Here is a 53616-nt window from a genome sequence, read left to right on the forward strand (position 1 = left end):
AGCATCGAGGGAACCATTAAGCTGTACAATAACCAGGTATTTATCGCAGATAATATCAAGGAAGTAATCCCTGAGTTCTTAATGCTGTTAAAGGGTGTGATCGACTGTCCGGATCTTCCGTTAAACGTATCCAGAAGCGCCCTGCAGAACGACGGCTTTGTAAAGAAGATTTCCGATTATATTACAAAGAAGGTAGCGGACAAGCTGTCCGGTATGTGCAAGACAGATCGTGAGACCTATGAGAAATACTGGGATGATATTGCTCCCTTCATCAAGTTCGGCTATATCAAGGATGAGAAGTTTGCAGATAAGATGGGCGACTATATCCTGTATAAGAACCTGGAGGGCAAGTATCTGACCTTACAGGACTGCCTGGATGAGAATAAGGAAAAGCATGAAAATACCATTTTCTATGTAACCGACGAAAAGGAGCAGAGCCAGTATATCAACCTCTTTAAGGAGGAAGGGATCGATGCTGTTATCATGCCGGCTGCCATTGACAATCCGTTTATCAGCCATGTGGAGCAGAAGAAAGAGGGCGTGAAGTTCCTGCGTATTGATACGGACTTAAACGCTTCCTTTAAGGAGGAAGTAAAAGAGGATGACGAGGAATTTAAGAAGTCCTCTGAGGAGCTGACCGAGGTATTTAAGAAAGCTTTAAATAATGATAAGCTGGATATCAAGGTTGAAAAGATGAAGAATGCAGGCATTGCATCCATGATCACCGTATCCGAAGAAACAAGAAGAATGCAGGATATGATGAAGATGTACAACATGGGCGGAATGGATATGGGCATGTTCGGCGGAATGGGAGAAACCCTGGTGCTTAATGCCAACCATCCTCTGGTTAAGTATGTGCTTGAAAATAAAGAAGGAGAACATACTGCCGCCATCTGTGAGCAGCTTTACGATCTGGCAAGTCTTTCCCACGGAGCCCTTTCTCCTGAACGAATGACAAAGTTTGTCAGCCGCAGCAATGAGATTATGATGATTATGGCTGGACAGAAGACAGAATAAAGAGTAAAATAAGAATACGGCAGAGGCTGTGAGAAGCTCTGCAGGGGAAGCCGGTGCAGCGGTCTGCATCGGCTTTTTTGGATTTACGGAGAAAACGGGAGGAAAGATCATTGATAAAAAAACGTTTTTTGAAGACAATACAGGGCGTCTGCCTGGGAGCAGCGCTCTCACTTTCTGGTGCGTTTGGGGTATTTGCAGAGCCTTTGGGACTCAGCACCATTGATGGGCAGATCATTACCAGCCGTATGGGTGGTTTTCAGGCCCAGGTTCCGGCTTCCTATCAGGTAGACCGCATGGGAGGCGGCTGGGAAATATCCAGGCAGCTGGTAGCCCAGATGAAAACATCGGATCAGATGCAGATTGATTTTGCTGCATCCATGGTAAATGAGACGGATAAGACTTATATTGTAAATATGGGATTTGTGATGCCGGCAGATGATGGAACGGGGATTCCCTTCAGTGTGGAAACCTTAAAAGCAGAGATGATACAGTCCGGTCTGGATGAGACCATGACCCAGAGCGGTATGATTACCCTGGGAACAAAGGAATATGAATATCTGAAGGTGAATTATGGAAAACTCATGGCCGACTCCATGAAGGATTATATGAATACGGCAGAACTCACAGAGGGGCAGAAGGCGACAGTGCAGAACTACATCAGCCAGATGGAAAAGATGCTGGTAAATGATTTCTACATCCGCCAGGAAGGAGACAGGATCTATGTGATCTGCCAGACGTATTCTGCAGACCAGGCAGCAGAGGCAGCCGCATTTCTTGATTGTCTGCAGCCCTACAGCGGGATCGAGGGCTGGGAGTATTCCGAAGACGGAGGCTGGAAGTATCGTCTTGCAGACGGAAGCTTTGCAAAGGACTGCTGGAAGCAGGATGAGTTTGGACTGACCTATCGTCTGGACGGAGAAGGAAAGATCTTGTACAGCAGCTGGATTAAAGAAGCAGATGGCTGGAAATATGTGGATGAGTACGGTCATATGGTTACTTCTGTAACGAAGAGCATTGACGGGGTGGAGTATACCTTTGGCGCAGACGGTTACATGAAAGAGGGGAGTGAACGGGCTGCTGCAGAATTTACACTGGGAACCTTGGAGGGCAATCATTACCGGAATGAATGGGCAGACCTGGAGCTGACCTTCCCTGAGGCGGCGACGGTTTTAAAGGGCGATGGAAGCAGCAGGACATATGCTCTCGTAGGCGGAGAACATGTAGATGTGGATGATCCGGAATTAAGTTATCGCGTGACACTTGATTTTATAGATGCGGAAGCAGAACTTGACCGGTATATGGAGGCGCTGAGGGAATACGAAAGCACAGGAGGGTATCAGGTGGATCGTTTTGAAACCGTGGAGCTGGGAGGCCATACCTGGCGTTCATGCTTAAGTTCCACCCGGTTTTCTGACGGTACTTCCCATCACTCGGACTGGTATGTGCGCCAGATTGAGGGCAGGTTTGTGATCCTTCACTTTGATTATTATGAGGAACTGAAAAGCCAGGCAGACCAGGTATATCAGAGTATCAGGGCTGCGGGGCGTTAAGGAGGGATCGGTTTAAAAAGAAGAGATTTGGTATGAGAAGTAAAAAGAATGCTTCCAATATCAATGAATAGATAGAAAACTATATGGTAATCGTAGGAGCATTCGGGGGCTCCGCTTAGCTAAAGCATTATCGGGAATAAAGTAAACAGGAATATCATAAACGTGTGAATGAGAGACAGGATCAGTGGTGGCTCGTGCAAGTCATAACACTGGTCCTGTTTGGGAATGGAATGGTTTATAATATATTTATCGTAAAATGGTGTCTTTTATGGTCGGAATAGGTATTTTACAGTTGACAAATGAGAAAAACAGCCTGATAATATTATTAGTATGATAAGGGGTCGATGAAAGATGAAAGAAAATTTGAAGGAAAAAGTGTATCAGGGGATATATGATGATGTGACAAATGGAATATACAAGCAGAATGATATCTTGACAGAAAGCCGTTTGATAGAACAGTACAATGTAAGTAAATCTCCAGTTAGAGAAGCTTTGATTGAGTTGTGTAAGGATGGAATTTTAAAGAACATTCCGCGCATGGGTTATCAGGTTATGCCAGTTACATTAAAAGAAGTGATTGATATTTTGGAGTTACGCGCAGACATAGAAACAAGTGGACTACGCAAGGCATACCCAATAATAAATGAGAAACAGCTTAAGATTTTAGATCAGATTGCAAGCAAGCATGTACTTGATCAGGACAGAATTGTTTCAAAAAACTGGTCGCGTAATTATGAGTTCCACAGCTATCTGTATTCCTTGAATGGTAATGTGTATGGTCATAATATTTTGATGCAGATTATTAAGCAGAGTTCCCGATATGTATCCCAGTATTTTCAATCTGCGTGGAGTAAAAAGTGTGAGTCAGACGGACGCAATCATAAAGATATTGTAACAGCTCTAGTAAACAGAGATATTGAACGTGCCTGTCAGGCTCTTGAGACAGATATATTGGCAGTGAAGGAAGAAATTCTAAGTCTGCATTCCTGGAGCTTATAATGGCAAAAAGTAAAGATATATGAGAACACGATTTGAGCATTATGCTGTTATCGTGTTTTTTTATTGTGTAAAATAGCTTAAAGTTATGGCGAATATAACTATATAATATCTCTATGTGAATATAAAATATAAAAAATATACAAAACACCATTGCAATGCATCAATATATTTGATATAATACCAGTAATAATATTAGAAAACACATCAATGGAGGATGCAACTATGACAAAAAAAGAACGTGTAATTGCAGTGATTGAAGGCAGAGAAGCAGATGCTGTACCGTCTAGTTTTTCATTACATTTTCCGGCCCATGAAGCAGTTGGAGATGCAGCGGTTGAGGCACATTTAAAATTTTTTGAAGAAACAGATACAGATATCATCAAGGTGATGAATGAACATCTTGTTCCATGCTATGGCATGATCAAGTCTCCGGAAGATTATTATGATAAAATTCCGGTGATTGACCGCAGCTCTGATTTCATTGCCGACCAGCTGGAAATGACAAAAAAGATTCTTGACAGAGCAGATCACGATGCTTTCAGTATGGGAACACTGCATGGTATTTGTGCATCAGGAATCCATCCTCTGGAGAAAATGGGTGAGACATATAACTATAGTGAAGTGAGGCAGATGCAGGTGGATTTCCTTCGCTGGGATGAAAAAAAGATGCTGTCAGCTATGCAGAAAATAGCAGATGGGATGTGTGTACTTGCAGAGAAATATATTACAGAAGCAGGCCTTGATTCTGTTTATTATGCAGGCCTTGGTGCAGAGACAAAATGGTTTACAGATGAAGAATTTGAACGCTGGATAAAACCGCTGGATCTTCAGATTATGAGGGCAGTCAAAGATGCCGGAGGATACTGCTTCCTGCATATGTGCAAGAACGGATTGAATATGAAACGGTATGATGCAGACTATGCAGTGCTTGCAGACGTTGTAAACTGGGGTGTATATGAAGCTCCTATGTCTCTTGAGGACGGCAGAAAACAGTTTCCGGGAAAGGCTGTTTTAGGGGGACTTGAAAACCGTAGCGGTGTTTTGGTGGATGGAGATGAAGCAGCGGTGCGCGCCGAGGTAAGAAAAATTGTTGCAGAATTTGGAAGAAAGGGGCTCCTTTTAGGTGCAGATTGTACGCTTGCTACTGAACAGGACAGAAAACTTGTGCGTGCAGCAGTAGAAGAGGCAAGAAACTTATAAGACAGAAAAAGAAAAGAGGCATTCATGTTAAAATATATTGGAAAGAGATTATTGATCGCAATACCGACTTTTCTGGGCATTACAATTCTGGTCTATGCACTGTCAGCTATGGCACCCGGTTCACCGCTTGAAATGATATTTTTAGACCCAAATGCGACAGCAGAACAAATGGAAGCAATGCGACATAAACTTGGACTGGATCAGCCTGTCTGGATTCAATATTTGAATTGGTTAGGACAATTGCTGCAGGGAAATCTGGGTACTTCCTATCGAACCGGACATGCAGTATGGGCAGATATTTCTGAGAGAATCGGACCGACTTTGCTTTTGACATTTTCTTCATTGGCATTTTCAATTGTAATTGCAATACCATTGGGTATCATGTCTGCCTATAAACCGTATTCAGCATGGGATTACACTTCATCAGCGCTTTCATTTATTGGAGCAGCGATTCCCAATTTCTTTGCCGGATTGGTATTTGTATATCTGTTTTCAGTTGTATTGAAAATATTCCCAAGCAGCGGTATGTATGATACATCAGGAACAAGAAGCATTGAAATGCTGCTGCATCATCTGTTCCTGCCAATGGTTGTTTTATCTATTCAGCAGGTTGGCGGTCTGATTCGTCAGATGAGAGGCGCGATGTTAGATGTGCTGCAAGAAGATTATATTCGGACAGCCCGTGCAAAAGGTGTACTGGATAAAAAAGTGCTGATAAAACACGGACTGCAGAACGCATTTATTCCAGTAGTGACAAGAATCGGCATGATGATTCCGTTTTTGGTTGGTGGTGCTGTTGTTACAGAGCAGATTTTTGCATGGCCAGGACTTGGAAGCCTGATGGTATTGTCAATCAATTCAAGAGATTATCCGGTTATTATGGGAATAACTGTATTTATTGCAGCGGCAGTATTGATTGGAAATATTATTGTGGATCTGATTTATGGTCTGCTGGATCCTAAGATTCGGTACTCCTGATAAGGTGGTGGAAAAATGCAGAAAAAAAATAATAAGAGTTCATATTTCCATGACGTGATAAAGAAGTTCCTTGCACATAGACTCGCCATGCTTGGGGCAATCATATTACTGATTGAAATTTTATGTGTGGTATTTTTACCAGTTTTTATGGAATTAGATCCATATTCCATGGATTATGCAGCATTTGGAGTAGCCCCGTCCGCGGAGCATATTCTGGGATGTGATGATGTAGGAAGAGACTTATTTGCGCGTCTCATTTATGGAGGACGGGTATCCCTGATGGTTGGTATTTGTTCTGCTATTGTAAGTCTTGTGATAGGAGTTCCTCTTGGATTGATCGCTGGATATTTCAGAGGATGGGTAGAAACAATCATTATGCGGTGTGCAGACATATTCATGTCTTTCCCAAGCATGATTCTGATTCTGGTTTTAGCCAGTGTATTGGGGCAGTCACTTATAACGGTTACGTTGGTAATCGGATTTCTTGGGTGGACGGAATTTGCAAGATTGATTTATGCAAGTGTTTTGTCCATACGAGAGAAAGATTATGTAGAATCGGCAAAGGCGATTGGTACGAAAAATATACCCATTCTGCTGCGTTACGTTTTGCCGAATTCCTTGGCACCGGTTATCATTTCTTTTACCTTCCGTACTGCACAGGCAATCATTACGGAGTCATCACTGAGCTTCCTTGGGTTGGGCGTACAGCCTCCGGAAGCCTCATGGGGAAATATTTTGTACTATGCACAGTCGATCAGCGTGTTATCCAGCAAGCTGTATATGTGGGTACCGGCAGGAATCCTTCTGGTTTTAACTGTACTGAGCATCAATTTTATTGGTGACGGTATTCGTGATGCACTTGATACCAAAATGAAAGTTTAAAGAATGCAAATAAATGAAAAGGAGAGACGATTTATGAAAAAACGAGTGATCAGCATGACAATGGCGGCGTTGCTGGCTGTATCAGCACTTGCCGGCTGTAGCAGCAACACGACAGAGACAACGGTGTCGGTTGCCGCAGAAATAACGGAAAAGTCTTCTGAAGAGACGAAAACGGAATCAAATGATGGTACAAAGACTATTACCATGGCAATGGTTTCACCATGGGATTCCATGATCCCCTTTGACTCAACGGCTTCCTATTCGGATGCAATTTTTGACCTGATTTTTGATAAGCTTGTTTATTTAAAGCAGGATGGTACCTATGAACCAAGACTGGCCGATTCATGGGAAATGAGTGAAGACAGTATGGTATTAACGGTTCATTTGAACGAAAATGCAAAATGGCATGATGGTGAACCTGTTACTGCAGATGATGTAGTATTTACCTGCAAGGTTTATGGCTCACCTACGGTTGCAGCAGTAAGACAGAATAACGTAAGTCCGTTTGCAGGATTTAAAGAGAGTGATGACAGCTTGGCAGTAGAGGCAGTTGATGAGCATACTGTGAAATTTACCTGTACAGAGCCGACCAATATAGATTTCCTGTTCTTTATTAAGTTCAGAGATATTTATATCCTTCCGGAGCATCTTCTTGGCGATCTGCCTCTTGATCAGATTCGTACAAGCAATTACTGGGATGCACCGATTGGTTCTGGCCCTTGTGTTTATGAGAATCAAATCAGCGGTGAACGTATGGAATTTACAGCAAATAAGAACTACCATCTAAAGACTCCTCAGTGGGATCGTTTTGTTGTAAGAGTTGTAACAACTCCAAACCTGCTTTCCGGACTTATGAATAATGAGATTGATATTCTGGCAGGAAATGTTGCTTCACTTCAGCTTTCTGACTGGGAGATGGCACAGCAGCAGGAGAATCTTGTATGTATTCCAATAGAGACAGTTGGTTATCAGTATATGGCGATCAATACATCCAAGGAATATCTGACTCCAGAGGTAAGACAGGCAATCAATATGGCAATCAACAGAGATGCTATTGTAGACGGTCTGCTGCAGGGAGAAGGGGAAGCCGCATACGGTCCCTTTGGTGTGAACCACAAATATTACAATGAAGTAGTGAACGTTGGATATAATCCGGAAGGAGCAAAGGCTTTACTTGCAGAAGCAGGATGGGATGGCTCTCATGAGCTTGTATTCTCAGTACCCACCGGAAATACAATCCGTGAACAGGCTGGTGCAATCATTCAACAGAATCTACAGGAAGTTGGCATTAAGACCAGTATTGTATCATCCGATTTTGCAACTCATTTGACAAATGTAAGAGAAGGCAATACAGACCTTGCTTTGATTGGTTCAGGTGGATCACCAGACCCCTCTGAGTGCGTTATCAACTTTAAGCCGGATCATATCAATAATTTCTCACAGCTGACTGACTGGAGTATTTATAATACTGGAGCTGAAGGTGAGCATGCATTCAGCTATGAAGACAGAAAAGAATACTATGACAAGTATCAGGAGCTTCTTGTTGAGCAGGTTCCATTTTGTTTCTTGTATTTTCAAAACAACCTGTTTGCACATAACAAGCGTATCGGAAATGTAAATGACACAGAAGATTATTCACAGCTGAACAGAGACGTTTGGAACTGGACAGTAGAATAAAAACAGAGAAAATCTGTTTGAAACAGAATAAGAAATAGATTGTGTCAGGTATCGGAAACTGCGGACATACATATTTATATGTCCGCAGAATTCCGCCGCTGTGTTTTGTGCAGTGGTGCAGATTGGAGTAAGCCGGATGATTCCCATCTGCACTGCTGCATACTCGCAATGTGTTGGTAAAGAAAAGAGTAGAAATGGAGGAACGTATGGAGCCTTTATTAGAAGTTAAAAATCTGAAAACATATTTTAAAATCAATAAAGAATGGGTTCCGGCAGTGGAGGAAGTCAACTTTCATATTGATCAGGGTGAGACACTTGGAATTGTAGGAGAATCCGGCTGTGGAAAAAGCGTAACCTCCATGTCGATTATGCGTTTGCTGCCAAAAGCTACAAGTAAAATTAAGGCAGATGAAATCTTATTTCAGGGAAAAGATATTTCCCAAATTACAGATAAGGAAATGGCACAGATCAGAGGAAAGGGCATTGGAATGATTTTTCAGGATTCCATGACATCCTTGAATCCTGTAAAGACAGTTGGAAAGCAGCTGGATGAAGCGTTTACCGTACACCATTGTTGTGAAGCGTCTGAGGCCAAGGATAAGAGTATTGAAATGCTGAAAAAGGTTGGTATTCCTTCTCCGGAAAAGCGTTATTCCGAATATCCTCATCAGCTTTCCGGTGGTATGCGCCAAAGAGTTATGATTGCAATGGCACTGGCTCAGAATCCGTCACTCATTATTGCAGATGAGCCAACGACTGCATTAGACGTAACCATACAGGCACAGATTATGGAACTCATGAAGGAAATGAAGGAAAATACAGGAGTTTCCATTATGCTGATTACCCATGATATGGGAGTGGTTGCAGAAATGGCAGATAAGATAATGGTTATGTATGCAGGAATGGTGATTGAATATGGAGATTCCAAAGGGATTTTTAAGGATCCGCTTCATCCGTATACAAAAGGACTTCTTGCATCTATACCAAGAAAAGACAAGGATATAGACCGGTTATACACAATCGAAGGAACGGTGCCAACATTGAGTACAATGCCAAAGGGATGCCGTTTCTGTGATCGCTGCAAGCAGGCAAAAGAGCGCTGCAAAACAGAGCGTCCGGGTATGTATCAGCATGACGGCAGAAGCGTAAGATGTTTCCTGTATGAGTGAAAAGGCGGTAAGAAGCATGAAAAATGATGCAAATGAAATTCTGAGAGTGGAACATGTAAAAAAGTATTTTTATGGAAATAAAAAGCTTTTTCAAAAGGAGCGTTCGGTAGTAAAAGCAGTAAACGATGTTAGCTTTGATATAAAAGAAGGAGAAACATTTGGAATAGTAGGTGAATCTGGCTGTGGAAAATCCACATTGGGAAGAACGGTTATACAGCTTTTAAAACCAACCGAAGGCAAGGTAATATACAAGGGTATGGATCTTGCTGCCTTGCCTGCAGAAGAAATGCGTAAATTGCGTATGGAAATCCAGATCATTTTTCAGGATCCGTATGCTTCCTTAAATCCAAGGATGACGGTACGGGAGTTGATTCAGGCACCGCTGGATGTCTTTTCAAATGCCAGTGCAGAAGAGAAACTTTCAAAGGTAAAAGAAATTATGGCAAAGGTTGGCCTGAGAGAGGAATATCTTGGAAAATATCCCCATGAATTTTCTGGAGGACAGAGACAGCGTATCGTGATTGCAAGGGCGCTGATTCTGGATCCCCAATTTATTTTCTGTGATGAACCTGTATCAGCCTTAGACGTTTCTGTTCGTGCACAGGTCTTGAATTTAATGAAAGATCTGCAGAAGGAATTTAATTTGACTTATATGTTCATTTCACATGATCTGAGTGTAGTCCGTTTTCTGTGCGATAGAATTGCTGTTATGTATTTAGGCCGTATTGTAGAGCTGGCAGATAAGGAAGAATTGTATAACAATGCAAAACATCCCTATACAGAGGCTCTTATGTCGGCAATACCAGTTCCAGATGTGGATGTAAAGCGTATACCGGTTCTTCTGGAGGGAGATATACCTAGTCCTTATAATCCGCCAAGCGGTTGTCTGTTTCATACACGCTGCCGTTATGCTACGGAGCGCTGTAAAACGGAAGTTCCTCAGATGATGGAGGTATGTCCTGGGCATCAGGTAGCATGTCATTTGTTTGCAGAAAATGGTGGAGGGAAAGTATGATAACAGCAGAGAAATGGATTGATATGCAGGAGAATCTGCTGATAGAGGATATCTGCACTCTTGTGCGTATTCCAAGTGTGAGTGAAAAAACGGAAAACGTGGAAATGCCGTTTGGAAAAAACTGTTTGGAAGCAATAAAGAAGGCATGTGAAATTAGCGAACGTATGGGTTTTCAAAGTTATAACCATGAAAATTATTGTGCAAGTATGCTGTGGAAAGGTGAGCGGAAAGCGGAAATTGGCATATTTGGACATGCGGATGTAGTTCCAGCCGGCACTGGATGGAGCGGGGATCCTTTTTGTCCGGTTGTAAAGGATGGCATTATTATCGGACGTGGTACTTCAGATAACAAAGGTTCTTTTTTAGCCGCATTGTATGCGGTCTGGTACTTGAAAGAAGCCGGTTGGAAGCCAAAACACAGCATACGTTTTTGGTTTGGCTGCAACGAGGAGGCTGGTATGGAAGATATTGAATACTATGCAGCTCATTATAAAGAGCCAGTCTTTTCTCTGGTTCCGGATGTAAATTTCCCTGTCTGCAATGGTGAAAAAGGTGTGCTGGAGCTGGATATGAGCAGAATACTGATCAGTAGGGTTTTAAAGGGATTTGAGTCAGGAATTATGTCAAATGCAGTTCCAGCAGATGCCAGTGCTGAACTGAAAACTTCAGAAGATGAGGCAGAAAAATTATCACAGAATGGTGCTGTGGTTGAACGGATGGAATCAGGAATGTATAAGGTTTCTGTCAAGGGGATTGCCGCTCATGCTGCTTTTCCGGAAAATTCAGAAAGTGCAGAGGTAAAACTTGCAAAACTGCTGCTTGACTGCGAAGTTCTTGATCCGGAAGGCTGTGCTCTGATGGAAATGATTACGAAATGTTTTTCTGATTATTATGGTGCCGGTCTTGGTGTTCCATATGAAGATGCTCTTTCCGGAAAACTGACACATGTCGGAGGGATTGCCAGATATGATGGTACTGTGTTCAGACAGAATATTAACATTCGATACAATGTGACAGCAGAGTACGATATCATGATTGAAGCAATTCGCGCAAGGGCGGCACAGTTTGGTTTCGTTCTGGATCAGATTCGCGACAGTAAGCCCTGTTTTACAGATCCTGAGTCTCCGGTTATAAAAGCATTGCTGAATAGCTGCAACAGCCATCTTAAGATGCAGTTAGCCCCATTTGTAATGGGAGGAGGTACATATGCCAGAAAGTTGAAGCATGCTGTGGGATTTGGCCCCGGTATACCGAATAAAGAAAAACGTTTTGGAGATGAGCGCGGCGGTGCACATCAGCCGGATGAATATGTGGAAATTGCTCATTTAAAACAGGCATTCCTCATATACGCAGATGCACTTCAGAAAATTGATCAGCTGGATTTTTAAAAGAACTGTATATAAAAAGAGTTATATCATATCTATAAATATAGGAGTCGAAATTGTTATGATTTCGGCTCTTATATTATATGGCGGTTATTATGGGATTATCAGTGTTTTGGAGTGGGTATTGCATTTTGCAGAGTATGCTGTTATAATAAGTAGTAATCAAAACTATGTGTTGAGGAAATGACATAGTATGTTTGGAGGATAGGATTATGACGTATAAGATCATTGGAGACAGCTGTCTGGATCTGACAGAGGAATTAAAAAAGGATCCGGGATTTCAGATGATTCCCCTGACCCTTCAGGTGGGGAATGTTCAGGTGATAGATGACGAAACCTTTGATCAGAGCGCATTCATAGAGATGGTAAAGGCCTGCCCGGAGTGTCCCAAGACGGCCTGCCCTTCGCCGGAGAGCTTTAAAAAGGCATATGAGGAGGCAGATGCGGACGCAGTATTTGTGATCACCCTTTCCAACCATCTGAGCGGCAGCTATAATTCTGCCGTGCTGGCAAAGGAGCTGTATGAGGAGGAAAAGAAGGAAGCCGGTGAGCCGGTGACAAAGAAGATTGCTGTGATCGATTCCCTTTCTGCCTCCTCAGGAGAACTGGATCAGGCGCTTTATATCCGGGATCTGTGTGAACAGGGGCTGGATTTTGAGACAGTTGCAGAAATGGCAGAGGCTTACAGCCACAGGATGAAGACCTACTTCGTACTGGAGACTCTGGATACGTTGCGTAAGAACGGCCGTCTGTCCGGGCTTCAGGCCTTTTTTGCTACGGCTCTTAATATTAAGCCTGTGATGGGAGCAAAAGAAGGCGTGATTATCAAGCTGGATCAGGCAAGAGGAATCAATAAGGCGCTGCAGCGTATGTGCGATATTGCAGTCAAGGAGACGGGGGATACATCTGGAAAACGGGTTGTGATCTGCCATGTAAACCATCAGGAACGCGCCCTGTATGTAAAGGCAGAGCTGGAAAAACGGGCTTCCTTTAAGGAAATCGTGATTACTGAGGCTGCGGGAGTGGCCACCGTTTATGCAAATGACGGCGGTATTATCTTAGCGATGTAGAACAGGATATATGGATGAATAAAAAAAGATGGATTGGGGCTGCTGCGGTATTCTTTGGACTGCTGTTGGCAGCCCTTGGAGTATTTATTTTAGGCTTTACGGATCGGGCAGATGATGAGAGAGAGACGGAGATAAGGCAGGCAGAAACAGCGGCAAAACCGGAGATTTATATTGAACATGATCCTCTGGCAGAAGAGCCGGAGCCGGGGATGAAGGAAACGGAGGCTTCTGAGGAAGACTCCGCTTCCGGAGATGAACCAGTACGGATGGTATTTGCAGGAGATATCCTTCTTTCTGACCATGTATTAAATGCCTATGAAAAATCAGGCAGTCTGTCTGGAGTGCTGGATCCCGGTTTCCAGTCTGTGATCCATGAAAGTGATATTTTTATGGCAAATCAGGAGTTTCCTTTCAGCAATCGGGGGACAGCGGCAGAGGATAAGCAGTTTACCTTCCGGCTTCCGCCTGAGAGGGTGAGGATTTTCCGGGAACTGGGGCTTGACCTTGTGACCCTGGCAAATAACCATGCGCTTGATTTTGGTATGGACGCCCTTCTGGATACCTGCGATACCCTGGATCAGGCCGGGATTTACCATGTGGGAGCCGGAAGGAATCTGGAAGAGGCCTGCGAACCGGTAATTATTACAGAAAAAGGGGAAAGTATAGGCTTTTTAGGCGCTTCCCGTGTAATCCCGGTGGGCTCCTGGAATGCCTCTGCTTCTAAGCCGGGGATGCTTACTACCTATGATCCGTCCCTTCTTTTGGAGCAGATTGATCATTTAAAGGAAACCTGCGATTATGTGGTTGTCTATGTGCACTGGGGGATTGAGAAAAAGGACCGGCCGGAGGAGTACCAGCGCTCTCTGGGAAAGCAGTATATTGACGCCGGGGCGGACCTGGTCATCGGAAGCCATCCCCATGTGCTTCAGGGAATCGAATACTATAAGGGAAAGCCCATTGTATATAGTCTGGGAAATTTCATCTTCGGAAGCAGTATTCCAAAAACAGCCCTGCTTGCAGCAGAGTGGGACGGGGAAACCACCCGGCTTTCCCTGATTCCCGGAACTTCCTCGGCAGGCTATACCAGGATGCTTACAGATGAAAAAGGGAAAGCCGAATTTTATGACTACATGACAGGGCTGTCCTTTGGCGCGGCGGTGGATGAAAACGGACGGGTAAGCGAAATACGTCCGGAGGAGCCATTGCAGCAGGATCCGTCACTGCAGCCGGACGAACCGTAACATGGGGACAGGCTGCATTTGCGCCGTCCCTGCCAGGTTCCCCGCTCCTTAAAACGGCGGGAAAGGGTGTTTAACACACGCTTTTTGTCCGCGCTCCATAAGGGTGCGATTAACAGGCTTTTGGGGCCGTCTCCGGTGAGTCGGTGGATGGTAAGTTCCGGCGGAAGCAGCTCCACACAATCGATTACAAAATCAATATATTCTTCCATGGAGAAGACCGGAAAAGGATCAGACTGGTACATAGCTGCCAGATCGGTTCCTTTTAATACATGCAGGAGCTGGAGCTTGATCCCGTCAATGGGGCGGTCTGCCAGCCAGGCGATGGTTTCGGTCATACGTTCCCTGGATTCTCCGGGAAGTCCTAAAATTACATGGACGATCACCGTAAGTCCTGCGGCTTTCAGTTTTTTTAAAGCTTCTTCAAACACAGAAAGCGCATATCCTCGGCGGATCAGCCGGGCGGTATCTTCGTGGATGGTCTGCAGCCCCAGTTCTACCCAGACAGGCTTTATGCGGTTTAAACTGGATAAAAGAGCGATGGTTTCATCCGGCAGGCAGTCGGGCCGGGTGGCGATGGATAGGGCCGCAATTTCCGGATGGGAAATGGCTCTGGAAAACAGCTGGGACAGATAATCAGTGGAGGCATAGGTGTTGGTAAAGGACTGAAAATAGGCAATGTAATCGGCGCTGCCGTCTGCTGGAGGCATTTTCCTGCGGATCCGTTCCTTTGCAGCTTCAATCTGTCTCCATACATCGCCTCCTAAAGGCGCGGCAAAGTCTCCGGATCCACCCTCGCTGCAGAAAATGCAGCCCCGGCTGCCGCAGGTGCCGTCCCGGTTGGGGCAGGTCATGCCGCCGTCTAAGGAGAGCTTGTAAAGTTTGCGCCCAAAGGTATGTTTTAATTCATAATCCAGAGAGTGGTATGGCTTTCCATTCCAGTCGGGTATTATCATGGGAGTACATCCTTTCTGTAAAAGTTTGTATCATGGTATTATATCAGAAATACGGAGTGTGTCCAGAAAATTGTATAAATACAGGAAAATATTGTATTGAAGGAAGATGCTTTTTTGTGATACACTGTTTTCATAGGGTTCGGAGCCCTCAGGAGATATGTATTTGAATGAAAGAAGGAGAGGTAAAGCAGGGATGAATGTAAAAGATACCATCAGGCTTTTAAAGAGTGAAAAAGCCTCAGCACTCATGGCAGAGCTTTATGGAAGAGAAGGAGCGGCTGAGAATGAGACCCGCTATGAAAAGGTTCTTACAGGCTTTGAACAGACATTTGGCGACAGGGAAAATATTCTTCTGTTCTCATCACCGGGCCGTACGGAAATCAGCGGAAACCATACAGACCATAACCATGGAAAGGTACTTGCAGGCAGCATTAACCTGGACTGCGTAGGTGCGGCTGCTGTTAATTATTCTAATCTGGTCCATATCATCAGCGAAACCTATGATCAGGATATCACCATTGATTTAAACCAGTTGGAGCCAAGCGCAAAAAAAGCAGGAACTAATGATCTGATCAAGGGTCTGTTAAAAGGGTTTAAGGAAGCAGGCTACAGTATCGGCGGTTTTGACGCCTATGTGACCAGCAATGTGATCAGCGCTGCAGGCGTGAGTTCATCCGCTTCCTTTGAGATGCTTTTATGTTCCATGCTGAATACATTTTTCAACGAGGGCCGTATGGACAGCGTAGCTTATGCCCATATCGGAAAATATTCTGAGAATATTTACTGGGATAAGGCATCCGGACTTTTAGATCAGATGGCCTGCGCCGTGGGCGGTCTGATCACCATTGACTTTACAGAACCTGCGGTTCCTGAGGTAGAAAAGATCAACTTTGACTTTGAATCTCAGGATCACAGCCTGATCATTGTGCAGACTGGAAAGGGCCATGCAGATTTAAGCGCAGATTATTCTTCGGTTCCCAACGAGATGAAAAAGGTGGCTCAGTTCTTCGGGAAAGAGGTACTTTCCCAGGTGACGGAGGAACAGGTGATTGAAAAGCTGAGCGAGGTAAGAAGCTTTGCAGGTGACCGTTCTGTGCTCCGCGCTCTCCATTTCTTTGAAGAAAACAAGAGAGTGGAAGAGGAAGTAAAGGCCTTAAAGGAAGGAAACTTTGAGAAGTTCCTTAAAAATATCACCGCTTCCGGTAATTCTTCCTGGAAATGGCTTCAGAACTGCTTTACAAACAGTGCTGTTCAGGAGCAGGGAATTACCATTGCGCTGGCTCTTACAGAGCTTTTTATCGCAGAAAAGCAGAGGGGCGCCTGCAGAGTTCATGGAGGCGGTTTTGCCGGCGTCATTATGGCTATGCTGCCAAATGACCTGACAGATGAGTATATCCGCTATATCGAGGGCTGTCTGGGGGAGGGCTGCGCTTACAGAATGAGTATCCGTCCATACGGAGCAGTCTGCATTAATGAACTGCTGAAATAAGATAATATAAAAACCGGCTTTCTGCCCCATATCAGGCGGTACAGACTGATATGGGGGAAAGCCGGTTTTTATTCGTATTTCATCATTTTCTGTGATAAGTATCAAGAAGCTGATTTTTCATATGCCACAGTTCATTGGACAGATCCACATGAACCTTGTGGGGATTTACAAGACGCTTGGACTCGTCCCACAGGGTATCCAGTTCCTTTTTGCAGTAAGCCTGGATGTCCATTACCTTTGGAGTTTCGTATACGCAGGTTCCGTTTAGGAAAACAGGGACAAGGAGCTCACGCATGGTATAGGTTCTGGGAGCGAGGAGTGTTTTTTTCCATGTCTCAATGGGATCAAAGAGAAGGAGCGAATTGTTAGTGTCGAATTTCTCATCCACCAGGCAGATGAGATCAGCGATAATCTTTCCGGTTTCTTTTTCGTAAATCCGCTGGATCGTCTTGTTGCCGGGGTTGGTAATTTTTTCCGCATTCTCAGAGAGCTTGATCTTGGGAATAAATTCGCCGGTGGTTTTGTCCTTTACCGCAGCCAGCTTATAAACGCCTCCGAAGGAAGGGCAGTCCTTTGCGGTGATCAGGTTGGTTCCCACTCCCCAGGAATTGATGGCAGCTCCCTGCATCTTTAGGCTGTCAATGAGATATTCGTCAAGGTCATTGGAAGCAGAGATAACCGCATCCGGAAAGCCGGCTTCATCCAGCATTTTTTTCGCTTTTTTGGAAAGATAGGCCAGATCGCCGCTGTCTAAGCGGATGCCGTAAAAGGTAAGGGGGATTCCTTCTTCCCGCATTTCTTTAAATACCCGGATGGCGTTTGGAATACCGGAATTTAAGGTATCGTAGGTGTCTACCAGAAGGATGCAGGCAGACGGATAGAGCTTTGCATAGGTACGGAAGGCGGTAAGTTCATCCGGGAAGCTCATGATCCAGCTGTGAGCATGGGTGCCCTTTACAGGTACGTCAAACATTTTTCCGCAGAGCACATTGGAGGTGCCGATGCAGCCTGCGATCATGGCGGCTCTTGCCCCATAGGTGCCGGCGTCCGGCCCCTGGGCACGGCGCAGTCCAAATTCCATCACGCCGTCGCCCTTGGCGGCATAGACGATGCGCTCTGTTTTAGTGGCGATCAGGCTCTGGTGATTGATGATATTAAGAAGGGCTGTTTCTACCAGCTGTGCCTGCATGATCGGGGCGGTCACCTTTACAAGAGGTTCTCTGGGGAAAACAACCGTACCTTCAGGAATGGCATAGATATCACCCGTAAAACGGAAGTCCCGGAGATATTCCAGAAAGTCTTCTTCAAAGATTCCTACGCTTCTGAGATATGCGATATCGCTTTTATCGAAATGAAGATCCCTGATATATTCAATCACCTGATCCAGTCCGGCGCAGACGGCAAACCCGTTTCCGTGCGGATTGTTCCGGTAAAACATATCGAAAATGACGGTTTCATTGGCGTCTTTTTCTTTAAAATATCCCTGCATCATGGTAAGTTCATACAGGTCTGTCAGCAGTGTAAGATTTCTGTGATCCATAAGGTTTTCCTCCCTGGTATGTCCCCGTCTTCCCTTAAGGGCCGGCGGAAGGCTGTAAGTTAATTGACAGTAGTATAGCATAAATTTTACAAAAGGAAAACGAAATGTTAAAAATATAACGATTCTGTCCGTATGGTGAAATGGCATATTCTGTGGTACAATTCATAAGAGAATGAAAAGAACTGTAAAAAGGAGGCGGCCTATGAGGTATTCCGGATATGAGCTGTTATGGATGTTTGCGGTCTACTCGGTCGCGGGCTGGTGCCTGGAGGTGTGCGCGGCTGCGGCCAAGCAGAAAAAATTTGTCAACAGAGGCTATTTAAACGGACCCTTCTGTCCGGTCTACGGATTGACGTCTGCGGCCTTTGGGGTTGTTCTGCCGGAACTTAAGGAGCATTTGATTTTCCTTTTTCTGGGTGGCATGATCATAGCAGCTTTTGCAGAATACATCTGCGGTTTTCTGCTGGAGCGGATTTCCGGCCAGAAATGGTGGGATTATTCCGGACACAGGTTTTCTGCAAGAGGGTATATCTGTCTGCCGGCCTCTCTTTTCTGGGGAATCTGTGCCGTGCTTTGCATCCGGCTGTTTGACCCGCTTCTGGTAAAGCTTATTTATATGCTTCCCCAAAGGGCCGGAATGCTTATTCTGACAGCTGTATTGATTGCAGCATTTTTAGATGGCCTGGGTTCTTCGGCAGCTGTCCTGCAGATGCACTATTTTCTGGGACGGGCAGCCTTTGAGGTCAGCGGACGGCTTTATGGGCTGTCATCCTTTCTTGAAAATGCCCTCACAGAGCGGATCAGACGCAGGATGGTAAAAGCGTATCCCAGCCTGAAAGAAAGGAAGAGGGCGGAGAATGGGGGCATAGATGAAAAAACAGCCGTTTTTGCCAGAGGCTGCTGTTTTTACAAGCTGGCAATGCTGTTTTTTATCGGTGCTTTTCTGGGGGATATTACAGAAACGATTTTCTGCTATACCAGAACCGGGATCATCATGAGCCGCAGCAGCGTGGTATACGGCCCTTTCAGTATTGTATGGGGTCTGGGCTGTGTGCTCCTCACTGCGTTTCTTTATCCCTACAGAGAGAAAAATGACCGTTATATCTTTCTTGCGGGAACGATCCTTGGAGGAGCTTACGAATACATATGCAGTGTATTTTCAGAGCTTGTGTTCGGTACGGTATTCTGGGATTACAGCGCCATTCCCTTTAATCTGGGAGGCCGTATCAATCTGCTGTATTGTTTTTTCTGGGGGATCGTGGCGGTGGTCTGGCTAAAGATGCTCTATCCGATACTGTCGGGATGGATTGAGAAGCTTCCGGTCAAATGGGGAAAGCTTCTCAGCAATAGTCTGATCCTTTTTATGGTCTTTGATATGGCTCTCTCCGGCCTTGCTCTGGGGCGGTATTCTGCAAGACAGGATGAAAAGACAGCCGTAAGCCAGACGGTTTCCGGGGAAGAAGGCGGGCTGAATGGCTGGCTGGACCGCCATTTTCCGGATGAACGTATGAAACGTATCTATCCGAATGCCAAATTTGTAGATTAGTATTCTGTATTCGCTTTTTTGAGGACTTTTTTAATCTGCCGTTGACATTTTAAAGCCCAGTCATTATAATAAAGACGTTATAAGGTAAAGGCTGTGAAGGAGACAGTAGCTTTCCCCAGAGACCAAAGAGAGCCGGTGGCGGTGGAAATCCGGTGTCAAAAGGGATGTTTGTGAAGATCACTCCGGAGCCGCCGGCTGAACGTTTTTAGTAGGCACGGCCGTTTTTCCTGCGTTAGAGGAACTCATATGACAGTATGCAGTAACAGGTGGTTAAACGAATCCAAGACTTTCGTCCTTTTACAGGGCGGGAGTCTTTTTTTATTTCATAGGAAAGGGATCCCTATGAAATATTCTTTCCTGTGAGGCATCGAACAAATTCAAATGGAGGTAGAAAAAGATGTACAACAAAGTCCCTACTGACTTAAAGTTTGTAGAACGGGAAAAAGAAGTAGAAAAGTTCTGGGCAGATGAACACATTTTTGAAAAGAGCATCAAGATGCGTGAAGGATGCAAGCCTTATGTGTTTTATGACGGACCGCCAACTGCCAACGGAAAACCTCATATCGGCCATGTTGAGACCCGTGTATTTAAGGATATGATCCCCAGATACAGAACCATGAAGGGATATATGGTTCCAAGAAAGGCCGGCTGGGATACCCACGGACTTCCGGTCGAGCTGGAAGTGGAAAAGAAGCTGGGCCTGGACGGAAAGGATCAGATCGAGAAGTACGGTCTGGAGCCTTTTATCAAGGAGTGTAAGGAAAGTGTCTGGAAGTACAAGGGAATGTGGGAGGATTTCTCCAGCACCGTAGGCTTCTGGGCCGACATGGATCATCCATACGTTACTTATGACAATAACTTTATCGAGTCTGAGTGGTGGGCCTTAAAGCAGATTTGGGACAAGGGCCTGTTATATAAGGGCTTTAAGGTAGTACCCTACTGTCCACGCTGCGGAACTCCTCTGTCCTCCCATGAGGTAGCTCAGGGCTATAAGGATGTAAAGGAACGCTCCGCCATTGCCCGGTTTAAGGTAAAGGATGAGGATGCTTACATTCTGGCATGGACCACCACTCCCTGGACTCTTCCAAGCAATGTGGCTCTCTGCGTCAACCCAAATGAGGAATATGTAAAGGTAAAGACCGCAGACGGTTATACCTACTATATGGCTCACGCACTGGTAGAGAAGGTGCTGGGCGAGGATGTGGAAGTCCTTGAAACCTATCAGGGCAAGGAGCTGGAATTTAAGGAGTACGAGCCTCTTTACGACTGCTCTAAGCCGTACTGCGAAAAGCAGCACAAAAAGGGCCATTACGTTGTCTGCGATACCTATGTAACGCTGACAGACGGTACTGGAATCGTACACATCGCTCCTGCTTTCGGTGAGGACGACGCTAATGTGGGCCGTAAATATGACCTGCCCTTCGTACAGCTGGTGGACGCAAAGGGCGACATGACAGAGGACACTCCGTTCGGCGGCAGATTTGTAAAGGATGCGGATCCTCTGGTATTAAAGGATCTGGAGGAGAGAGGGCTGTTATTCTCCGCTCCCAGCTTTGAGCACAGCTATCCTCACTGCTGGCGCTGCGGAACACCTCTGATCTACTATGCAAGAGAGTCATGGTTCATCAAGATGACCGCTGTAAAGGATGATCTGATCCGCAATAACAATACTGTAAACTGGGTGCCTGAGTCCATCGGAAAGGGCCGCTTCGGCGACTGGCTGGAGAATATCCAGGACTGGGGCATTTCCAGAAACAGATACTGGGGTACGCCGCTTAATATCTGGGAGTGCGAGGGCTGCGGCCATCAGCATTCCGTAGGAAGCATCGAGGAGTTAAAGAGCCTTTCTGACAACTGCCCCGATGAGATCGAGCTTCACCGTCCTTATATTGACGCAGTGACCATCAAGTGCCCTCACTGCGGCGGCGTGATGAAGAGAGTGCCTGAGGTAATTGACTGCTGGTTCGATTCAGGAGCCATGCCCTTTGCACAGCATCATTATCCGTTTGAGAATAAAGAGCTTTTTGAGTCTCAGTTCCCGGCTCAGTTCATTTCCGAGGCTGTGGATCAGACTAGAGGCTGGTTCTACTCCCTTCTTGCAGAGTCCACCCTGCTCTTTAACAAGGCGCCTTATGAAAATGTAGTTGTTATGGGTCTTGTATTGGACGAGAACGGACAGAAGATGAGCAAGTCCAAGGGAAATGCCGTTGATCCCTTTGAGGCTCTGGCAACACATGGTGCAGACGCAATCCACTGGTTCTTCTATACCTGCAGCGCGCCCTGGCTTCCAAAGAGATACCAGGATAAGGCTGTAACCGAGGGCCAGAGAAAGTTCATGGGAACGCTGTGGAACACCTACGCATTCTGGGTACTGTATGCCAATATTGACCAGTTTGATGCAACCAAATACAGCCTGGAGTATGACAAGCTGCCCGTTATGGACCGCTGGCTCTTATCCAAGATGAACTCTATGGTAAAGACCGTTGACAACAGCCTGATGAATTACCAGATCCCTGAGGCAGCAAGAGCCCTTCAGGAGTTTGTAGACGATATGAGCAACTGGTATGTGCGCAGAAGCCGTGAGCGTTTCTGGGCAAAGGGCATGGAGCAGGATAAGATCAATGCTTATATGACACTTTATACCGCTCTTGTAACCGTTGCAAAGGCGGCTGCCCCAATGATCCCCTTCATGACAGAGCAGATCTACCAGAATATTGTAAGAAATATTGATAAGAATGCGCCTGAGAGCATCCATCTGTGCGATTATCCTGAGGTAAAGGAAGAGTGGATCGACCTGGCCTTAGAGTCTGATATGGATGAGGTGCTGGATACGGTTGTTATGGGCCGTGCCGCCAGAAATACAGCCAATATCAAGAACCGTCAGCCTATCGCCCAGATGTACGTAAAGGCAGACCATGAGCTGTCCGAGTTCTATGTAAAGATCATTGAGGAAGAGTTAAATGTTAAAAAGGTAACCTTTACAGAGGATGTACGGGCATTTACCTCCTATACCTTTAAGCCTCAGTTAAAGACCGTAGGGCCAAAGTATGGAAAGCTTCTCGGAAGGATCCGACAGGCTCTGACAGAGCTGGACGGCAGCGCTGCCATGGATACCTTAAATGAATCCGGCGCACTGACCTTTGATTTTGACGGCCAGGAGGTTGTTCTTACAAAGGATGACCTGCTGATCGACGTGGCAAAGAAGGACGGCTATGTAACGGAAGAGGACAATTATGTGACCGTTGTCCTGGATACCAATCTGACTCCTGAACTGATTGAGGAGGGCTTTGTCCGCGAGGTGATCAGCAAGATCCAGACCATGCGTAAGGAAGCCGGTTTTGAAGTTATGGATCATATCGCTGTATACCAGGATGGAAATGAGCGCATCGCAGAGCTTGTAAAGGCAAATGCAGATGAGATCAAAACAGAGGTTATGGCAGACCATATCCACTTAGGCCAGATGAAGGGCTTTGTAAAAGAGTGGAACATCAACGGTGAGAGCGTAATGCTTGGCGTTGAAAAGCTGATGTAGGGAGATAAAAGAGTATAAAAGGCCGATCCGCCCTGAAACGGGAGTTTTCGGGCGGATCTGGAAAGTAAGAAGGAGAATCCGATGAATCCTATGGAATTTGACAAGGCCACCTTTAAAAAATCCGTTATGTACAATGTGAAAAACATGTTCCGCCGCACCATCGACGAGGCCACTCCCCAGCAGGTGTTTCAGGCGGTTGCCTTTGCGGTAAAGGATGTAATCATTGACGAATGGATCGCAACGCATAAGGAATACGAGAAAAAGGATGCAAAGACCGTTTATTACCTTTCCATGGAGTTTTTAATGGGAAGAGCGCTTGGAAACAATATTATCAATATCTGTGCCCGTAAGGAGATCGCAGAGGTTCTTGAGGAGCTGGGCTTTGACTTAAATGTGATTGAGGATCAGGAACCGGATGCAGCTCTTGGAAACGGCGGTCTGGGCCGTCTGGCAGCCTGCTTCCTCGATTCCCTGGCGACCCTGGGATATCCGGCCTATGGCTGCGGCATCCGCTATAAATACGGCATGTTCAAGCAGAAGATTGAAAACGGCTATCAGGTAGAGGTTCCGGACAACTGGCTGAAAAACGGCAATCCCTTTGAGATCCGACGTCCGGAGTACGCGGTAGAGGTAAAATTCGGCGGTTATGTGCGGATTGAAAACAGAGACGGCATGAACCACTTTGTACAGGACGGCTATCAGTCCGTAAGAGCCGTTCCCTATGACCTGCCTGTGATCGGCTACGGTAACAATGTAGTCAATACACTGCGGATCTGGGATGCAGAGCCTATCAATACCTTTAATCTGGATTCCTTTGACCGGGGCGACTACCAGAAGGCAGTGGAGCAGGAAAATCTGGCAAAGACCATTGTTGAAGTGCTTTATCCCAATGACAACCACTATGCAGGCAAGGAACTGCGCTTAAAGCAGCAGTATTTCTTCATCTCTGCCAGCGTTCAAAGAGCGGTATTAAAGTATAAGGAGCTTCACGGCACCATCCATGGATTCCAGGATAAGGTGGTATTCCAGTTAAATGATACCCATCCTACGGTTGCGATCCCTGAGCTGATGCGTATCCTTTTGGATGAAGAGGGACTGACCTGGGAGGAAGCATGGGATATTACCACAAAGACCTGTGCCTACACCAATCATACCATTATGTCCGAGGCTCTGGAGAAGTGGCCCATTGACCTGTTCTCCAGGCTGCTCCCCCGTATCTATCAGATCGTGGAGGAGATCAACCGCCGCTTTGTAAATGAGATCCAGGCCCGCTATCCGGGAGATCAGGAGAAGATCCGCCAGATGGCCGTTGTCTATGACGGACAGGTGCGCATGGCCTATATGGCAATTGTGGCAAGCTTTTCTGTCAACGGCGTTGCAAGGCTTCATACAGAGATCTTAAAGCATCAGGAATTAAAGGATTTCTATGAAATGATGCCGGAGAAGTTCAACAATAAGACAAACGGCATTACTCAGAGGCGCTTCCTGCTTCACGGCAACCCGCTTCTGGCAGACTGGGTAACCTCCAAGATCGGAGACCAGTGGATCACAGATCTGCCCCATATTGCAGAGCTTCTTCCCTGTGCAGAGGACAAGGAATGCCAGAAGGAGTTTATGCAGATCAAGTACGAGAATAAGGTCCGTCTTGCAAAGTACATCAAGGAGCACAACGGCATTGACGTAGATCCAAGATCGATCTTCGATGTGCAGGTAAAGCGTCTCCATGAGTACAAGCGCCAGTTGATGAATATTCTCCATGTAATGTATCTGTATAATCAGTTAAAGGATCATCCGGATATGGATATGGTTCCCAGAACCTTTATCTTCGGCGCAAAGGCAGCGGCAGGCTATAAGAGAGCCAAGCTGACCATTAAGCTGATCAACGCGGTTGCGGATGTGGTGAACAACGATAAGTCCATCGGGGGCAGGATCAAGGTGGTATTTATCGAGGACTACCGTGTATCCAATGCAGAGATCATTTTCGCCGCGGCTGATGTGAGCGAGCAGATTTCCACAGCCAGCAAGGAAGCTTCCGGTACGGGCAACATGAAGTTTATGTTAAATGGCGCCCTGACCCTGGGAACAATGGACGGCGCTAACGTGGAGATCGTAGAAGAGGTTGGAAATGAAAATGCCTTCATTTTCGGTATGTCTTCTGACGAAGTAATTGCCCATGAAAAGAACCGCGATTATCAGCCAATGGATATCTTTAATAACGATCCGGAGATCCGCCGGGTACTGATGCAGCTTGTAAACGGCTTTTATTCACCGGAAAATCCGGAGTTATTCAGAGATATTTATGATTCACTATTAAATACAAAGAGCAGCGACCGTGCAGACACATATTTCATCCTGAAGGATTTCCGTTCCTACGCAGAGGCACATAAGAAGATCGATCAGGCCTACAGAAATTCTTCCTGGTGGGCAAAGGCAGCAATCTTAAATGTAGGACACAGCGGAAAGTTTACCTCTGATCGTACCATCGAGGAATATGTAAGAGATATCTGGCATTTAAAGAAGATTACTGTGGAAGTATAATGACTGCAGTCTGAAACAGTAAATGATCCGGCTCCGGCGTCTGTAACAGGGCGTCGGGGTCTTTTTACAACGGTTTTTGGTATGTGATCCGATCCGCTGTATATCAATCACAAGGGAGGCTATGACATGAAAATCCGTGACATCTTAGCAGAGGGAAAACCAACCCTGTCATTTGAAGTATTTCCGCCCAAAACTCAGGATGCATTTGCATCGGTTGAGAAAGCGGCAGAGGAAATCGCAAGGCTGCATCCGGCCTTTATGAGCGTTACCTACGGCGCAGGAGGCGGCACCAGCGATTATACTGTAAAGATCGCGTCTGATCTGCAGGAAAACTGTGGGGTAACTCCGCTGGCTCATCTGACCTGTGTTTCTTCTACCAGAGAAAAGGTCCAGCAGGTATTGAACGAACTGAAGGAGCATAAGATCGAAAATATCCTTGCTTTAAGAGGTGACATTCCTCAGGATGGACAGACGCCTCAGGTATATCACTATGCCTCCGAACTGATCCGGGAGATCCGGGAGGCAGGAGATTTCTGTATCGGAGCCGCCTGCTACCCTGAAGGCCATGTGGAGTCTGCCAACAAGTCTGTGGATATGGATTATTTAAAGCAGAAGGTGGAGGCCGGCTGCGATTTTGTTACCACCCAGATGTTTTTTGACAACAGTATTCTCTACAGCTATCTGTACCGGATCCGGGAAAAGGGGATTACCGTACCTGTGATCGCGGGGATTATGCCTATTACAAATGTAAAGCAGGTAAAGCGCAGCATCCAGATGTCCGGCTGCCATATGCCGGCCCGCTTTATGTCCCTGGTGGATAAGTTCGGAGATGATCCCGCTGCCATGAAGCAGGCAGGAATCGCCTATGCCACGGATCAGATCATTGACCTGATCGCAAACGGCATCCGCGGAATCCATGTATATACCATGAATAAGCCAGATGTAGCGGCAAAGATCCGGGAAAATCTGTCAGATATTGTAAAATAAAAGATTCCATGCAGCAGGAGGCATATAGATGGACATTTCTTCTGTAAGCAGGAGAGAGGTGCTGCGTTATCTGGGATACAGGGGGCAGGCAGAACCGGATAGGGCAGTTGCAGATGAGATAGAAATGTGTCTGGGGCTTTTGGCAGAGAAGGCAGAGCCCAGGCATCGTGTCCGCTCTTTTTTACTGGAGCTGGGCCCGGAGCATGAGATTCGTTTTGACAGGGTTCATACAAGCAGCAGACAGCTTTCTAAAAATCTGGCAGGCTGCGGTGAAATTCTTGTTTTTGCCGCTACATTGGGGCTGGGGACAGATTATCTGATCCAGAGATATAACCGTCTGCAGATGAGCCGGGCAGTGATCCTGCAGGCTGCGGCTGCGGCCATGATCGAGGAATACTGTGACCGGGTCTGCAGGGAGTTAAAGGCAGCATATGAAGCAAAAGGGCTGTATCTTCGGCCAAGATTCAGTCCGGGTTACGGGGATTTTCCTCTGGAATGCCAGCCGTATCTTTTAGAGTGCGTGGATGGGGGAAAGCAGCTGGGAATCCGTCTTACGGGAGGGTATCTGATGATGCCGTCCAAATCTGTGACAGCGGTGATGGGGCTTGGAAGGACGCCCTGCGGCTGTGAGGTAAAAGGCTGTGAGGCCTGTGGAAAAAAGGACTGCGCCTATCGGCGGCAAACAGGAAGCGAGGATTAAGGAATGAACATTTTACAGGAAATGAGACAGCGGCGCCTGTTTTTTGACGGCGGTATGGGAAGCCTTTTGCAGGCTAAGGGATTAAAGGCAGGAGAACTGCCGGAGCGGTGGAACCTGACCCATCCGGAGGAAATCTGCGGGATCCATCGGATGTATCTTCAGGCAGGCTCTGATCTTATAACCACGAATACATTTGGAGCCAACCGCTTAAAATACGGCGAAGAATTGGAAAAAATTGTAAGTGAGGCGGTAAGCCATGCAAAAGAGGCCGTTAGGGCAGAAGGACACGGCTATGTGGCCCTGGATCTGGGTCCTACGGGAAAGCTCCTTAAGCCTCTTGGCGATCTGGAGTTTGAAGATGCGGTTGAGATTTATAAGGAAACCGTATCATATGGAGCCAGAGCGGGAGCCGATCTGGTGCTGATCGAAACCATGAGCGATTGCTATGAACTGAAGGCTGCTGTACTTGCAGCAAAGGAAGCGGGATTTTCTCCTGAAACAGGGGAGCGGCTGCCGATCTTTGCAACAGTCATCTTTGATGAAAAGGGAAAGCTTCTGACCGGCGGCGATGTGTCCTCTACCGTAGCTCTTTTGGAGGGGCTGGGAGTGGATGTGCTGGGAATTAACTGCGGTCTGGGCCCGGTACAGATGAAGGGAATCGTAGAAGAGCTTCTTTCTGTGTCATCAACCCCGGTGTTGGTAAATCCCAATGCAGGCCTTCCAAGAAGCGAGAACGGGGAAACGGTCTATGATATTGACGCAGTCCGGTTCGGCGAGGTTATGGAAGAAATTGTAAAAATGGGAGCTGTGATCGTGGGAGGGTGCTGTGGAACCGGGCCGGAGCATATCCGGGAAACGGTAAAGCGGTGTAAGGATCTTCCTGTGATGTGGCCGGAAAAAAAGAACCGGACCGTGGTTTCCTCCTATTCCCAGGCAGTGGTATTTGACAAAAAGACCGTAATTATCGGCGAGCGGATCAATCCTACGGGAAAGTCAAAATTTAAGCAGGCCCTCAGGGATCATAACCTGGAATATATCCTGCGGGAGGGCGTGACCCAGCAGGACAACGGCGCGGACATTTTGGATGTAAATGTAGGGCTGCCGGAGATTGACGAGCCCTCTATGATGGAGGCAGTGGTAAAGGAACTGCAGGCTGTGATCGATCTGCCACTGCAGATTGACACCTCCAATCCACAGGCCATGGAGCGGGCCCTGCGGATTTATAACGGAAAGGCTTTGATCAATTCTGTAAACGGAAAAAAAGAGGTAATGGATCAGATCTTTCCGCTGGTGGCAAAGTACGGCGGAGTGGTTGTGGGACTCTGTCTGGATGAAGACGGCATACCGGAGACGGCAGAGGGAAGGATTGCTGTGGGGAGAAAGATCATCAAGACAGCGGCCTCTTACGGCATCGGACCGGAGGATATTATCCTAGACGGCCTCTGCATGACAGTCAGCTCGGATAACAAAGGGGCGCTGACTACGTTAGAGACTCTGAGACGGATCCGGGACGAGCTGGGAGGCAAGTCTGTTCTGGGCGTATCCAATATCTCCTTTGGCCTGCCTCAGAGAGAAATCATAAACAGCTCATTTTTTACCATGGCCATGGAGTGCGGCTTAAACGGGGCGATCATCAACCCCAATTCCGAGGCTATGATGCGGGCCTATTACAGCTTCAATGCCTTAATGGACCGGGATCCCCAGTGCAGCCGGTATATTGATATTTATGGCAGTGAAACAGGTGGGCTGGGACAGACCCTTTCCCGGACAAAGGATACGGGAAAGGGAAAAGAAGGCGATTCTCTGGGAATACTGATTGAAAAAGGCCTGAAAGAGGCTGCGGCAGAGACGGTGGCAGCTCTTTTGGAGGAAAAGGATGCTCTGGATATTATTAACGGGGAAATGATCCCGGCTTTGGATCGGGTTGGAAAAGGATTTGAAAAGGGCAGTGTGTTCCTTCCCCAGCTTTTAATGAGCGCTGAGGCGGCAAAGGCGGCCTTTGAGGTGATCAAAGCTAAAATGGAAGGCAGCGGACAGGGACAGGAGAAAAAGGGAACGATTATTCTGGCTACGGTAAAGGGAGATATCCACGATATCGGAAAAAATATTGTCAAAGTGCTCCTGGAAAATTACAGCTACGAGGTTATTGATCTGGGAAAGGATGTGCCGCCGGAGAGAATTGTAGAGGAAGCAGTGAAACGCCATGTTCCTCTGGTAGGTTTAAGCGCCCTGATGACAACCACGGTTCCCAGTATGGAGGAAACCATCCGCCGGCTGAGAAAGGAAGCATCCTGGGTAAAGGTAATGGTGGGAGGCGCAGTGCTTACAAAGGAGTATGCGGATACCATTGGAGCAGATGCCTACTGTCGTGATGCCATGGCTTCGGTCCACTATGCGGAAACAGTAATCGGTTGAGAGATATCAGAAAGGAATCGTATGGGACATAACACAAGGGAAAACACAAAAATCCTTTTAAATGGCGCCTGGGTAGGAGGTACCATGACCGTACCGGGAGTCAGCGGAGGTACTATGGCAATGGTGCTGGGAATCTATGACCGCCTTATTTCCTCGGTGAGCCGTGTGTTTAAGGAGCCGAAACAATCCATTCCCTTTTTACTGTGGTTTGCACTGGGAGGGGCGGGGGGTATCCTGCTCTTTTCCAGAGGCATCAGCCTGCTTTTATCCTCCCGGTGGGAGGTTCCTGCCCGCTTTTTCTTCCTGGGAGCTGTCGGCGGAGGGATTCCCCTGATTTTTAAAGAAGCGGGAATTAAAAGATTTGGCTCCGGGGACGCTGTTTTTGTGGGAATCGGTATCTTAAGCGCTCTGCTGATCGGCCTGATCCCGGAAGGCCTGTTCACGCCGGGAGCAGGAGGGGTATCCGATATTCTCATACAGGCTTTAGGAGGAGTTATCATCGCAGTGGCCCTGGTCCTTCCCGGGATCAGTGCCTCCCAGATGCTCTATATGCTGGGAATCTATGAAAGCACTTTAAAAGCCGTGGGAAATATGGATATTGCCGCCTTGGTTCCTCTGGCGGCAGGCGGGCTTTTGGGCACCTTTTTTTCTGCAAAAGTGTTGGAAGGGCTGTTGGAAAAACATACCCGGCCCACCTTTCTTCTTATTCTTGGCTTTATGTTTGCTTCTCTGCCGGAGCTGTTTCCGGGAATTCCGGCAGGAGCAGAGGCAGTGTACAGCCTGGTGGCTGTGGGAGCGGGATTTATGCTGATTTATGGGATTGGGAGAATGAATTAGCTATAGCCATCCCCCATTTTCTGTGATATGATATACCCCTGATAAGCCTGTTTCGGGCGGACAATTGAAAAGGAAGGAAGACGGTTATGTATAAATGCTGTATGTTTGATCTGGACGGTACACTTGTAAATTCCATTTATGCTTTAAAGCGGTCTGTGGACGGAACACTGGCGCATTTTGGCCTGGGGCCGATCACCTTGGAAGATACAAAGACATTTGTAGGAGACGGGTATAAAAAACTGGTGGAACGGGCTTTAAAGGCGTACGGAGATCCGGAACTGGTTCATTTTGAAGAGGCGCTGAACGTGTATAACCGGGTATTTAAGGAATGTTGCCTTTACCGGGTAGAGGCATACGAGGGAATCCCGGAGCTTCTGGCATTTTTAAAGGAAAATCACATTCTCTGTACCGTTTTATCCAATAAGCCTCATGTAAGAACCATAGAGAATATAAACTATGTATTCGGGCCGGATGTTTTTGACAGGGTATATGGGGAACGGGAATCTGCGGGGATCAAAAAAAAACCGTCTCCAGAGGGGGTAGAAGCGCTGCTTGAGGAGCTTGGGATTTCTAAAGAGGAGTGCCTCTATCTGGGAGATACTAATACAGACATGGAAACAGGAAAAAATGCTCAGGTAGATACGGTGGGCGTACTCTGGGGCTTTCGTTCCAGGGATGAGCTTAAAGTGTATGAGCCTGCGCTTTTAGCGGAGCATCCCATGGATGTAGCGGAATTTATAAAGGGCGTGAATCACATTGAATAGACAGAAAAAAAGAAGTGGGGCATGGACGAAAACAGGCCTTCTGAAAACAGGTATCCTGTTTTTCGCCCTGCTTTTGGGCAGCCTTGCATTTACAGGCTGTGCGAAAAGAGAATCTCCGGGAATCCGGGGAGAGCAGGGCGGGGATGACCGCCTTTTTGTAGTCACTACCATTTTCCCCTACTATGATTTTGTGCGACAGATCGGAGGAGACCGGGTGCGGTTAAATCTGGTCGTACCGGCCGGGATGGACAGCCATTCCTTTGAACCTACGCCCGCAGATATGATTACCATTCAGAAAGCGGATCTGATGATCTGCAATGGAGGAGCCATGGAGCAGTGGGTGGATCAGGTCGCTGCATCCCTTGACACCAGCCGTCTGCGCCGTCTGACTATGATGGACTATGTAGATGTGGTAGAAGAAGAGGTTGTGGAAGGAATGGAGGAAGAGGAGCACGGTCATGAACACAGCCGTGAGGAGGAAGAGGCTGGGGAATTTGATGCCCATGACGGGCAGGAGCTTGATATTGAATACGATGAACATATCTGGACTTCTCCTGTGAATTCCATGAAGATTGTGGAGATTATTTCTGATACCCTGGCGGAAATGGATCCTGCAAACGAAGCCTATTACAGGGAAAATGCCGCCTCATATCTGGAAGAACTTTCTACACTGGATGAGCAGTTCAGGGAGATTGTATCAAATGGCCGCCACCGGATGATGGTGCTGGCGGATAAATTTCCTCTTCGGTATTTTGCGGATACGTATGGTTTGTCCTACCGGGCTGCATTTTCCGGCTGCAGTACCGATACAGAGCCAAGCGCCAGAACCATCGCATATCTTATTGACCGGGTGCGGGAAAATGATCTGAAAGCCGTATACTATCTGGAGCTTTCCAGTCACCGGACAGCAGATATCATCAGTGAAGAAACGGGGACAGAGCCACTTTTGTTTCATTCCTGCCACAATGTAAGCCGCAGGGAATTTGACGAGGGCGTGACCTATTTACAGCTTATGCGGCAGAATGCAGAGCACTTGAAGAAGGGACTTGAATAGGAAATGATAGAACCATTGATTAAATGTGAGCATGTGGATTTCGGATATGAAAACCAGGATGCGGTGGTAGATGTAAATATGGAGGTATGCCCCGGAGACTATCTCTGTATTGTAGGTGAAAACGGATCGGGAAAAAGTACGCTGATGAAAGGTCTTTTAGGCCTTTTAAAGCCCTCCGCAGGGGTACTTACGGTATCAGAGGAATTAAAGCACACGGGAATCGGCTATCTGCCCCAGCAGACGGCCGCCCAGAAGGATTTCCCGGCTTCCGTACAGGAGGTTGTCTTAAGCGGCTGCTTAAACCGCAGGGGACGCAGGCCCTTTTATTCCCGTACAGAAAAGGCGGTTGCGGCAGAAAATATGGAGCGCCTTGGGATTATGCCTCTGGCAAAGCAGTGCTACCGGGAGCTTTCCGGCGGGCAGCAGCAGAGAGTTCTGATTGCAAGGGCGTTGTGTGCTACCACCCGGCTTTTGATCCTGGACGAGCCTATTACGGGACTGGATCCCATGGCGATCCAGGACTTTTATGCCATGATAAGAAGGTTAAACCGCGAGGATGGGGTGGCGATCCTTATGGTATCCCATGATCTCAGAAATGCAGTGGAGGAGGCCAATAAGATTCTCCATCTGCAAAAGCAGGTGCTTTTTTACGGCCCTGCCCACGATTATATGAACAGTCAGGCTGCGGGCCATTTCTTCCATGAAAAGGAGCAGGGGCAGTGTATCCCTACGGCAGTCTGCCGGAAAGGAGGCTGCTGCCATGAGCATACTAAGTGAAATGCTGTCATATCCCTTTCTGGTACGCGCCCTGGTGGGAGGTATGTTGGTTTCTCTGTGCGCGTCCCTTTTAGGCGTAAGCCTTGTATTAAAACGCTATTCCATGATCGGGGACGGACTGTCCCACGTTTCCTTTGGAGCATTGTCCATCGCCCTGGCAATGGGCTGGTCGCCCCTTAAGGTGTCTATCCCGGTTGTAGTGCTGGCGGCCTTTTTCCTTCTTCGGATCACGGAAAACAGCCGGATCAAAAGCGATGCTGCCATCGCCATGATTTCAGCCAGCGCCCTGGCAATCGGTATTATCGTTACCTCCCTTACTACAGGAATGACCACAGATGTAAGTAGCTATATGTTCGGAAGCATTTTAGCCATGACAAAGGAGGATATGGCTCTGGCTGTAGTACTGAGCCTTGTGGTGCTGGGTCTTTTTGTGATCTGCTACAATCAGATGTTTGCAGTGACCTTTGATGAAAATTTTGCAAGGGCTACAGGCGTCAACGTGGGATTTTACAATATGGTGATTTCTGTCCTTACGGCGGTTACTATTGTGCTGGGAATGCGGATGATGGGAGCCATGCTGATTTCCAGCCTGGTGATTTTCCCCTGTCTTACCTCCATGCGCGTATTTAAAAGCTTCGGAGGAGTGATGATCTCTTCCGGGCTTTTATCCCTTGTGTGCTTTCTGTTGGGAATGATGGCATCCTATCAGTTTTCCACACCTGCCGGAGCCAGCGTGGTGGTGGTAAATCTGGCGGCCTTTGTGATCTTTGGCGCATGGCAGATGCTTGGGAGGAGAAAATAAGGGTAACAGTTCAGCCATGCGAAGATTCAGGCAGAAGAAGCGTTGAAAGCTTGCTTTCATAAGAACTTTTCTGTCTGAATCTTCATAGGGCGGACGCCCGATGCTTCTTGTCCGCTGTAAGCGGGCAAGAAGATGCAATGCTGAACTGTTACAAAAAGGAAAAATGGCAGCAGCTGTCTTGACATTCCCGGAGGGATGTGCCACAATATTTAGTTGGTAAGACTGTGACTGCAGTAGAAAGAAGGAAGAAATTAAAATGACAAAGATTGATATTATCTCCGGTTTCCTTGGAGCCGGAAAGACTACATTTATTAAGAAGCTTTTGCAGGAAGCCATTTCCGGCGAACAGGTTGTGCTGATCGAAAATGAGTTCGGCGAGATCGGGATCGACGGCGGATTTTTAAAGGATTCCGGCATTGAGATCCGTGAGATGAATTCCGGCTGTATCTGCTGTTCCCTGGTGGGAGATTTTGGAAAATCTCTGGCAGAGGTGCTGACGACCTATAAGCCGGACCGCATCATCATCGAGCCCTCCGGCGTAGGAAAGCTGTCTGATGTTATGAAAGCTGTAATCGACGTATCTGCAGATATGGATGTGGCCTTAAACAGCGCGGTTACCATTGTGGATGCGGCAAAGTGCAAAATGTATATGAAAAACTTCGGTGAATTTTTCAATAATCAGATTGAAAATGCAGGTACCATTGTTTTGAGCCGTACTGATATCACAGACCCGGCCAAGATCCAGAAGGATGTGGAGCTGATCCGTGAGAAAAATCCAAAGGCAGCCGTTGTGACGACTCCTCTGGGAGAGCTGGGCGGAGACCAGTTATTAGAGATTATTGAGAAGCGCGACACCATGCTGGATGATCTGATGGCAGAGGTGAGAGCGCATCACCATCATGATGAGGAGTGCGGCTGCGGTGAGCATCACCATGATCACGAGGGCCATGATCACCATCACGGCCATGAACATGGCGAGTCCTGTACCTGCGGCTGTCATGAGCATGAGGAGCATGAGCACCATCATCATCATGACCACGGCGAAGACTGCACCTGCGGCTGCCACGATCATGAGCATCACCACCATCATCATGCAGATGAAGTATTTACCAGCTGGGGCATGGAAACTATTGTTCCTGTTACCAGGGATCAGCTGGAGGACATCTTAAAGCGTCTGGCAGATACAAAGGAATTTGGCGATGTACTGCGGGCAAAGGGAATGCTTCCTACGGAAAATCCGGGAGAGTGGCTGTACTTTGATCTGGTTCCCCAGCAGTATGAGATCCGCCAGGGCCGTCCCGATTATACCGGTAAGGTATGTGTCATCGGAGCCAGCTTAAAGGAAGAAGAATTGAACAGCCTGTTTGGAAGAGGCTAAAGAGGTTGATATGATGGGAAATGAAATTGAAGATAATGTAATGCCCCTCTTTTTGATCAATGGATTTCTGGAAGCGGGAAAAACCCAGTTTTTGGAATTTACCATGGAGCAGGACTATTTTCAGACAGAAGGAAAAACACTGCTGATTGTCTGCGAAGAGGGAGATACGGAGTATGACGAGAAAAAGCTTAAGAAAAATCGGACAGCTGTGGTTTATGTGGATGATTTTTCAAAGCTTACCCCGGAATATCTCAACGAATTAGAAGTAATTTACCGTCCGGAACGGGTGATTATGGAGTGGAACGGCATGTGGAATCAGGACGAGTTAAAGCTTCCTGAAGACTGGTCCATCTACCAGCAGATCACGATCATTGACGGATCTACGTTTGATCTCTATGTTCAGAACATGAAGCCCCTGTTAGGAGCAATGCTTCGCGGTTCCGAGCTTGTAATCATGAACCGCTGTGATGGGATTTCGGATGAAAAGCTTACCTCTTACCGCCGGACCATCCGAGCCATGAGCCGGGACAGCGAGATCGTGCTGGAGGATGCAGAGGGTGAGATCGAACAGGCCACTCTGGAAGAGGATCTTCCCTATGATATCAATGCGGATGTAATTGAAATCAAGCCGGAGGATTACGGAATCTGGTATATTGACTGCATGGATCAGCCGGAACGGTATCAGGGAAAAACGGTGGAGTTCACAGCTATGGTATTAAAATCCCCCAAGTTTCCAAAGGGACAGTTCGTTCCGGGGCGTATGGCCATGACCTGCTGTGAAGCCGATATGACATTCCTTGGCTTTATGTGCAAATGGAAGGATGCAGAAAAGTACCGTACCAAGCAGTGGGTAAAGGTACGGGCCAAGGTAGGAATTGAGTATCAGAAGGACTACCACGGCGAAGGCCCGGTTCTCTATGGTGAAAATGTAGAATCGGCTGCAGAGATCAAGGATATTGTACAATTTTAAAAATGATGGGGATACTGGCTCAGAAAGGCCGGTATCCTCATATTTTATAAATAAGAGCGGATGCAAAAGGGGAGCAGGTAGGGCTTCTCACCTTTGAAACCATGGAAGATTCCGTAAAACTGGCATATGACTATACGAAAAAAAAATGCCTGCTATCCGAAAAGCGCTTCAGATGGCAGGCCGTTATATTAGCTGATGGTTATCATATAATCCTTGCCTCTCATTTCTACGGAGGCTTCTCTGTGATATTCATGAGCCAGCTTTAAAAGATTATCTCTGGTGTGGGCTGCATCCGACAGAACAGCCAGAGGCTCCTTTGGAGCAGCATCCATTTCATCCATTACAATCAGCACCGGCTCCGGGCAGGAAAGCCCTCTTACATCTATTTCTTTCATAAATTTTATCATCTCCTTTTTAAGAATTATTTTTTTGTTCTTCTCATACAGGAAGCAGCCACAGCAAAGAGCACCGCAATACATACGATACACATGATCCGTCCTGCAGGCGTGGTTCCTGTTCCGCTGGAAGCCAGGCCAAAGTTGTGGCACAGGGCTGCACCAACCAGCATGCCAAGCACATTAACAGCGGCATCCGAAGACCCCTGGCCTGCCAGAATCAGCTGGCGCAGAGGACAGCCTCCGGCTAATACGGCTGCAAAGCCTACGGTATAGGTGCCAAGGATATTCCAGAGAGTTTCTGCATGGGCAATAGGCTGGCCCTCAAATCCCGGTTTAAAATTGCCGGATACCAGGTTGTAAACCAGCATTACGCCAAAAAGTCCGGCAATTACACTTAAAAGATCAAAGTTTTTCATCAGGATCACATCGCGGATACCGCCTGCGAAGCAGGCTCTTGCTTTCTGAGCAGCGGCGCCGAAGATCAGACCGGCTGCCAGGGATACGAGGATGGGAGCATGAAGGCTTCCGGGACCTTCTGTACTTGCTGCAAAAAGAGGAGTAGCGATGCTTAAAACCAGAAGACTCAGGAAAATGGCAGGAATTATGTAGCCGTTTTCTTTTTTCGTATCAAAGGATCGTCCCAGACTGAAGCCCTTTTTCAAAAAGATACAGCCGGTGCCTACACCCAGCACAAAACCAATCAGTCCCATATAGGCATTCAGATCTCCGGCGGCCATACGGATGACCATGCGCAATGGACATCCCAGAAAAACCAGAGCGCCGATCATAGTAATAATTCCCAAAAGAAAGCGGATCATGGGAGAGGAGCCGGCGGTAGAGCGGTATTCCCCGGTGGCCATGGAAATAATGAAAGCTCCGGCTATCAGGCCTGCGATTTCAGGGCGCATATATTGTACAATGGGTGCCGTGTGCAGCTTGGCTGCGCCTGCAATGTCGCGGATAAAGCAGGCGATACAAAATGCCATATTTCCGGGATTTCCCATAATAGCCAGCCATACAGCCACGGCTCCCAGCAGGCCGCCCCATATAAGCAGCCCCTTTTTTGAATTGAGTGTTTCTTTCATTTCATTCCCTCCAAACGTTATATTTAAAAAAGAATAACGCAGGCAATAAAAAACGGCCTGACCACTCTGGGACGGTGGCCGAGCCGGCTTTTACTGAAACATTTAGGAAGCTCCAACTGCGTATTCCTTTTTCTGATTAAATTGTAGCATTAACAGAAGGGGAGGTCAACTGGTTTTTGTATAATTTTCCAATTCAGGAAAAATGAGTTGAAGAAAAATTCTCAAAAACTGGACATGCCGCCGGTTTTGTGTTAAACTACTATGGTTGTGAGTAAGACAGATGGCCGCTGCTGCGATACCGAGAGGCCGCAGGAGAGGAAAGTCCGGGCTTCACAGGGCAGGGTGCCAGATAACGTCTGGCGGAGGCGACTCCAGGGACAGTGCAACAGAAATATACCGCCAGTCTGCGAAAGCAGGCAGGTAAGGGTGGAAGGGCAGTGTAAGAGACTACCGCCCGGCTGGTAACAGGCGGGGCACATGTAAACCCCACTCGAAGCAAGACCAAACAGGAAGCATATGGCGGCCCGTCAGCTTCCGGGTAGGTTGCTTGAGACTGCTGGCGACAGCAGTTCTAGATAGATGGCCATCCAACGACATAACCCGGCTTATCGTTTTGCTCACACGTGAAGAGAGATCATCTAAGCAAAGGACGCATACAGCGGCTTTTGGAGGGGTGGTCTTTTTTGTTGCCTGAAAGGATGGAAAGGGTAGATAAAATAGCCTTGACAAGTGAACGATTGTTTACTTCTGGAGGTCTTACTATGACGGACACAAAAGAAAGTATTTTAAAAGCTGCGCTGGGATTATTTGTCGTAAAGGGCTACGAAGCAGTTTCAGTCAGCCAGATTGCAGGGACTCTGGGCATGACAAAAGGCGCATTATATAAGCATTACAAAAATAAAAGAGATGTCTTTGATTCTATTTTTACATATGTCTGTGAACTGGATGCAGAACGCTCCAGAAAGAGCGGCGTCCCTGAAAAGGAGTTTTCCGAAATGCCAGATTCCTTTTCAGATGTATCTCCCAAAAGCCTGAAGGAGTATATGCTTTCCCAGTTTCATTATTGGAGTATGGATGAAACTGCCTGCAATTTTCGGAAAATGCTGACCCTCGAACAGTATAAAACCACAGAAGCAGGCACATTGTATGAAAAGGTTTTAACAGACGGTCCGCTAACTTACATAGAAGATATTTTTCGTGAAATGATAATACATGACAAGCTTATAAAAAAAGAGCCCAGACAGCTGGCAGTTGAGTTTTATGCGCCGTTTTATTTGTTACTAAACATGGCCGACAGGACTGGACGTAAGAAAGACAAAGAAGAGATGGAAGACGTCTACGAGAAGCATATGGATGATTTTTTTCGCAAATATTTATTGCCTGAGGAGGAAACAAGAATGCAGGAAATGATCAATATCAGAAATGAAGAGAAAGCAGACTACGCAATCGTTGAGCAGATCACAAGAGAAGCCTTTTACAATATGTATGTTCCCGGATGCGTCGAGCATTATCTGGTGCATATTATGCGGGAACATGAGGATTTTATACCGGAGCTGGACTTTGTCCTGGAGTTAAATGGAACTGTAATAGGAAATATCATGTACACAAAAGCATGGCTTTTGGATGAAGAAGGAAATAAAAAGGAGATTTTGACCTTTGGCCCGGTCTGCATTAAGCCTGGTTATCAGAGAAGGGGCTATGGCAGAAAGCTGATCGAACATTCCTTTGAAAAGGCTGTTAAGCTTGGATATGACACAGTGGTGATATTTGGAAGCCCGGTCAATTATGTGGGGTGCGGCTTTAAGAGCTGCAAAAAATACAATGTAGGTACGGAAAATGGAAAATATCATTCTGCAATGATGGTAAGGGAACTGATTCCCGGCGCTCTTGACGGACACAAATGGATTTACCAGGACAGCCCGGTGATGGCAATCAGTGAAGAAGAGGCACAGAAATATGATGATACTCTGGAAAAGATGGAAAAGAAATACCAGCCCAGCCAGGATGAATTTTATATTATGAGCCATTCGTTTATAGAAGAATAGGATCGAAAATGGGAGGCCCCGTCAAAGGGAACCTCCCATTTTGAATATACGTTTAAATTACTCTACCGTCTTTAAATCAAATCCAAAGTAATTTACAGCATTGTTGTAACAGATACCCTTTACGATGGTCTCTAAGGACTTCATATCTGCCGGATATTCGCCGTTGTCTACCCAGCCGCCGATCAGTTCGCACATAATGCGGCGGAAATACTCATGTCTGGTGTAGGACAGGAAGCTTCTGGAGTCGGTCAGCATACCAATGAAGTTTCCGAGGCAGCCTAAGTTTCCAAGAGAGGTCATCTGCTCGGTCATGCCGGTCTTGTGATCATTGAACCACCATGCGGAACCCTGCTGGATCTTGCCGGGGAACTTCTCCTGGAAGCAGCCCAGGATGGTGCCGATGGAAGCATTATCATTTGGATTTAAGGAGTAGATGATGGTCTTTGGAATCTCATTGGTAGCGCTTAATGCATTTAAGAAGTCTGCCATCTGTGCGCTTGGAGCATAGTTGTTGATACAGTCAAAGCCGGTATCAGGACCAAGCTGCTCAAACATATATGCGTTGTTGTCGCGCTTGCAGCCGTAGTGAAGCTGCATGATCCAGCCCATTCTGTTGTATTCTCTTGCAACAAACAGCATGAACGCGGTCTTGTACTTTAACTCTTCTTCGCGGGAAACAGCTTCGCCCTTTAAGCCCTTTGCGATGATGGCGTCCACCTCTGCGTCAGAAGCAGGAGCGTACATTACATACTCAAGAGCATGGTCGGATACACAGCACTTCATGGAATTAAAGAATTCCATACGGTTCTTTAAGGCCTCTTTTAAAGAAGCAAAATCCTTGATCTCAACGCCGCTTACCTCAGAGAGCTGTTTAATATAAGCTGCATAGGTTGGCTTTTCAACGTTCATAGCCTTATCAGGTCTCCATGCGGGAAGAACCTGTACCTCAAAGGAAGTATCCTCAGCCAGCTTCTTGTGGTATTCCAGAGTGTCAACCGGATCATCGGTGGTGCAGATTAAGGTAACATTGGACTGGCGGATCAGGTTGCGTACAGTCATGGAATCCTCCTGCAGCTTTGCGTTGCACAGATTCCATACTTCCTCAGCGGTATCGCCGTTTAAGTAGCCCTCGTAGCCGAAGTATCTTCTTAATTCAAGATGGCTCCAGTGGTACAGGGGGTTGCCGATCAGCTTTGGAAGGGTCTCGGCCCAAGCCTGGAATTTCTCCCTGTCCGTAGCGTCGCCGGTGATATATTTTTCATCAACGCCGTTGGAACGCATCTGACGCCATTTGTAGTGGTCGCCTCCCAGCCATACCTGAGTGATATTCTCAAATTTGCGGTCCTCACAGATTTCCTGGGGATTAATATGGCAGTGATAGTCCAGGATAGGCATGGTCTCAGCATAGTCGTGATAAAGCTTCTGAGCCATTTCGGTAGATAATAAGAAATCCTTGTCTAAAAACTGTTTCATTTTAGTAGAGCCTCCTTAAATGTTAAAAGTTTGTGGTGTTTCTTTTTATAAGATCAGAGGCGATCGTAGTCCGGCTGGGCACAGATTCGCCGCTGAAAACTTCCATAAGTGTTTTTACTGTAGTCGTACACAATGTCTCCACCCGGCTGTCGATAGAGGTGATCTCAGGATCTGTACAGCGGGATAAAAGAGAATTATTATAGCCGATGATACTGAGCTGGTCTGGTACGGAAATCCCTTTTGCATGGGCGTATTTAACCGCTCCTACTGCCAGGGAATCATCCGAGGTTACAACTGCATCGAAGTCAATCCCCTGTTTCGACAGTCTTAGGAGCAGGTCTCTGGCATCCTCAAGATTTTTGGGACACTGATGGATCAGATCCTCCCGCACGGGAAGTCCGCAGGAAGTAAGAGCTGCCTTATATCCATCCATCTTGTTTAACCCGCTGTAAGAATAGCTGGTATACAGATAAAGAATCCGCCTGCTTCCGGAACGGATCAGCCGGGAAACCGCATCATACACAGCAGAATAATCATCGCAGACTGTGCTGTAGATATTTTCCCCCTCCAGATAACCGTTTACAAGCATGACAGGTATATCATGTGCAGCTTTTAAGATATAATCATTATCCTTGGGGCAAAGCTCCACAAATTTTGAACCGGCCAGAATAATGGCGTCTACACGCTTGGAGCGCAGCAGATTAAAATACTTCTGCTTGACCTTCAGATCATAACCCGTACAGCAGAGAATAGAATCATAGTTATGGCTGCGAAGTTCCCGTTCCAGATAGTAGATGGCACCGGCCAGATAGGGATCGGAGGAATCGGAACACATGATCCCTATGGTCTGCATGGTGTCAAGCCCCAGTCCTCTGGCAAATACATTGGGTGTATAGCCAAGTTCATCCATGACGCGCAGAACCTTTTCACGGGTACGCTCGCTGACATTGGGATTGCCGTTTAATACACGGGAAACCGTGGCAATGGATACTCCGGCATGTTTTGATACATCATATATATTCATGTATGGAATAACCTCACATTCTGTAAGCGCTTACAAGCTAACTTTATTATACATTTTTTCGGAAAATATTGCAAGAGTTTTCTATTTTTTTATTGACTTCTTACGGGAAAATGGATAAAATGAATGTAAGCACTTACATAGACCTGACCGGCATCCCCAAAAGACTGTCAGGCCAGAGAGCACCAAGTAAAGAACAGGAGAATGAAGCGATCATGCAGGATATTGTAAAGATCAATCAGAATGACAATGTTGCCGTTGCACTGCGCCCTTTAAATAAGGGAGAGGTACTGCAGGCGGCAGAAACCGCAGTGACCCTTATGGAAGATATCCCCCAGGGCCACAAGTTTGCGCTGAGGGAAATAAAGAGCGGAGAAGAGGTTGTAAAGTACGGCTTCCGCATCGGTTTTGCCAAGGAGGATATCCAGCCGGGACAGTGGGTTCACGTTCATAATGTGAAGACGGCTCTTGGAGATGTTCTTACTTATGATTATGAGCCGGAAGGCCATCAGGATGTAGAACCCACAGAGCACACATATTTTGAAGGCTACCGCAGAACCGACGGGAAGGCAGGAATCCGCAATGAAATCTGGATCATTCCTACCGTAGGCTGTGTGAACTCCATTGCAAAGGCCCTGGAAACGGCTGCTAAGAAATTTGTGGGAGGTAATGTAGAGGACGTGATCGCATTCCAGCATCCATACGGCTGCTCCCAGATGGGAGACGATCAGGAGAATACCCGTAAGGTTCTGGCAGATATGATCCACCATCCAAATGCAGGCGGCGTGCTTGTTCTGGGACTGGGCTGCGAAAACAGCAATATTCCTGTGCTTATGGACTATATCGGAGCGTATGACGAACAGAGAGTGAAGTTCCTCCAGTGCCAGGATGTAGAGGACGAGATGGAGGAGGCCATGAAGCTGATCGGAGAGCTGGCAGTCTATGCAGGAGCATTTTCCAGAGAGAAAATTGATGCCAGCGAGCTGATTATCGGCATGAAATGCGGCGGCTCCGACGGACTTTCCGGAATCACGGCCAATCCGGTAGTAGGAGCATTTTCCGATCTTTTAGTAAGCAAGGGCGGTACAACGATCCTGACTGAGGTGCCTGAGATGTTCGGCGCTGAGACCCTTCTTATGAACCGCTGTGCAACTCCGGAACTTTTTGACAAGACCGTAGACCTGATCAATAATTTTAAAAATTACTTCACAAGCCATAACCAGACCATTTATGAAAATCCATCCCCCGGTAACAAAAAGGGCGGTATTTCCACTCTGGAGGACAAGTCCTTAGGCTGCACCCAGAAGTCCGGAAGCGCTCTTGTAAAGGGAGTGCTGGAGTACGGCGAACCGGTTAAGGTAAAGGGCTTAAATCTTTTAAGTGCTCCCGGCAATGACCTGGTGGCAGCTACGGCCCTGGCTGTGTCCGGCGCCCATATGGTGCTCTTTACAACCGGCCGCGGCACACCCTTTGCATCCCCGGTTCCTACTGTAAAGATTTCCAGTAATTCCAAGCTTGCAGGCCACAAGAATAACTGGATCGATTTTAACGCAGGCCGTATGGTCGAGGATAAGACAAAGGAAGAACTGGCAGAGGAACTGCTTGGCTATGTGCTGGAGGTTGCTTCCGGCCGCAAGGTAAAATCTGAGGAAGCAGGTTTCCATGATATGGCTATCTTTAAACAGGGCGTGACCCTGTAAAATGAACCGGGCAGGTAGTCCGGACTGCATATAATAAGGAGACACGATGAAATTAAACAGGACGGCACTGCGGACGGTGGATATATTAAAACTGGTGTCAAAAAAGCCGGACGGCATTACGCTGGATCAGATCTGTGAGCAGCTTTCCATCCCAAAGACAAGCGCCTATGATATTCTTACAACTCTGGTGCATACGGGGATGGTTCATGTGGCCAGAGAGCAGAAGCAGCGTTATACCATAGGGCTTACCGCCTATCGGGTAGGAATCAATTATACCAACAATATGGATTTTATCGGAACCATAGACCCGGTTTTAAAGGCTTTTTCAAAAGAAGTGGGAAAGACCGTATTCTTCGGCGTCCGGGCGGATGACGAGATCGTATATATCTGTAAATATGAGCCGGAAAATCCCATTATCACAACAGCCACGGTAGGCACTAAAAACCCTATTTACTGCACCTCACTTGGAAAAGCGATCCTGGCTTATTCAGAAGAGGAAGAGCGGCTGGCTCTTACGGAGCGGATCCATTTCAGGGCATTTACAGAACGTACCATCCGGGATAAGGCCTGTTTTCTAGATGAACTGGAAAAAGTAAAGGAAAAGGGCTATGCCCTGGACGCCAGAGAACTGGAGGAGCATATGGAATGTGTCGGCGCTCCGGTTTTTGGCCCGGATGGAACGGTTATGGGAGCGATCAGCGTTTCCAGCCTTTATAAGCCAACAGAGGATTATGAAGCGCTGGGACGAAGAGTCTGTGAAAAGGCCGCCATGCTTTCAAGGCTTTTGGGATATATAGGTAAAAGATAATGGGCGGATTGCGTGTAAAAATGTACATTTTTTCGCTGGTTTCCTGTTGACAAATCATGCGGTAACTATTAGAATTTAATTATAAAAAATCGTAAATATGAAGTATATTCGTATTTACGAACAAAGATGAAAGAAGGAGAAGAGAAATGAAAAAAGAACAAGTTCTGGCAAGACTGAAAGAAGACTGTCTGGTAGCTGTGGTTCGTGCAAAGAACCTGGAGCAGGGCGAGAAGGTGATCGATTCTATCGTAGCCGGCGGCATCAACTTCATCGAGATCTGTATGACCGTTGATGAGGGCAGCCCCATTGATCTGATCGCAAATATGGTAGAGAAATATAAGGATAATGATAAGGTAGTAATCGGCGCAGGTACTGTTCTGGATCCTGAGACTGCAAGAATGGCTATCATGGCAGGTGCTAACTATGTAGTAAGCCCAGGCTTAAACCTTGAGACAATCAAGATGTGCAACCGCTACAGAGTACCTATGCTGCCAGGCGTTATGACTCCAACCGAGGCTATTGCAGCTATGGAGGCAGGATGCGACGTAATCAAGATCTTCCCAGGCAATATCGTAGGACCGGCAGCAATCAGCTCCTTCAAGGGTCCCCTTCCTCAGGGTGAGTTCATGCCATCCGGCGGCGTTGATGTTGATAACGTTGACAAGTGGATCAAGGCAGGCGCATACGCAGTTGGAACCGGAAGCAGCTTAACAAAAGGCGCTAAGACCGGCGATTTCGCAGCTGTTACCGCAAAGGCTAAGGAGTTTGTAGACGCAGTAGCTGCAGCAAGAGCTAAATAAGAAATCATTTCGCTGAGACAAAGAAGCCACCGCCCGGCTGATCCGGGCGGCGCAGATAGAGTAAGAGAATAAGGAGATTATAAAAATGGCAAAGATCGTTACCATGGGCGAGATCATGTTAAGATTATCTACCCCGAATAATGAGAAATTTATCCAGGCAGACGAGTTTGATGTTAACTACGGCGGCGGCGAGGCTAACGTAGCAGTATCTCTGGCTAACTATGGCCATGATGTTGAGTTTGTTACAGCAGTACCGGCAAATCCGATTGGTGACTGTGCAGTAGCAGCTTTAAGAAAGTACAATGTAGGTACAAAGCATATCGCAAGAAGCGGCGAGAGACTGGGTATCTACTTCTTAGAGACCGGTTCTGCAATGAGAGCTTCCAATGTAGTTTATGACCGTGCAAACAGTGCGATCGCTACAGCTACAGCAGATGAGTTCAACTTTGATGAGATTTTCAAGGATGCTGACTGGTTCCATTTCACAGGTATTACTCCAGCTGTCAGCGATGCAGCAATCGAGCTGACAGAGGCAGCTTTAAAGGCAGCTAAGGCTCACGGCGTAACTGTTTCCGTAGACTTAAACTTCCGTAAGAAGCTGTGGTCCTCCGAGAAGGCTCAGAAGGTTATGACTAACCTGATGCAGTATGTAGACGTTTGCATTGGCAACGAAGAGGATGCTGAGAAGGTTCTTGGATTCAAGCCAGGCAACACAGATGTTACCTCCGGCGAGCTGGAGCTGGCAGGCTATGTTGATATCTTCAATCAGATGGCTGATAAGTTTGGCTTCAAGTATATCATCAGCTCTCTGCGTGAAAGCCACAGCGCTTCCGATAATGGCTGGTCTGCATGCATCATGGATGGAAAGACCCGTGAGTTCTATCACTCCAGAAAGTACCATATCACTCCAATCGTTGACCGTGTAGGCGGCGGCGACTCCTTCGCAGGCGGTCTGATCTGCGGTCTGGCTGACGGCAAGGATATGAAGGCAGCTCTGGAGTTTGCAGTAGCAGCTTCCGCATTAAAGCACACCATTCCTGGCGACTTCAACCTGGTTACCCGTGCAGATGTTGATAATCTGGCAGGCGGCGACGGATCTGGCCGTGTTCAGAGATAATCACTTTACGAACACAATATATACTCTGTAAACAGCGGAGCCTGTTTGAAAATTGCGTTTCAAAGATGGATTTTCAGACAGGCTCCCTGTCATTTAATGAAAAATATTTAGGAGGATACAAATATGGCAGAATATACGAGTAGAAGCTTTGATCTTCTGACCCTTGGACAGCTTCTTTTAAGGCTTTCTCCGCCGGATAACGACCGCCTTTCAAGAGGTGATACCTTTGTAAAGCAGGTAGGCGGAGCAGAATTAAACGTGGCGGTAGGTGCTTCCTTGCTGGGACTTCGCACTGGTGTTATCTCCAAGCTTCCCTCCCATGATATTGGAAGCTTTATGAAGGGAAAGATCCGTTCCTTTGGCGTCAGCGATGACTTTTTTATGTATGATGATTCTCCCTCTGCCCGCGTTGGCATTTATTACTATGAAAATGGAGCATATCCCAGAAAACCAAAGGTGATCTATGACCGTATGAACAGTTCCTTTTTCAGCCTCAATATTGACGAGATTCCAAAAGAGGTCTATACTGCCTCCAAATGTTTCCACACCACAGGCATCACCCTTGCTTTAAGCCCGCAGATTCGTGAGACAACCATTGAGATGATCAAGCGTTTTAAAGAAGCAGGAACCCTGGTTTCCTTTGACGTAAACTTCCGCGGCAACTTATGGAGCGGAGATGAGGCCAGAGAGTGTATCCTTAAGATTCTTCCGTATGTTGATATCTTTTTCTGTTCTGAGGATACAGCACGCCTTACCTTCTTAAAGACAGGCACAGCAAAAGAGATGATGAAGAGCTTTACGGAGGAGTATCCGATTTCCATTGTGGCATCCACTCAGCGAATTGTACACAGCCCCAAGAGACATACCTTCGGTTCTGTAATCTATGATGCTGCCAGAGATACCTATTATGAGGAGGAGCCATATAGGGATATCGAGGTGGTAGACCGGATCGGAAGCGGAGACGCTTATATTTCTGGTGCGCTTTACGGGCTTTTAAGCAGCGGCGGCGACTGCTCAAAGGCCATTGCCTTCGGAAATGCTACCGCAGCAGTAAAGAATACCATTCCGGGAGATCTTCCGTCCTCTAATCTGGAAGAGATCCAGACCATCATCAAAGCTCATAACCAGTCCGGTCCTCAGAGCGAGATGGCAAGATAGGAGAGAAGACGGTAATTTAATTCTTACGTCAGAAATGTTAAGAATTACTTTATTGGATTTTTGGGAAAAATAGTATATACTTCAAAATGTAACCGGCGGGAAACCGTGATTAAAGGAGTGATTACATTGAGAAGATACTATTTTTGCGTAGCAGCAATCTGCACGGCAGCGGTGATCGGGATCAGCGGCTGCGCCATGAATACAAAAGCAGAAAGTGCCCAGACTCAGGCAGATGCATCTCAACCAGAGTCTGCTGAGGCCGCTACAGTAGTGGAAGCGGTAACGGGCCCCATTGAAAACATGGAAGAAACTCCAAACGAGGAGCTGCAGCCTGTACGGATTTACGGTTCGGCATCCCATATGGAGGACGGGCGTCTTTCCATTGATAACCGTTCCGGCGTGAGCGCTGAGGGAGAGATCATCCTAAATATCTCTCAGGAATCCACCCTGATCCTGGATGCAGTTTCTGGTACGCCCCTTACATTAGAGGATATCCAGGATGGGGAGACGATCTATGCGTACATTGGTCCGGCTATGACGATGAGCCTTCCGCCCATGACCAATGCTGCTATCATTTTTGCCAATATTCCTGCGGATTTTAAGGTGCCTGATTATGTGGAGGCAGACTCTGTCATTACAGATGCAGGCAGCTCCCAGACGGTGCTTACGGCTTCAGACGGCACAGAGTACATTCTGGCAGAGGACTGTGACATTTTCCCATATCTTACAAGAAATATTGTAACTCTGGATGATCTGACCCAGGGTAAAAAGGTGGTCGTATGGTCGGGAGATGACAATACAGCCACAAAAATCATGGTATTTGCAGAATAATCCCATAAAAAAGAATCAGGCTTTGCCGGAAATGGCCGGCTGCCTGATTCTTTTTTTACTAATTTCCGCACTCTATGCTGATTTCATTAAATTTTTTCAGAATATCATCAATTCTTGTTTCTTCTTTTTCTGTTCCCGCTTTGTCCATAATGGCCTTGCCCTGATGCATCATCAGCAGGCGGTTTCCGTAGTCCACTGCATAGCGCAGATTGTGGGTTACCATAATGGTAGTCAGATTCTTTTCCCTTACAATGCGGTCTGTGAGCTCCATGATGGTTTCTGCGGTTTTTGGGTCCAGTGCAGCCGTGTGCTCATCCAGGATCAGAAATTCGATCGGAGTCATGGTGGACATAAGCAGCGCCATGGCCTGGCGCTGGCCGCCGGAGAGAACGCCTACCTTTACATCCATCTTATCTTCCAGTCCCAGACCCAGTGTGCGGAGGCTTTCACGGTAAAAATCGATCCGCTGTTTATTTTTTCCGGGGCGCAGATTAAAAAATTTGCCCTTATTGTCTGCCAATGCCATGTTTTCTGCAATCGTCATAGAGGGGCAGGTGCCCATAGCCGGATTCTGGTAGACACGGCCGATGCGGCGCTGGCGTTTGTATTCTGCCATTTTAGTAATATCCTCATTGCCGATGCGGATCGTCCCTTCATCTAAAGGGATACTGCCGCAGATGATATTTAAAAGGGAAGTCTTTCCTGAACCATTGCTTCCTACAACGGATACAAATTCGTGATCCCGGATTGTCAGGTTAAAGTCTTCAAACAGGCACATTTCGTTGACCGTACCCGTATTGTAGTATTTATGGATGTGTTTCAGCTCAAGCATGGCTCTTTACCTTCTTTCCGCCCGCAGGGCTTAATACAAGGATGATCAAAAACAGTACGGAGGTGATCAGTTTTAAATCAGAAGCAGTAACCGGGACAGACAAGTTCAGGCCGGCAATCTTCAGATCGCCTACAAGAAGAGCAGCAGAGACACAGGCCTTATAGAGGATAGAGCCGATGATAACGGCTGTGGTGGATTTTACAAAGCCAAACCGCTTAAAAAGCTGTGTTCCGATGATTACATTTGCCAGACCGATCACCATGGTTCCTGTGCCGGCAGAGATTTCAAAAAAGCCTTTCTGCTGGCAGTATACGCAGCCGGCCAGGGCTGCAAAGCCATTGGCAATTGCCAGACCGATGATTTTTACCAGCCCCTTGTCCTTAGCAAGCGAAGTGACTAATGTCTCGTTGTCGCCTACCGCCCGGAGCAGATAGCCGGATCTTGTTTTTAAATAGGCGTCCAGCAGCACCTTGCAGAGCACGGCCAGTACCAGAAGAATCAGTGTGGTGGTATAGGGCTTAAAAGCTTCCGGTACGTTTGCGGAGAGAAATTCATTTGAAAAAATAGTTTCCTTGCTGAAAATCGGAAGATTCGCTTTTCCCGTGATCCTCAGATTGATGGAATAGAGGGCTGTCATGACAATAATGCCGGAGAGAAGATCGCGGACCTTAAGCTTCACATGGATCAGGCCGGTGACGCATCCGGCCAGAGCGCCGGCTAAAAAGGATACGAAAAGGGCGGCCACAGGAGAGAGGAAGCCTCCTGCAATGCCTGCGGCTGTGACGGCAGCTCCCAGAGGAAAGGTGCCGTCAACGGAAAGGTCCGGGAAATCCAGGATCTTATAGGTAATGTAAACGCCCAGGGCCATAATGGCGTAAACCAGGCCTTCTTCAAGAATACCCAAGATGATTGTCATGATCGTCCTCCAAATTATTGTGCAATAGTGTCAAACATTTCAACGGCAGAGCTGGTGAGCGATTCGGGAAGAGTGATTCCCAGGTTTTCCGCTACTTCTGTGTTGCCGTAAAAAGCTGCTTCCTTGATGGTTTCGTAATTCATTTCACTGGCTTTTGCCTCGCCCTTTAATACCTTTGCAGCCATCTGTCCGGTCTGCTTTCCAAGCTCAATATAGTCCAGTCCCATAGCTGCCAGACAGCCAATCTTTACCTGTTCAATCTCACTTCCGAATACAGGGATATTTTTGGCGGAAGCCTTGCTTAAGATAACGGGAAGGGAAGCAACCACCGTATTGTCTGTCAGATTAGTAATACAGTCCACCTTTCCGATAAGTGTATCGGCAGCAAGCGGGATATCAGCAGAGGAAGAGATACCGGAATCTATGATCTCAAAGCCGTATTTTGGCGCCAGTTCCTTATACTCAGCAATGGCTGATTCGGAATTTACCTCGCTGGTGGTGTACATGATTCCGATGTTCTTTGCATCGGGAAGAATTTCACGGATCATCTGAAGCTGCTGTTCAATGGGGAGCTTATCACTGGTTCCGGTGATTTCTCCTACAGGAGTTCCGTCCGCATTTGCCAGCTCTGCTGCAACGGGATCGGTTACTGCGGTGAAGATAACGGGGATATCTGTTTTCATTGCCAGGCTGTACTGTGCCTGTGCCATGGGCGTTGCAATGCCGCACATTAAATCAACATCTTTCCCTGCAAAGGTATTGGCAATCTGGCTGGCTGTACCGCCGTCTGCCTGAGCATTGCTGTAGAGGATGGTAAGATTGGTTCCTTCCTCAATTCCTGCCTCCGCCAGTCCCTGGATAAAGCCCTCTCGGCAGTTATCAAGAGAGCCATGCTCTGCAAACTGTCCGATGCCGATGGTGTAGGATGCGTCTGCGCCTTCTTCCGGAGCAGCATCTGCATTTTCTTTGGAAGAGGAGCTGCTGTCCGCGGTTGTTTTTTCTGCCGGGGCAGAGGATGAACTCTGGGAAGAGGAGCCGCAGCCTGCCAACAGGGATGCGCTCATAGCTGCTGTTAAAAGGATTGCCATTGATTTTCTCATAATATTTTCCTCCTTGATCATGAAAATAAAAAAACGTCCCAATTACAACCTGGTTGTAATTGAGACGAATCGAATCCGCGGTGCCACTCAAATTGACTGAAATAGTCCACTCTCACATACTATCATATGCGCTGCATGCATAACGGGTGCAGAATCCGTCAGTCCCTACATCGACTGCCGTAACCGGTATGTCTGTATCGTTCAGGACCGCCCTCGAAAGTCCATTCAGCTGCCAGCCTAATACCGCGATCCCACCACCCGCGGCTCTCTGTGAAAATGCTTTGGAAGCTTACTCCTCTTTCTCAATGGTTTGGCTTGTTGTTTTGTATACTAATACAGGAACCGCCATTTGTCAACTACTTTTTGTGTTTTTATTTTTATATTCCCCAAGATGTAAATTTGTGGTATTATTATAGTACAAAATGAAAGTTTACACACAAGATCATTGGGAGGAGCAGAATCGTGAAGAAACTTTTAGTGGTTGTAGATATGCAGAAGGACTTCATAGACGGAGCATTGGGTACATTGGAAGCACAGCAGATTGTTCCGGCTGTAAGGAAACGGATCTGTGAATACAGGGAAGCAGGGGATGAGGTTGTATTTACCCTGGACACCCATGGTCCTGATTACATGGATACCATGGAGGGGGAAAAGCTTCCTTTCCTCACTGTCTGAAGGGAACAGAAGGCTGGGAGCTGGATGCAGGCCTCAGGGAGTTTGACGGAAAGCGCTTTGAGAAAGTTACCTTTGGAAGCCCCGAACTGGCAGAGTATGCAGCAGCAGGCGGATATGAAAGAATTGAGCTTCTTGGACTGTGTACCGATATCTGTGTGATCTCAAATGCCCTGCTGATCAAGGCAAAGACGCCAGAGGCGGAAATCTGCGTAAAGGCGGACTGCTGTGCCGGCGTAACTCCACAAAGCCACGAAAATGCTTTAAACGCTATGAAAATGTGTCATATTGATGTGATCTAACCGAAAAAGGAGGCATAAATCTATGAGCAGCAAACATTTTGTAATTACGGTAGAACGTCAGTACGGAAGCGGAGGACGCTTAACCAGCGAACGTCTGGCAAAGGAACTGGGAATCCATTTCTATGATGAAGAAATCCTGAAGATGACCTCAGAGACCAGCGCCATCGGGGAGCAGTATTTCCGTCTGGCAGATGAAAAGGCGGGAAATAACCTGCTGTACCGCATTGTGACTAATATAAAGCCGGAGCTGTCAGAACCCGCCCAGAACGGCCATAAAATCACTTCTCCGGAAAATCTGTTCCGTTTCCAGTCCTCTGTCATCCGCAAGCTGGCTGCATCAGAAAACTGCATCATTGTGGGACGCTGCGGCAACTATGTGCTTCAGGATCAGTTGGATGATGTGATCCGTATTTTTGTATATGCGGATACCGTTACCAGAGTCCGCCGCATTATGGATGTGGATAAGGTAGACGAGGCAGAGGCCCTGCGCCGGATGAAGCGCATTGACCGTACCCGTACCGAGTACCACCGCTACTTTACTGGCCGCAACTGGATGGACATGGAAAACTATGACCTGCCCATCAACGCCAGCCGCATTGACTATGACCAGATGATCGTCCTGATCAAGGACTATATGAGACTTCGGGGATTTTTGGAGTAGACAGCATGATATGATAGACATTGGGAGAATCTGCCTGGAGATGGGCAGATTCTTTTCAATTTGACAGAGAGTATTATAAGGCTAGCAAGGAGATAGGATTATGAAACGATTTTTTGCACTCATTATTGATTTAACCTAAATTATTCACGGAACAGTATCTGAATTGATAACAGTACCATGAATCTGAAAATTGATCCATGCAGCCATAACATCACTCAATTAACCCGTCAAA

The 53616-nt window shown here is 46.9% G+C and carries 43 protein-coding genes, 1 other RNA gene, 2 pseudogenes and 1 other annotated feature (1 of these 47 running past the window's edge); of the genes and pseudogenes, 37 read left to right on the plus strand and 9 right to left on the minus strand.

The genetic code is table 11. The features are described from left to right. From htpG to ACZM6M_RS03930, 12 genes are all read left to right on the plus strand, one after another. Positions 1-1017, plus strand: the 3' portion of a protein-coding gene (gene htpG, locus ACZM6M_RS03875; RefSeq protein WP_317439835.1) for a molecular chaperone HtpG. The gene continues 993 nt to the left of window position 1, outside the view; the window shows 1017 of its 2010 coding nt (coding positions 994-2010); its start codon lies beyond the left edge, outside the window; its stop codon occupies positions 1015-1017. Positions 1018-1127: 110 nt separating this feature from the next. After that, the gene (locus ACZM6M_RS03880; protein WP_418494451.1) at positions 1128-2567 is read left to right on the plus strand and encodes a hypothetical protein; all 1440 of its coding nucleotides are present in this window, start codon (positions 1128-1130) and stop codon (positions 2565-2567) included. A gap of 351 nt (positions 2568-2918) precedes the next feature. Then, on the plus strand, positions 2919-3566 hold the full coding sequence (locus ACZM6M_RS03885; protein WP_337933922.1) for a GntR family transcriptional regulator: 648 nt from the start codon (positions 2919-2921) through the stop codon (positions 3564-3566). A 222-nt stretch (positions 3567-3788) separates the two neighbouring features. Beyond that, a complete protein-coding gene (locus ACZM6M_RS03890) occupies positions 3789-4766 on the plus strand; it encodes a uroporphyrinogen decarboxylase family protein (RefSeq protein ID WP_337933920.1) in 978 nt (325 codons plus the stop codon). A 24-nt stretch (positions 4767-4790) separates the two neighbouring features. Next, positions 4791-5744: an ABC transporter permease gene (locus ACZM6M_RS03895; protein ID WP_337933918.1), complete on the plus strand. Its 954-nt coding sequence runs from the start codon at positions 4791-4793 to the stop codon at positions 5742-5744. Positions 5745-5759: 15 nt separating this feature from the next. Further along, on the plus strand, positions 5760-6626 hold the full coding sequence (locus tag ACZM6M_RS03900) for an ABC transporter permease (RefSeq protein ID WP_337933916.1): 867 nt from the start codon (positions 5760-5762) through the stop codon (positions 6624-6626). 33 nt (positions 6627-6659) lie between these two features. Continuing rightward, positions 6660-8303, plus strand: coding sequence for an ABC transporter substrate-binding protein (locus tag ACZM6M_RS03905; protein ID WP_337933914.1), 1644 nt, complete (start codon positions 6660-6662; stop codon positions 8301-8303). A 206-nt stretch (positions 8304-8509) separates the two neighbouring features. Next, the gene (locus ACZM6M_RS03910) at positions 8510-9472 is read left to right on the plus strand and encodes an ABC transporter ATP-binding protein (RefSeq protein ID WP_337933912.1); all 963 of its coding nucleotides are present in this window, start codon (positions 8510-8512) and stop codon (positions 9470-9472) included. Between the two features lie 16 nt (positions 9473-9488). After that, positions 9489-10487, plus strand: a complete 999-nt coding sequence (locus ACZM6M_RS03915; RefSeq protein WP_489489742.1) for an ABC transporter ATP-binding protein — start codon at positions 9489-9491, stop codon at positions 10485-10487. Next, positions 10484-11875, plus strand: coding sequence for a Sapep family Mn(2+)-dependent dipeptidase (locus ACZM6M_RS03920; protein ID WP_418926865.1), 1392 nt, complete (start codon positions 10484-10486; stop codon positions 11873-11875). Before ACZM6M_RS03915 ends, ACZM6M_RS03920 begins: the two co-directional genes overlap by 4 nt. Before the next feature lie 209 nt (positions 11876-12084). Next, a complete protein-coding gene (locus tag ACZM6M_RS03925; RefSeq protein WP_489489745.1) occupies positions 12085-12942 on the plus strand; it encodes a DegV family protein in 858 nt (285 codons plus the stop codon). 14 nt (positions 12943-12956) lie between these two features. Further along, positions 12957-14183 (plus strand): CapA family protein, encoded by a 1227-nt coding sequence (locus ACZM6M_RS03930; protein WP_489489747.1) that lies wholly within the window; start codon positions 12957-12959, stop codon positions 14181-14183. Here ACZM6M_RS03930 and mnmL read toward each other — a convergent pair. Beyond that, on the minus strand, positions 14069-15136 hold the full coding sequence (mnmL, locus tag ACZM6M_RS03935; RefSeq protein WP_418763462.1) for a tRNA modification radical SAM protein MnmL/YtqA: 1068 nt from the start codon (positions 15134-15136) through the stop codon (positions 14069-14071). The two genes, ACZM6M_RS03930 and mnmL, sit on opposite strands and share 115 nt — an antisense overlap. Positions 15137-15329: 193 nt before the next feature. Between mnmL and ACZM6M_RS03940 the strand changes: the two genes are divergently transcribed. Continuing rightward, the gene (locus tag ACZM6M_RS03940) at positions 15330-16625 is read left to right on the plus strand and encodes a galactokinase (protein WP_337933940.1); all 1296 of its coding nucleotides are present in this window, start codon (positions 15330-15332) and stop codon (positions 16623-16625) included. A gap of 82 nt (positions 16626-16707) precedes the next feature. On the opposite strand, the gene ACZM6M_RS03945 is transcribed toward ACZM6M_RS03940, so the two are convergent. Further along, complete coding sequence (locus ACZM6M_RS03945; RefSeq protein WP_066549201.1) at positions 16708-18165, minus strand: nicotinate phosphoribosyltransferase; 1458 nt, start codon at positions 18163-18165, stop codon at positions 16708-16710. A 202-nt stretch (positions 18166-18367) separates the two neighbouring features. On the opposite strand from ACZM6M_RS03945, the gene ACZM6M_RS03950 reads away from it, so the two are divergent. The 13 genes from ACZM6M_RS03950 to ACZM6M_RS04010 all read left to right on the plus strand — a co-directional run bounded on the left by ACZM6M_RS03950 (position 18368) and on the right by ACZM6M_RS04010 (position 36465). After that, positions 18368-19711, plus strand: coding sequence for a putative ABC transporter permease (locus ACZM6M_RS03950; protein WP_418494453.1), 1344 nt, complete (start codon positions 18368-18370; stop codon positions 19709-19711). A 397-nt stretch (positions 19712-20108) separates the two neighbouring features. Then, entirely contained in the window at positions 20109-23243 is a 3135-nt protein-coding gene (gene ileS / locus ACZM6M_RS03955) for an isoleucine--tRNA ligase (protein WP_337933896.1), read from the plus strand. A gap of 90 nt (positions 23244-23333) precedes the next feature. Continuing rightward, positions 23334-25781 carry a glycogen/starch/alpha-glucan phosphorylase gene (locus ACZM6M_RS03960; RefSeq protein ID WP_096807434.1) on the plus strand — a complete coding sequence of 816 codons (2448 nt, stop codon included), beginning with the start codon at positions 23334-23336 and terminating at the stop codon, positions 25779-25781. Positions 25782-25907: 126 nt separating this feature from the next. Further along, entirely contained in the window at positions 25908-26768 is an 861-nt protein-coding gene (gene metF / locus ACZM6M_RS03965; protein ID WP_066549193.1) for a methylenetetrahydrofolate reductase [NAD(P)H], read from the plus strand. Positions 26769-26796: 28 nt separating this feature from the next. After that, a complete protein-coding gene (locus ACZM6M_RS03970) occupies positions 26797-27468 on the plus strand; it encodes a Vitamin B12 dependent methionine synthase activation subunit (RefSeq protein WP_066549190.1) in 672 nt (223 codons plus the stop codon). A 3-nt stretch (positions 27469-27471) separates the two neighbouring features. Beyond that, positions 27472-29883, plus strand: a complete 2412-nt coding sequence (locus tag ACZM6M_RS03975) for a homocysteine S-methyltransferase family protein (protein WP_337933890.1) — start codon at positions 27472-27474, stop codon at positions 29881-29883. Positions 29884-29904: 21 nt separating this feature from the next. Beyond that, complete coding sequence (locus ACZM6M_RS03980; protein WP_340276971.1) at positions 29905-30720, plus strand: DUF368 domain-containing protein; 816 nt, start codon at positions 29905-29907, stop codon at positions 30718-30720. Between the two features lie 86 nt (positions 30721-30806). Next, positions 30807-31484 carry an HAD family hydrolase gene (locus tag ACZM6M_RS03985; RefSeq protein ID WP_066549186.1) on the plus strand — a complete coding sequence of 226 codons (678 nt, stop codon included), beginning with the start codon at positions 30807-30809 and terminating at the stop codon, positions 31482-31484. Then, positions 31477-32538, plus strand: coding sequence for a metal ABC transporter substrate-binding protein (locus tag ACZM6M_RS03990; protein WP_417301044.1), 1062 nt, complete (start codon positions 31477-31479; stop codon positions 32536-32538). The genes ACZM6M_RS03985 and ACZM6M_RS03990 overlap by 8 nt, the downstream gene beginning before the upstream one ends. A 6-nt stretch (positions 32539-32544) precedes the next feature. Then, complete coding sequence (locus ACZM6M_RS03995) at positions 32545-33315, plus strand: metal ABC transporter ATP-binding protein (protein ID WP_337933937.1); 771 nt, start codon at positions 32545-32547, stop codon at positions 33313-33315. Continuing rightward, entirely contained in the window at positions 33299-34117 is an 819-nt protein-coding gene (locus ACZM6M_RS04000) for a metal ABC transporter permease (protein ID WP_337933885.1), read from the plus strand. The genes ACZM6M_RS03995 and ACZM6M_RS04000 overlap by 17 nt, the downstream gene beginning before the upstream one ends. 256 nt (positions 34118-34373) lie before the next feature. Further along, entirely contained in the window at positions 34374-35495 is a 1122-nt protein-coding gene (locus ACZM6M_RS04005) for a CobW family GTP-binding protein (RefSeq protein WP_337433896.1), read from the plus strand. Between the two features lie 13 nt (positions 35496-35508). Continuing rightward, positions 35509-36465 (plus strand): TIGR03943 family putative permease subunit, encoded by a 957-nt coding sequence (locus ACZM6M_RS04010; protein WP_320915130.1) that lies wholly within the window; start codon positions 35509-35511, stop codon positions 36463-36465. Positions 36466-36653: 188 nt separating this feature from the next. Here ACZM6M_RS04010 and ACZM6M_RS04015 read toward each other — a convergent pair whose 3' ends face one another. Both ACZM6M_RS04015 and yedE read right to left on the minus strand, forming a co-directional pair. After that, a complete protein-coding gene (locus tag ACZM6M_RS04015; protein ID WP_418926223.1) occupies positions 36654-36860 on the minus strand; it encodes a sulfurtransferase TusA family protein in 207 nt (68 codons plus the stop codon). Between the two features lie 26 nt (positions 36861-36886). Further along, positions 36887-37948, minus strand: a complete 1062-nt coding sequence (gene yedE / locus ACZM6M_RS04020; RefSeq protein WP_337933880.1) for a YedE family putative selenium transporter — start codon at positions 37946-37948, stop codon at positions 36887-36889. 268 nt (positions 37949-38216) lie between these two features. Here yedE and rnpB point away from each other — a divergent pair. The 3 genes and pseudogenes from rnpB to ACZM6M_RS04035 all read left to right on the plus strand — a co-directional run bounded on the left by rnpB (position 38217) and on the right by ACZM6M_RS04035 (position 39993). Continuing rightward, positions 38217-38572, plus strand: an RNA gene (gene rnpB / locus ACZM6M_RS04025) — RNase P RNA component class A. A 137-nt stretch (positions 38573-38709) separates the two neighbouring features. Then, a pseudogene (locus ACZM6M_RS04030) lies at positions 38710-38856 on the plus strand (TetR/AcrR family transcriptional regulator); the annotation flags it as partial. Between the two features lie 498 nt (positions 38857-39354). Beyond that, on the plus strand, positions 39355-39993 hold the full coding sequence (locus ACZM6M_RS04035; RefSeq protein ID WP_337434035.1) for a GNAT family N-acetyltransferase: 639 nt from the start codon (positions 39355-39357) through the stop codon (positions 39991-39993). A gap of 57 nt (positions 39994-40050) precedes the next feature. Here the strand turns inward: ACZM6M_RS04035 and uxaC are convergent, their stop codons facing one another. Together uxaC and ACZM6M_RS04045 are read right to left on the minus strand one after the other, a co-directional pair. After that, positions 40051-41466, minus strand: coding sequence for a glucuronate isomerase (gene uxaC / locus ACZM6M_RS04040; protein ID WP_296038523.1), 1416 nt, complete (start codon positions 41464-41466; stop codon positions 40051-40053). A gap of 22 nt (positions 41467-41488) precedes the next feature. Continuing rightward, positions 41489-42490, minus strand: a complete 1002-nt coding sequence (locus ACZM6M_RS04045) for a LacI family DNA-binding transcriptional regulator (protein ID WP_337433894.1) — start codon at positions 42488-42490, stop codon at positions 41489-41491. 212 nt (positions 42491-42702) lie between these two features. Between ACZM6M_RS04045 and ACZM6M_RS04050 the strand changes: the two genes are divergently transcribed. The 6 genes from ACZM6M_RS04050 to ACZM6M_RS04075 all read left to right on the plus strand — a co-directional run bounded on the left by ACZM6M_RS04050 (position 42703) and on the right by ACZM6M_RS04075 (position 48901). Then, positions 42703-44187 (plus strand): UxaA family hydrolase, encoded by a 1485-nt coding sequence (locus tag ACZM6M_RS04050; RefSeq protein WP_418926227.1) that lies wholly within the window; start codon positions 42703-42705, stop codon positions 44185-44187. A gap of 46 nt (positions 44188-44233) precedes the next feature. Continuing rightward, entirely contained in the window at positions 44234-44995 is a 762-nt protein-coding gene (locus ACZM6M_RS04055) for an IclR family transcriptional regulator (RefSeq protein WP_296038520.1), read from the plus strand. Between the two features lie 146 nt (positions 44996-45141). After that, entirely contained in the window at positions 45142-45795 is a 654-nt protein-coding gene (locus ACZM6M_RS04060; RefSeq protein ID WP_066549166.1) for a bifunctional 2-keto-4-hydroxyglutarate aldolase/2-keto-3-deoxy-6-phosphogluconate aldolase, read from the plus strand. An 85-nt stretch (positions 45796-45880) separates the two neighbouring features. Further along, on the plus strand, positions 45881-46912 hold the full coding sequence (locus tag ACZM6M_RS04065) for a sugar kinase (protein ID WP_066549164.1): 1032 nt from the start codon (positions 45881-45883) through the stop codon (positions 46910-46912). A gap of 123 nt (positions 46913-47035) precedes the next feature. Beyond that, the gene (locus ACZM6M_RS04070) at positions 47036-48070 is read left to right on the plus strand and encodes a sugar kinase (RefSeq protein WP_066549162.1); all 1035 of its coding nucleotides are present in this window, start codon (positions 47036-47038) and stop codon (positions 48068-48070) included. 117 nt (positions 48071-48187) lie between these two features. Beyond that, a complete protein-coding gene (locus ACZM6M_RS04075; RefSeq protein WP_484076612.1) occupies positions 48188-48901 on the plus strand; it encodes a hypothetical protein in 714 nt (237 codons plus the stop codon). Between the two features lie 58 nt (positions 48902-48959). Here the strand turns inward: ACZM6M_RS04075 and ACZM6M_RS04080 are convergent, their stop codons facing one another. From ACZM6M_RS04080 to ACZM6M_RS04090, 3 genes are read right to left on the minus strand one after another with little or no spacing between them, the layout of a single operon-like run. Next, the gene (locus ACZM6M_RS04080) at positions 48960-49733 is read right to left on the minus strand and encodes an ABC transporter ATP-binding protein (RefSeq protein WP_066549157.1); all 774 of its coding nucleotides are present in this window, start codon (positions 49731-49733) and stop codon (positions 48960-48962) included. Beyond that, positions 49726-50652 carry an ABC transporter permease gene (locus ACZM6M_RS04085; protein WP_178276033.1) on the minus strand — a complete coding sequence of 309 codons (927 nt, stop codon included), beginning with the start codon at positions 50650-50652 and terminating at the stop codon, positions 49726-49728. The genes ACZM6M_RS04080 and ACZM6M_RS04085 overlap by 8 nt, the downstream gene beginning before the upstream one ends. An 11-nt stretch (positions 50653-50663) precedes the next feature. Next, positions 50664-51749 (minus strand): ABC transporter substrate-binding protein, encoded by a 1086-nt coding sequence (locus ACZM6M_RS04090; RefSeq protein WP_340278032.1) that lies wholly within the window; start codon positions 51747-51749, stop codon positions 50664-50666. Between the two features lie 57 nt (positions 51750-51806). Further along, positions 51807-52064, minus strand: a binding site (T-box leader). Between the two features lie 147 nt (positions 52065-52211). Here ACZM6M_RS04090 and ACZM6M_RS04095 point away from each other — a divergent pair. After that, positions 52212-52723: pseudogene (locus tag ACZM6M_RS04095) on the plus strand (cysteine hydrolase family protein). Positions 52724-52745: 22 nt separating this feature from the next. Then, on the plus strand, positions 52746-53384 hold the full coding sequence (locus ACZM6M_RS04100) for a cytidylate kinase-like family protein (protein ID WP_178276029.1): 639 nt from the start codon (positions 52746-52748) through the stop codon (positions 53382-53384). The last annotated feature ends 232 nt before the right edge of the window (positions 53385-53616 follow it).

This window comes from Enterocloster sp., assembly GCF_057861365.1.

What these genes read in the sequence shown, in the direction of transcription:
- ACZM6M_RS04100 (WP_178276029.1), top strand. Translation starts at nt 52,746, where the DNA reads ATGAGCAGCAAACATTTTGTAATTACGGTAGAACGTCAGTACGGAAGC.
- ACZM6M_RS03950 (WP_418494453.1), top strand. Translation starts at nt 18,368, where the DNA reads ATGAGGTATTCCGGATATGAGCTGTTATGGATGTTTGCGGTCTACTCG.
- ACZM6M_RS04010 (WP_320915130.1), top strand. Translation starts at nt 35,509, where the DNA reads ATGGGAAATGAAATTGAAGATAATGTAATGCCCCTCTTTTTGATCAAT.
- uxaC (WP_296038523.1), bottom strand. Translation starts at nt 41,466, where the DNA reads ATGAAACAGTTTTTAGACAAGGATTTCTTATTATCTACCGAAATGGCT.
- mnmL (WP_418763462.1), bottom strand. Translation starts at nt 15,136, where the DNA reads ATGATAATACCCGACTGGAATGGAAAGCCATACCACTCTCTGGATTAT.
- ACZM6M_RS04015 (WP_418926223.1), bottom strand. Translation starts at nt 36,860, where the DNA reads ATGAAAGAAATAGATGTAAGAGGGCTTTCCTGCCCGGAGCCGGTGCTG.
- ACZM6M_RS03940 (WP_337933940.1), top strand. Translation starts at nt 15,330, where the DNA reads ATGAATGTAAAAGATACCATCAGGCTTTTAAAGAGTGAAAAAGCCTCA.
- ACZM6M_RS04060 (WP_066549166.1), top strand. Translation starts at nt 45,142, where the DNA reads ATGAAAAAAGAACAAGTTCTGGCAAGACTGAAAGAAGACTGTCTGGTA.
- ACZM6M_RS03975 (WP_337933890.1), top strand. Translation starts at nt 27,472, where the DNA reads ATGAACATTTTACAGGAAATGAGACAGCGGCGCCTGTTTTTTGACGGC.
- ACZM6M_RS03885 (WP_337933922.1), top strand. Translation starts at nt 2,919, where the DNA reads ATGAAAGAAAATTTGAAGGAAAAAGTGTATCAGGGGATATATGATGAT.
- ACZM6M_RS04090 (WP_340278032.1), bottom strand. Translation starts at nt 51,749, where the DNA reads ATGAGAAAATCAATGGCAATCCTTTTAACAGCAGCTATGAGCGCATCC.
- ACZM6M_RS04055 (WP_296038520.1), top strand. Translation starts at nt 44,234, where the DNA reads ATGAAATTAAACAGGACGGCACTGCGGACGGTGGATATATTAAAACTG.
- ACZM6M_RS03985 (WP_066549186.1), top strand. Translation starts at nt 30,807, where the DNA reads ATGTATAAATGCTGTATGTTTGATCTGGACGGTACACTTGTAAATTCC.
- ACZM6M_RS03895 (WP_337933918.1), top strand. Translation starts at nt 4,791, where the DNA reads ATGTTAAAATATATTGGAAAGAGATTATTGATCGCAATACCGACTTTT.
- ACZM6M_RS04035 (WP_337434035.1), top strand. Translation starts at nt 39,355, where the DNA reads ATGATCAATATCAGAAATGAAGAGAAAGCAGACTACGCAATCGTTGAG.
- metF (WP_066549193.1), top strand. Translation starts at nt 25,908, where the DNA reads ATGAAAATCCGTGACATCTTAGCAGAGGGAAAACCAACCCTGTCATTT.
- yedE (WP_337933880.1), bottom strand. Translation starts at nt 37,948, where the DNA reads ATGAAAGAAACACTCAATTCAAAAAAGGGGCTGCTTATATGGGGCGGC.
- ACZM6M_RS04005 (WP_337433896.1), top strand. Translation starts at nt 34,374, where the DNA reads ATGACAAAGATTGATATTATCTCCGGTTTCCTTGGAGCCGGAAAGACT.
- ACZM6M_RS04050 (WP_418926227.1), top strand. Translation starts at nt 42,703, where the DNA reads ATGCAGGATATTGTAAAGATCAATCAGAATGACAATGTTGCCGTTGCA.
- ACZM6M_RS04070 (WP_066549162.1), top strand. Translation starts at nt 47,036, where the DNA reads ATGGCAGAATATACGAGTAGAAGCTTTGATCTTCTGACCCTTGGACAG.
- ACZM6M_RS03925 (WP_489489745.1), top strand. Translation starts at nt 12,085, where the DNA reads ATGACGTATAAGATCATTGGAGACAGCTGTCTGGATCTGACAGAGGAA.
- ACZM6M_RS03945 (WP_066549201.1), bottom strand. Translation starts at nt 18,165, where the DNA reads ATGGATCACAGAAATCTTACACTGCTGACAGACCTGTATGAACTTACC.
- ACZM6M_RS03905 (WP_337933914.1), top strand. Translation starts at nt 6,660, where the DNA reads ATGAAAAAACGAGTGATCAGCATGACAATGGCGGCGTTGCTGGCTGTA.
- ACZM6M_RS03960 (WP_096807434.1), top strand. Translation starts at nt 23,334, where the DNA reads ATGGAATTTGACAAGGCCACCTTTAAAAAATCCGTTATGTACAATGTG.
- ACZM6M_RS03930 (WP_489489747.1), top strand. Translation starts at nt 12,957, where the DNA reads ATGAATAAAAAAAGATGGATTGGGGCTGCTGCGGTATTCTTTGGACTG.
- ACZM6M_RS04080 (WP_066549157.1), bottom strand. Translation starts at nt 49,733, where the DNA reads ATGCTTGAGCTGAAACACATCCATAAATACTACAATACGGGTACGGTC.
- ACZM6M_RS03900 (WP_337933916.1), top strand. Translation starts at nt 5,760, where the DNA reads ATGCAGAAAAAAAATAATAAGAGTTCATATTTCCATGACGTGATAAAG.
- ACZM6M_RS03920 (WP_418926865.1), top strand. Translation starts at nt 10,484, where the DNA reads ATGATAACAGCAGAGAAATGGATTGATATGCAGGAGAATCTGCTGATA.
- ileS (WP_337933896.1), top strand. Translation starts at nt 20,109, where the DNA reads ATGTACAACAAAGTCCCTACTGACTTAAAGTTTGTAGAACGGGAAAAA.
- ACZM6M_RS04000 (WP_337933885.1), top strand. Translation starts at nt 33,299, where the DNA reads ATGAGCATACTAAGTGAAATGCTGTCATATCCCTTTCTGGTACGCGCC.
- ACZM6M_RS03980 (WP_340276971.1), top strand. Translation starts at nt 29,905, where the DNA reads ATGGGACATAACACAAGGGAAAACACAAAAATCCTTTTAAATGGCGCC.
- ACZM6M_RS03970 (WP_066549190.1), top strand. Translation starts at nt 26,797, where the DNA reads ATGGACATTTCTTCTGTAAGCAGGAGAGAGGTGCTGCGTTATCTGGGA.
- ACZM6M_RS04045 (WP_337433894.1), bottom strand. Translation starts at nt 42,490, where the DNA reads ATGAATATATATGATGTATCAAAACATGCCGGAGTATCCATTGCCACG.
- ACZM6M_RS04065 (WP_066549164.1), top strand. Translation starts at nt 45,881, where the DNA reads ATGGCAAAGATCGTTACCATGGGCGAGATCATGTTAAGATTATCTACC.
- ACZM6M_RS03910 (WP_337933912.1), top strand. Translation starts at nt 8,510, where the DNA reads ATGGAGCCTTTATTAGAAGTTAAAAATCTGAAAACATATTTTAAAATC.
- ACZM6M_RS03915 (WP_489489742.1), top strand. Translation starts at nt 9,489, where the DNA reads ATGAAAAATGATGCAAATGAAATTCTGAGAGTGGAACATGTAAAAAAG.
- ACZM6M_RS03890 (WP_337933920.1), top strand. Translation starts at nt 3,789, where the DNA reads ATGACAAAAAAAGAACGTGTAATTGCAGTGATTGAAGGCAGAGAAGCA.